Below are 57,465 nucleotides of genomic sequence, written 5' to 3'. Positions count from 1 at the left end.
GAAATGGCCGTGCCCATTATTGCCATGACCACAACGCTGGTCGCGGTTTATGCACCCATCGGCTTTATGGGAGGCCTGGTCGGTTCTCTGTTTACCGAGTTTGCATTTACCCTTGCCGGCACAGTGGTGATCTCGGGTATCGTCGCCCTTACCCTTTCGCCGATGTTATCCGCCAAAGTGCTCAAGCCCCACGGTAACCCGGGCAAGTTTGAGAGCCTGGTAGAACGCACGTTCACCGGCATCGCTTCAGGCTACAAAGCCGCCCTCGGCTCACTGATGCAAACCAAATCCGTGGTGGTGTTTTTTGCACTGGTGGTACTGGGCTCGATCTACTTCATGGCAATGATGAGCCAGAATGAACTGGCGCCCACAGAAGACCAGGGCATCCTGTTCTATCAGGGCCTGGGGCCACAGACATCTACCCTGGACTACCTGCTTGAACACGGCGATGAAGTTCAAGAGCGCATGGCCTCTGTGCCTGGCTATTCCGAAGACTTCATGATTGTGGGTATCACCGCCCCCAACGCAGTGTTCGGCGGCTTCAAACTGGCACCCTGGAGCGAGCGGGAGGTGAGCCAGTTTGAGGTTCAGCCACAACTGGATGCAGAACTCAAAAATGTAACAGGCCTGCAGACAGCGGTATTCCCTCGACCATCACTGCCCGGTTCCGGTGGCGGCCTGCCTTTCCAGTTTGTTATCACTACAGGCAGCAGTTACGAGCAGCTTGATCAGGTGGCTGATGAATTGCTGGGCAAAGCTATGAGCAGCGGCAACTTCATGTTCCTGCAAAAGTCCATTAACTTTGACCGCCCGGTGACGCGCATCAACGTCGACCGCGACAGAGTTGCCGATCTGGGACTTTCCATGCAAGACGTCGGGCAGTCGCTTTCCAGCATGCTTGGCGGCGGATACATCAACCGCTTCAGCATGGAAGGCCGTTCTTATCAGGTCATACCACAGGTAGACCAGAAATTCCGGCTCGATGAACAAGCGCTGAATGATTACTACATCCGCTCTGGTAGTGGCACGCTGGTGCCGCTGGGCAGCGTAGTGAGCTTCAGCCATGATGTGGAGCCGTCCAATCGCACACAGTTCAATCAGCAAAACTCTCTTACCTTGCAAGGCGTCATAATGCCGGGTGTAGCGGCGGGCACGGCCATGGACTTTGTCGAGCAGACTGCGAGCGAAGTCTTCCCGCAAGGCTTCACTTACGATTACACCGGCGAGAGCCGACAGCTGGCAAATCAGGGCAGCGCCCTGATCGTCACGTTCTTCCTGTCCCTGCTGGTGATCTATCTGGTGCTTGCAGCTCAGTTCGAAAGCTGGCGCGATCCGTTTATCATTCTGGTTTCGGTTCCCATGTCTGTGGCCGGTGCAATGGCATTTATCGTACTTGGCTACGCAACCATGAATATCTACACACAGGTAGGTCTGATTACTCTGATCGGCGTTGTGTCCAAGAACGGCATACTGATCGTGGAATTTGCCAACCAGCTGCAGAAAGAGCGGGGATTGAGCAAGGTGGATGCTGTTATTGAAGCCTCGGCCATTCGGCTAAGGCCCATCATCATGACATCGTTGGCCCTGATTTTTGCCATGGTGCCGCTGCTGCTTGCAGCTGGTCCTGGCGCAGAAAGCCGCTTTGCCATAGGACTGACCATCAGTGCCGGCCTGGGCATTGGTACTTTGTTCACTGTCTTCGTACTGCCAGCGTTCTATATTCTGCTGGCTCGCGATCATAACCAGGAAGAGCAGGAAAATAACTCAAAGTCGCCGGTACCCGCGAACTCATAACGGATAACCGGCAAGCCCGAGAACCCGGCTCGCCCTTTGGCTTGCCGGGTTTTTTATGATGTGTCAGCGATTGTCCAGCCCATGGACAGATGGGGGATCAACAATGGTGGCGCTATCCATCGTATAAACCAGCTATAACTTTTCTTACCTGCGACCAAGGCTGAGGTATAGCCATCAGAAAACCTTGGCCACGCTGGCAATCAAGCTCGCGAAGCTCCTGATATTGGGCCGCATTCTCGATGCCCTCAGCCACGACTTCCAGCTCCAGAGCCTCTGCAATCCCCAGAATGGCAGACACAATCCGCGAATCACGGTTATTGGCACCCAGACCGCCGATAAACTGTCGATCTATTTTGAGCACCTGTACCGGCAAATTCTGCAAATAAGCCAGAGATGAGTAGCCGGTTCCAAAATCATCAATGGCTATTACCACCCCCTGTCTCCGAAACTCCCTTAGCGTGTCCAGACACTGGCTGGACAGGTGCATGATATGCGTCTCGGTGATTTCAATTTCCGGCATCCAACCTAACTCGCGAATACACGCAAACAGTGGGCCGATGGCAGAGCCCAGGCGGGCATCTGTGATCTGACGGGCGGATATATTGATCGCCAACCGGAACTTGCCAGGCAGGCTCAGCGAATCGGACTTCAAGTCCGCGAGTATCCCGCGGACCAGATGCTGTGTCATTTCATGAATCTGGCCCCGACGCTCTGCAAGAGGCACAAAGTCGGCGGGCGAGACCGAGCCGAACTCCGGATGCTCCCAGCGTAACAAAGCTTCCATTCCCACGGCCTGCCCTGTACGGAGATCATACTGGGGCTGGTACACCACATGGAATTCATCCGGCGAGGTTTTAAGAGATGTGTTCAAAGCCTCAGAGAGATACTGTTCGCGGCGCCCCTGTTCATCGTCCGCTTCGCTGTATATGCGGTAGCAAGCCCGCCCTGCCAGCTTTGCCGCATACATGGCCCGATCGGCCTTCTGCAACAGCTCCGCACCACTTATTCCATCCACAGGATAAACCGAAGCGCCTATGGAAGCCGAGAGAAAGTACTCTCGCTGGCTGACGAGAACAGGTGCGAGGAAAGCGTGGGTCATGCGCTGACACACGTCATTCAGATCATCACGCCCCTGCAATTCGACAATAACGGCAAACTCATCACCTGACAGCCGCGCAACGACATCACCCTCGCGCACAACACTCTGAATGCACATGGCTGCCTGTTTTAACACACCATCACCATAGTCATGACCATGCAGATCATTGACCGATTTAAAAAAGTCCAGATCGATAAACAGGATCGCGAAGCGAGACTCACTCCGTGAATGCTGGCTTACACGAGCCTTCAGAAACTCCTGAAACAATGATCGGTTGGGCAGTTCGGTAAGGGGATCATAGTAGGCGAGCGAAGCCAGGCGCTCGTCAGCATCGGCTCTTTCGCCCATGTCCATAAACATGCCGACATAGGCCTCTTGCCCTTCGTACTTAATGGGATAAATGCTGAGCCACTGCGGGTAGATCTCGCCGTTTTTTTTACGGTTCCAGACCAGCCCTTCCCAGCGCCTATCGCTGGCCAGAGACCGCCACATGGCCTGATAAAATTCCGGCGCATGAAGCCCTGCACTCAAAACCGAAGGTGACTCGCCTATGACCTCATCGGATTGATAGCCGGTAATGGAGTGGAACATACCGTTTACATAAGAAATTCTGGGCTCTTTGGTGGCAATCATTATGGCGCGCGGGTACTGGTCTACCAAAGCCCTGAAATCTTGTTGTTGCTCAAACCGCATGAATAAACCACTCCCGATATGCAGCCCGTGCCCGCGGGCACGGGCTAATGACCCACCAGCAAAGAAAGAAAATCGCTCCCGTCTTTCCCCGCTGAAAAACCAATTTCCAAGAACGGATAGTAAACAAATATGAACGCAAGTTCATCCTTATCATTATAAGGATATTCTATATTCCGCCTCCCAAGGAATCCTGATTACACCCGGGCATGCCAGTCAGCTAGCTGGCACCTGCACTTCAGCCAGGATCAAGGTAAGACCATAGCGATTCCCCGCAACCACACAATAAGGTAGTCTGGCGCTCTGTCCTGTTATTTCTTTCGGAAGATCGCCGCTATCGTGTTGTTATCATGACTCTGGGAACACTGTTCTGGCTGTTTGTCGCAATCTTTGTCATCTGGTATTGGTGGCGTGCGAAAGCCATCAAAGACTCTGTGCTCGAGGCTGCCCGCCGCTACTGCAAAACCATGGACGTGATGTTGCTGGACGACGCTATTTATCTACGCGGCATCTGGTTCAAGCGTGACGATCAGGGCCAGATACGCGTCTGGCGTCGATTCATGTTTGATTTTACTTCCACCGGCGAAGAGCGTTACAGCGGCCGGGTTATCATGCTCGGGCCCCGCATACTGCATATGGAACTGGACCCTCACAGATTCTCCTGAATGCCCGAGCCATTCTGTTCCAGCATTCCAATAACGAACGCACACCTCGGCAATCACCTATCCGCACAGCGTCCACAGATATGTTTGGGTTTCCTATACTGTCGGGGCCACCCTCAACAAACAGACTGGGACAATGGATATCCATAACGACCAACGCTTCGCAATCAACCTGAACGTACGCGGCATTCAACCCTCTGCCACCCTGCGCATCAATGAGCTGAGCAACCAGCTTAAATCTGAAGGCAAGGACATCATCAAGCTCGGGCTGGGACAATCACCCTTCCCCGTTCCTGAGCGCGTAGTAGAAGCGCTCAGACAGCACGCCCACGAAAAAGACTATCTGCCAGTCAAGGGGCTCAAAAGCCTGCGGGAATCCATCGCCGGTTACATCAACCGCAGTGAGCGCATGCGGTGTACCTGGGAGGACGTACTGATTGGCCCGGGCTCCAAGGAGCTGTTGTTCATTCTGCAGCTGGCGTATTACGGCGATCTACTCATTCCACGCCCGAGCTGGGTCTCCTACGCACCCCAGGCCCGTATTATCGGCCGCTCTGTGCACTGGATTCCCACTCACGCAGAGAACAACTGGCAACTGACCGCTGAGGAACTGGATATTGTTTGCCGGGACGACGTTTCCCGTCCGCGCATTCTGATTTTGAACTACCCCTCCAACCCCACCGGTTGCACCTATACCGACGATCAGTTGCTGGCCATTGCCAATGTGGCCCGCAAATACAGGATCATCCTGCTTTCAGACGAGATTTACGGCGAAGTACATTTTGAGGGCAAGCATAAATCCATTGCACGCTACTACCCGGAAGGCACCATTATCAGTACCGGGCTCAGTAAATGGGCCGGTGCTGGTGGCTGGCGCCTGGGCACCTTCATATTCCCGAGAGAGTTGCGCCCCCTGCAGGACGCCATGGCAATTATCGCCAGTGAAACCTACACGGCCACCAGTGCGCCCATACAACACGCTGCGATCACTGCCTTTAACGGTGGCGATGACATAGAGGAGTATTTAAAACAGTCTCGCCGTGTGCTGAAGGTGATTGGAGAGTATATGCACCGGCGCCTGAGCGACATGGGCGCCGTTGTGCAGAAGCCCGAGGGCGCCTTCTACCTGTTCCCCAATTTCGATAGCTTCCGCGACCAGCTTGCAAAAAAAGATATCAAAACCAGCCAGGCGTTTTGCCAGTCATTGCTTGAAAACACCGGCGTAGCCATTCTGCCAGCCAGTGACTTCGGCTTTGTACCAGATCATTTGGGTGCGCGTTTGGCATTCGTAGATTTCGACGGCGCGGAGTCCCTGCAACTGGCCGGCGGAGACTATGCCGATCAGGAGTTGGGCGATGACTTTGTCGACAAGGCATGCCCTCGCCTGGTGAAGGCCATGGACAAGATGGAAGCCTGGCTGAACAGTCTCTGATCAAGCCATGATAGACTGGTGCTCTCACTCTTGGAAGATTATAACGGGGGCGCCATGTCTGACTCTGTTTCCCTTCGGGACATCACTGATTTCGCAGAAGATCTGGCCCTGGAGGCCGGAAAGCTGATTCGCCGTGAGCGTGATAACAGCACCCTCCGTACTGACTACAAATACCATGCTGAGCTGGTTACCCACGCTGATATCATGGCCGATGAGTTCATCACCAGCGCCATCCAGAAGCGCTTCCCGGATCACCGTATCTTGTCCGAAGAATCCATGCCAGACCTCAGCCAGGCCGAGGAGCTAGAGACACCTCTCTGGATCGTTGACCCCATTGATGGCACGGTAAACTACGCCTATGGTCACCCGCAGGTGGCGGTTTCCATTGCCTATGCGGAAAACGGCCGTGTTCAGGCCGGCGTGGTGCATGCACCTTTTTCTCGTGAAACTTTCCGCGCCACTCGCGGCGATGGCGCCACGCTCAACGGCACCCCTATACACCACAGCGATGCGACAGTTCCCAGAGACTCACTGTTTGCAACCGGCTTTCCCTATACCAAAGACAACCTGGCCCCTCTGGTAAGCCGTCTGGATGCCATGATTCACCAATGCCGAGACCTGCGCCGTATCGGCTCCGCGGCTCTGGATATCTGTTGGGTGGCCTGCGGCCGGTTGGACATATACTACGAAAACGTCAGCCCCTGGGATTTCGCCGCCGCCCGCCTGATTGCTTTGGAGGCAGGTGCCACGGCCGGACACTTCAGCGAAGTTCCCGAGGGTTACCCTGAGGATCTTTGGGGTCGCGACATTCTGATTTCGGCGCCTGCTATTTGGGAGTCCATTCGTCAGATTCTTCGGTCTGCTTCGGGGTATGACTGAGCTTCGGTGTTCGGGTTCTTTGTAGCCTTCAAGGTTTGGGGGCAGGCACGGTCAGGAAGGTCCTGTCCCGGAACCGCTACAAGGGAGGACAACTCCAAGCTAGCCCCAAACAGCCTCAGCAACCAAGCCCCAACACTCGTCAAAATCAGTTGTGGGCAACCGCACAAACGACGAGCGAATAAACCGCTGAACCCGGCCCTCCATGAACACCAGAACAAAATCCGCACCGCGAGTAGCGCTGGTGCGTGGCCGCAAACCCTGGCGGATTTCACCTTCTTTCAGGGTTTGTCGCACCTGAGTTTCCAGACGTTCGAAGAACTGGGAAGCACGCTTGCGCAAAGCCTCGTTTTCGCCAACCAACGCATCGCCGGTGAGCACACAACACAACCCCGGATTGCGCTCGGCGAACACAAGAACCAGATGCGCCAACTGCTGCAAACGAACGCGCACATCTTCCTGTTCCTGAAGGATGACCTGGCAGCGTGAGAATACGGCTTCTTCGGCAAACTCCAAAAGCGCTTCGAACATTTTCCGCTTGCTGGGGAAATGGCGATACAGCGCCGCCTCTGTCACGCCAACGGATTTCGCGAGAACCGAGGTGGTAATTCTGGCTCCCGGATCGTTTTCCAGGAGCTGAAGAAGTGCGTGGAGAATCGCCTCCCGGCGACTGGGCTTCTGATCGGTTGTGGCCATACTGCAGCGCTCTTAATCAGAATCTGAATCAGAAGAAAGTGCCATCAATTGGCGACGATGCACTCGCGTAAAGCTTTTTGGGCATCCGCCCTGCCAGATAGGCTTCTCGTCCCGCTTCAATGGCCAGGCGCATGGCGTTGGCCATTTTGACCGGGTCTTTTGCCTGGGCAATGGCGGTGTTCATCAGAACACCGTCGCAGCCAAGCTCCATGGCGATGGTGGCATCGGAGGCCGTGCCTACGCCAGCATCCACCAATACGGGCACTTTGGCGTTTTCGACGATCAAGCGGATGTTATAGCGGTTCTGGATGCCCAGGCCGGAGCCGATGGGTGCGCCCAGCGGCATGATCGCGATGCAACCCATTTCCTCAAGGCGCATCGCCAGCAGGGGGTCGTCGGAACAGTAAACCATTACCTTGAACCCGTCTTTGATCAGTTCTTCAGCGGCCACCAGAGTTTCCGGCATGTTCGGGTACAGGGTCTTGTGTTCGCCCAGCACTTCCAGCTTGACCAGATCACGACCGTCGAGCAGCTCGCGCGCCAGCTTGCAGGTTCGCACAGCATCCTTGGCTGTATAGCAGCCAGCCGTGTTAGGCAGGATGGTGTAGCGTTCCGGAGAGATCACGTCCAGAAGGTTTGGTTCATCGGGATTTTGCCCGAGGTTGGTGCGGCGAACGGCGACAGTCACCATTTCAGCACCGCTCATTTCAATGGCGTGGCCGGTTTCCGTCAGGTCCCGGTATTTACCCGTTCCAACCAGCAGCCGTGACTGGTAAACACGGCCTGCGATTTCAAGAGGTTTGTCTTCGGGCAACTGGATCTCTGGCATGTCGGTCATAGTGTTTCCGGGTTGGTAAGATGTAGTGATGTAACTTATTGAAAAAGCATATCAGAGCAAGGCCTTCACCTGGCCAGACGGGGCTTCAGCCGCCCCCAATCGCGTGGACCACCTCAACGCGATCGCCGTTACTCAGTGCAAATTCAGTGTGCTGGCTTCGGGGTACAATGTCTTCGTTCACTTCCACCGCCAGCCGCTTGCCCATAAGGCTCATTTTTTCTACCAGCGCTGCCACTGTGGCTCCTTCGGGAAGGTCCATGGCTTCGCCATTTACTTGTACCTGCATATCTCTCCTAACCTCTGCCCTTGTTTGCTTGCCGGCGCACTCCGGCTGCCAGCAATAATGCCCAACCGGCTATAAAACATACGCCACCGATGGGCGTAATCATGCCGATCCAACGTATATCGGTCAGCACCAGTGCATAGAGACTGCCACTGAACAGCAAAATGCCTGCAAGAAAGAACCCGACAGCAACCCCCAGCAATCGACGTGAAAGGCCAAACCCTGACAACAGGGCAACCAGCACCAATGCAATGGCGTGATACATTTGATAGGTCACAGCGGTCTGGAAGACCTCCAGGCTGCGCTCACTCACAACATTGCGTAGCCCGTGGGCTCCAAAGGCGCCTGACATGACCGCCAGAAGTGCAAAAAAAGCACCGGCAGCGATGGGCAGGCGCATGAAGCTCTGAGCCTGAGCTTTTACGAATTCAGCAGTCACAATGGATCTTTTCTCCGGTATCCAGGTTCATCATCGTGAGCGCACCGCCCCAGACACAACCGGTATCCAGCCCGATAAACCGGTCGCAGCCGGTCTTCCCCTCGATGGCAGCCCAGTGCCCGAAGACAACACGCAGATCATCTGTGCGAGGGAATTCAAACCAGGGGGCAAAACCCTTTGGCGCGTTGCCGGCAGATTCTTTGATGGTGAGTTCAAGCCTGCCATCGCTGGCAATAAAGCGCATCCGGCTGAAGTAGTTGGTAATGACCCGCCAGCGGTCCATTCCTGTCAGATTGTCGCTCCAGCCTTCCGGCTTGTTGCCGTACATCATCGCAAAGTATTCCCGGGCGTTTTCCCCCCGGATCACCTCTTCGACTTCCCGGGCATTTACGAGCGCCTGCTGAATGCTCCAGATATGCGGCACCCCTGCGTGGGCCATCATAATGTTCCGCTCAGGGTCATATACACACAGATTCTGCTGCCGCAGCCAGCTCACCAGTTTGTCGCGATCCGGGGCGTTCAGTATTCCTGCGAGTGTGTCCTTGCGTTTTGGCGCATGGCCACCGAGAGCCACAGCCAGCAGGTGCAGATCGTGATTGCCCAGAACCACCACGGCCGAATCGCCCAGGCTTTCAATATAGCGCAAGGTTTTCAGAGATGACGGCCCCCGGTTAATCAGATCACCTGCCACCCATAGACGGTCCCGGGAAGGCGAAAAGTCTACCTTGGCCAGAACATCCTTCAAGCGATCGTAACAGCCCTGAATATCGCCAATGGCATAGTCAGTCATAACTGTCCCCGCGACTAACCTCTTCGGTTATATCGGAGCCCTTCTCGCTTACGAGCAAGTCCGCGATGCTTACGAAGTCCGCCAGGCTGAGGTTTTCAGGCCGCAGGCCGTCGTTGATTCCCAAGGCTTGCAGCTGTTCAACGGAGACCATGCCGGCCAGCGCCTTGCGCAGGGTTTTGCGGCGAGCGTTAAACGCGGTTCTTACCACAGCTTGCAAGGTGCCAAGATCCTTCGCCGGATACGGAAGCTCTTTATGAGGAACCAGACGCACAATGGCTGAATCCACTTTCGGAGCCGGCCGAAACGCGCCGGGGCCAACTTCAAACAATGGCTGAACCTTGCAAAAATACTGGGTCATGATACCCAACCGGCCGTAATTATTATCGCCGGATACTGCCGCCATCCGTTGCACGACTTCTTTCTGCAGCATGAAGTGCATGTCCTGCACTACACCGGTCTGAGACAACAGGTGAAAAATCAGTGGTGTGGAAATATTGTAAGGCAGGTTGCCGATAATGCGCAGAGGCCTGGTGTCCACGAGCTGGCTGAAATCGAATTTCAGCGCATCGGCTTCATGAATACGGAAATCAGGATAGTTGAAAAATTTGGTGCGCAATACGGGTATCAAGTCACGATCAAGCTCCACCACCTGAAGCTTCGGATTGACCGCCAGAATCTCTTCGGTTATTGCGCCCAGGCCGGGCCCGATTTCTACAATGGCATCGTCCGGCTTCGGGTGAATGGCGCGGATGATGCGTTCGATTACACCCGGATCGTGAAGAAAGTTCTGGCCAAACCGTTTCCTGGCCTGATGGCCGGCTTTTTTGCTCACTCAGGTTTCTCTCTTTTTAGCGGATTTGAGGGAGCGTGCCATTTGCTCGCCCACTCGAATTGCGGTGTGCAGGCTACCGGCATCTGCATTACCCGTGCCGGCGAGATCCAGAGCTGTGCCGTGGTCTACGGATGTACGCACAATGGGCAGACCAAGAGTGATGTTTACAGCACGACCAAAACCCTGAAACTTGAGAACGGGCAGGCCCTGATCGTGATACATGGCCAGGGCGGCATCGGCATCGTTCAACCAATGTGGTGTAAACAACGTATCTGCCGGTAAGGGGCCCGCCAGCTGCATTCCTGTCTCACGAAGCTTCTCAAGCGTCGGCTCAATCACCTCGATTTCTTCACGGCCGAGATGGCCGCCTTCCCCGGCATGGGGGTTCAGGCCGGCCACAAGAATTCTTGGCCGTTCAATGCCGAAAAAAGTTTGCAGATCGGCATTCAGAATGGTGGCAACCTGAGTGAGCCGCTCAGGTGTGATAGCGGCGGGCACGTCTTTGAGGGGCAAATGGGTTGTGACCAAAGCCACTCGAAGCTCTTCTGTGGCCAGCATCATGACCACCCGTTCCACACCGCAGAGCTCCTGAAGAAATTCGGTGTGGCCGCTGAACTCAATGCCGGCGTCATTGATAATGCCCTTGTGTACAGGCGCCGTAACCATGCCGTCAAAATCACCCTCAAGGCATCCCCTGGCTGCAACAGTCAGGGATTCCAGCACATATCGGCTATTGGCGGTATCGAGTTTTCCTGCCTGATGAGAAGCGCAGCCCGCTACGTTTAATACCGAAAGCTCACCTGCGCTCTTCCGCGGCTCAATGCCCGGCTTCCAGGGGTGCAGCGCAACCTCGAGGCCCAACAAGCTGGCTCGCTCTTCCAGCAATTGCTGGCTCGCAATCACTACCACACCGGCACTACGCTGACCGGTGGCCAGCTGCAGACAGAGCTCGGGGCCAATACCTGCTGGCTCGCCGGCGGTCAGCGCCAGAACAATCCCATCATTCATTATTCTGCGGCTTCCTGGGAGTTACCGGATTCGTCTTCAGCTGCGTCTTTTGCATACTCACCTTTGAACTCGATAAACGCCTCATCACGAATTTCCCGCAGCCAGTTCTGCAGTTCGGTCTCGAACTTGCGACGATAGATTGCCTGCCGAGCCTCAGCCTCCTTAACATCGCTGCTTATGTCTTTCTGACGACGCTCTTCAACCTCGAGAACATGCCAACCAAACTGGGAGCGGAATGGCCCTTTGGTCTCGCCCACTTCAGCCTCCTGCATGGCCTGCTCAAACGCGGGCACCATCTGCCCGGGGCTTACCCAACCCAGATTGCCACCGTCGGAGCCAGATACAGGATCATCCGAATATTCACGGGCCAGCACAGCAAAATCAGCACCGTTCTGAATCTGCTCAGCGATCTCACGAATGGTGGCTTCTGCCTCGGTATCTGTCACAGCTTCAGAAGGCCGTATCAGGATATGGCGCACACGGTTCTGCTGGATAACCTGCTTCCGGGATCCACCACGCTTGTCCATCACCATTACCATATGGAAGCCGCTGTTGTTCTCCAGGACCTCAGAGGGTACGCCAACTTCCAGCTCTGGTACTACCGGCGCAACCAGTGATGGCAACTGCCGCTCACTGCGCCAGCCCATGTCGCCACCCTCGAGGGCGTTACTGGCATCAGATTCCGCAACAGCCACTTCACGAAAGTCCCGACCGTTCAGAATAGCAGCGCGAAGGCCTTCCGTTTTCTCGCGGGTGGCGTCGACAGACGCATCGTCAGCGGGGCTATCCAGTTCGATAAAAATATAGGCTAGCCGGTATTCCGCATCATTACCGCCACCGGACTCCAGCGCCAGCAGGTAGTTCTCGACTTCGCGATCCGTAACACGAACCCGGTTGCCCACCTGCCGTTGCTGCACCCGGCCGGTGATCATTTCCTGGCGAATCTGCTCCCTTGCCTGGCGATAGCTTACGCCCTCAACAACAAGCTGTTCTTCAAACTCAGCCAGGCTCATGCCGTTGCGCTCGGCAATGTTTACCAGAGTCTCGTTCAGCTCGTTATCGCTGATGCGCATCCCCATCTTGTCGGCCATCTGCAGCTGGACGGATTCGGTAATCAACTGTTCCAGAACACGCTCTTCAAGAAGGCGGCGCGGCGGCAGGCCTGTGCCCTGGGCGCTGAGCCTCCCGACAATGGTGTTGATTCTTGCTTCCAGTTCGGTCTGGAGGATCACATCGTCATCAACAATGGCAACCACCTGGTCGAGCAGTTTGCGCTCAGCCTGGGCCGAAAAAGAAAGCACCACTGCCGACAACATCAGCAGTACCTGTAAACCCTGGCGAATCGTCGCCTTCATAATCACCTCTTGATAAAGATATAAGCCTGCGGAAAGGGTACCGGAAGGCACCGTTTTCGTCAGGGGGGTGCAGTCAGGAGTGCCAATCAAGAGCCCCGGTCAGGGTGCTCCAAAGCGACGCTGCTCACGTTCATCGAAACCGTAAATAGCTTCGGAGATCGATGTTGAAGAACCTCCGCTGCCACCCAGGCCTTTTAGCTGAATCTGGAACAGTATGCGGCTGTCGAGCTCCTGATCATCGGTGAAATAATTCTGGTGAACCACCTGAACACTCCAGCAGCAATTGTTGTATTCAATCCCGGCAAGGGAACCAACCGTGCGATCCAGATCCGAATCATATACCCAGCGGCCGATCAGACTAACACGGTCTGTTGCCGGGATAACCGCCGCAATATCCGACTGTTCCAGCTCGTCCTTGCTGTAAGTATGGCCAACACTCGCCAGATACCGGTAGTCCTGCGAGTGAAAGACCAATTGGCTCCGACCCTCTTGCGTATCCCCGGTCTCCGGATCCCAGAGCCCGGAAGACCGGATTTGCAGATTCTGTAGCGGGTTAAGCACGACCTCACCCGCCAGGGATGATCGGCTGAGATTACTCGCGCCTTCACCAAACAGCGTTACTTCGCGATCCTCGAAATACTGAACCTGGCCGATACTGAAACGGGCTCTTTCGGCACCGGTAACCAGATCATTGAACCGACTGGTCAGGGCCACCGTCAACTGGTTGGTATTACCGACCCGGTCGCCCCCTACAAAGCGGTCAGGCTGGAACAACTGGTCAAAACTGAAACTCTCGAAGGCTGTATCAAATGCCGGAATATCATTCTGGTCTGCCTCTGCGTCTGCCCAGGCGTAATAAAGCCGGGGTTCCAGTGTCTGGTTGTAGGGCACATCAAACAGACTCGACCGGCGATCAAAATACAAGCCATTGTCCCATTCTACGACAGGTACCGTGCGATCAAACTCTCCGTCGCCGGCGCTGTAGTCCTCCAGATCGTAACGCGTGTAATCCAGGCTTAACGACGGACGGCTGAAGCCCCAGAGCGCGCGCATCGGCAATGCCAACTCGGGCCGCGCACGGAAACGTTGGCCATTGGCTTTATCAAGACCGCTCAACGAGTCATTTTCACGGTAGAACCAGGCATACTCGCTTTCCAGTCCCGCCTCCAGCCAGCCAGCGTCAGCCGTTCCTGCATAAACGATTTGCGGCAATTGTGCGTAGGGCTTGTCTACGTCAGCAATGCTGTCGCTTATGGTTTGGTAATCATTGAGGTAAGCATCGAAATACTGGTTAGCCGTTTGGTAACGCACCCCGCCACGGCGTTGCAGATGGGTAGTCTGACTGATTTCCAGGCTTCGATTCAGGTCACTGAGATAATCGTTATCGCTGACCACGGAAAAATCGCCGTAGCCGTTCCAGCCACTGCCGAACATCGCCCGGGTGGAGGCGTCCAGCGCCCAGCGCTGGCCGGATTCACCGGGGTTCTCGTCTGCATAGGCGGAATCATCGTCTATGTACCCCAGCTGCACGGTCGTCTGCCCGAGGCGGCTCAGATACCGGCCTTCAGCCTCGTTAAACAGACCACGACCATAAATGTACTGTGGTGTAAGCGTGGCGTCGTAATGGGGCGCAAGGTTCAGGTAATAGGGAGTCGCGAGAAACGCACCGCTACCAGCACTGGAAGAACCAAACTGTGGATACAGGAAGCCGGTCTTGCGGCGATCATCAATGGGAAAACTGGCATAGGGCCAGTAGAACACCGGCACATCAAGAATCTCGAGACGCACATGCTTTGCGGTTCCGAAGCCTCCTGCCTGATCCAGCTCGATATCAGACGCAACGATAGCCCAGTCATTCTGCTGCGGCCCACAGGTAGTGAGCATGCCTTCACGAATTTCTACCCTGGAGTCATCCACGCGGGAGAGACTTTCGGCACTACCTCGCATTTCCGGGCCATGCAGCAGGAAGGTCGCGGTATTGATATCGAATCGTCCCGAGTCCACGCTGTATTCGGCGCGCTCCCCGGTTAGCAAAAATCCGTCACCACGACTGACCAGCGGGCCCTGAATCGATACCTGCCCGAGGCCCTGATTGTAACGGGCCTCAGAGCCCGTCACCTGAAAAGTTCCCTGACGGAGCCGGACATCGCCCTGAAGATATAATTCCCGATCAATTTCATAACGGGCATTCAGGCCACTAACCTGCAAGGGAACAGCTTCTCCTGTTCCATCAAGCCCCTCACTGAAAACACCCGTGCCATCTTCCCCACCACCGGATGGCAAATAACCGCCCGAGCAGAATGCCGGCAGCGAGTTCCTGACAGAATCCGGAAGCTGGCTTTTAGGTCGCCAGTCCAGTTCGGCGGCCGATGGTGCTTCTTCGCCAAAAGAAAGGCCTGCCCCCGACACCAGGGCTAAACCGGCAAGCAGGCGCGCACACCGACGCTGCGATATGCCCTTCTGCGTATGCAGGTAGCTGTCGGACGATGGCACGGTAGCAAGGTTCCTGTTCCGGGTGCATAGAAAACTGTGGATAGCGCAACGGGGCACGAATACACAAATGACAGCGGCCTAGTTTACACGTGCCCCTGAAGCTTGTTAACGGAAACGGGGCCCGATACACGAAACTCCGCTGCAAAACCGTTTTACCCTCTTTATAATCTTTCCCGAGGTGCCTCGGGAATAGTCTATGTTATGGACAAAGCCAAGGCTTACTGACGCTTACTCTCAATGCACTCATTAATTCAGGATGATCGCCCGAGCTATGGACAACCGCCTGCAAATGCTGACCAGCTGGGTCAGACAGTTTCCCGGCTTTGAGAACGCCGACGTCCTGCCCGTTTCCGGCGACGCCAGTTTCCGGCGCTACTTCCGGGCCTTTAAAAAAGGCACAGATGGCAGCAGCACGTCCTTCATTATTATGGATTCACCTCCTGAGAAAGAAGACTGCGCGCCTTTCGTAAGCATAGGCAGCCATTGGCACCAGGCCGGCATTACCGTTCCGCAGATTTTCGAAGCCGACCCAGAGCGGGGCTTTCTTTTGCTGGAAGATTTCGGCGATCAGCTGATGCTGGGGCAGCTCAGCCCGGACACTGCCAACACGCTATACCAGAGCGCACTGGACGAACTCGTGCTTATCCAGCAGTTGCCTGCACCGCCTGACTATCCGTTGCCAGCCTACGACACAGCTTTGCTGAACCGTGAAATGGCGTTGTTCAGCGACTGGCTGCTGGAAGGCTATCTGGAACTGAAGCTCGATAACATCGAGAAGTCCATGCTTGATACCACGTTCGCGCTACTTCGCGAGAGTGCGCTGGCCCAACCCAAAGTAACCGTGCATCGGGACTATCACTCACGAAATCTGCTGGTACTGGAAAAAAGCGGCCGCCCGGGCGTTATCGATTTTCAGGACGCAGTAACGGGGCCGGTTACCTACGATGCCGTCTCGCTGCTCAAGGATTGTTATATTCAATGGCCCGAGGAGCGGATATGCAAGTGGCTGGAGAACTTCCGTGAACAGACTCTGGCAGCAGGCCTGCACCGTGCCGACCGTGACACTTTCCGCCAGTGGTTTGAGCTCATGGGTATGCAACGCCACCTGAAAGCCGCAGGCATTTTTGCCAGACTTGCCATGCGCGATGGTAAACCGCGCTATCTTGAGGATATTCCTCGTACAATGGGTTATCTGCTTACTGCCAGCAAACGACAGCCAGCCTTGAGACATTTCCACGACTGGCTGACAGCGGTGGCTGTTCCCCGGATTGAAGAGTTGATAGGACCCGTTCCGGGCCAGGAGCATCTGGCACAGTGAAGGCGATGATTCTTGCCGCAGGTAAAGGGGAGCGTATGCGGCCACTGACACTGACAACGCCCAAACCTCTGTTGAGCGCTGGTGGTAAACCGCTTATCGAACATCTCCTGGAGCGCCTCCACCGCGCCAACTTCTGGGATGTTGTCATCAACCATGCGTGGCTTGGGGAGCAGATCGAATTCACACTGGGCAAAGGCGAGCGATTCGGGCTGTCACTGCACTACTCACGTGAAGGTGAGCCACTGGAGACCGCCGGCGGCATTGTGCGGGCACTGCCCCTGCTTACCGCCAACGGCGACGACTGGTTTATGGTTATAAACGGCGACATCTGGTCCGATTTCGATCTCACCCGCCTTCAGTCTATGACAGCTTCAGAATTGTCCGCCACCGATGCGGTTCTCGTGATGGCAGATAACCCCCCACATCATCGCCATGGTGACTTTTGCCTTAACGACAAGGGCAGGCTTTCCGGGGAGTGCACCGGGAAAGACGGCGAAAAACTGACATTTACCGGCATCAGCCTTCTGCACCGAAGGCTGTTTGACGGACTGACTGACCAGGCTGGCAAGCTCGGGCCGGTTCTGCTTACAGCCATGGGTAAAGGCCGTGTAGCTGGTCTGCACCATCAGGGTGTATGGGTTGACGTAGGAACTCCGGAGCGTTTGCGGGCCCTGGACCAGCATATGACAATTCAGGAGCCATAGAGCAATGGCGACCCGCTCTGCGCAACCCGCTCTGCCGCCGCGAATGGAAGCCGCATTTTCCGGCCTTCTGCACAAACTCTCTGCTTCCGGCCATCAGGCACATAAACTGATCGGCCAGACCAATCTGCCACGGTGGTGCCGCAAGCCACTTTTTTTCTTTCTGGGTTACATCGCCAGGGCAGATGGACGGGTATCGGAGCAGGACATCACTTTTGCAGAAAATCTTATCGTGGCGCTGAGGCTGTCAAAACGGCAAAGGCGAAAAGCCATCCGCAGCTTTCAGGAAGGCAAAACATCTGAATCGCTTCCGCCATTCAGCGGCCTTACATTAAGGCTCAGCCATCGCATCTGGCCGGTTCCCGCCCTGAAAATGGCCATCTGCCTGTGCCACGCGGCGCAGCTCAAGGGCAGGCCCCTCAAACCCCGGCGCTATCGCTGTGAGGACACCATTGACCAGATCGGCATGCCGGTCACCATCAGCGAAGACATCTTCGACAGTTACTCCACCCAGGCGTGGGGCGACATCAGTGAGGCACCTTCAAAGCCGGTAAACCTCGAACAGGCTTGCGCTTTGCTTGGTGTAACACGACGAGATCCAATCGCAACGATCAAGCGCGCATATCGTAAAAAAGTTTCCGAATGCCACCCGGACAAGCTGGCGCAGCAACAGCTCAGCGCAGCCGAGCACGCATTGGCAAAAGAACGCCTTCTGCGTTATCAGCAGGCCTGGGAACTGATCCGCAGGCATCACTAGCTATTGTTGGCGCGCGTCCACTTTAAGCCAGGCCGATATCCTGCCGGCAAGGGCCTTCCCGTTGCGCGGCAGAAAAGACGTACCCGAACCCACAGACTGGAGGCTGAAGCTCTCCACTCCTGCCCGCTCCAGATCAGCTTTGCGCTGCCCGCTTTCATCGCTTGATGAGAGTTCCAGAATACGCGGTAAAGAAGCCTTCTCCAGCGCCTCTGCCAACCGGCTGGCATCGCGAGGATAAAACTTCGGGCCGACCCAGATCAGAGCTGAAGGCGGCTCCTGCTCCACCGCATAGGGCACAGTATGATTGCTGCCCCGCCCTATGCCGATTACGGCCAGGAGTTCGTATTCACGTTCCCTGAGCTCAGCAGCTCCGGCGACAAGTTCTTGATGAATGCGCGCCCGATACGCGGCCTCCAACTCATCTACCACTTCCGACGCCATTACATCGATCGTGGCCGGGCTTGAGGCATCCGGGCTCTGCTCTTCCGGTTCTGCCACAGGCACCGGGCGCGGACGTTCCAGAATCCACTCCAACGCCGCCGTCGGCGGCTCAAGCCCCAGAGCAAGCACAGCAAACTTGCGATGCGCCAGCTCCCGGGCCAGGGCGCCTGCCAGCCCCGACTCTGCATTTTCGCCTTCATCGGCCAGAATGATCAGAGCACCTCTTGCCGGGGTTTCAGTCTCGGGCCAGAACAGCGCCAGAGTGCGGGCTTCGTCCTCAAGATCAAGCCAGAGCGCAGAATCCGGGAATCTCCGGCTCAGACCCCATTCACCCAGCCCGGAAGATACTATTCCGCGCACTTCGTCAGGCGTCGTCTGATCCGGTACCGTGGGAGCCACCTTTTCCTCTGCAGAGACTGGCGCTCCGCCGCCTGCCAGCACCACGGCCAGCAGGCAGCCACACAGACTCATGCGGCTGCCACTTCGGGTCATTGTTCTGAATCGGCGCACAGTTCCTGCTCCTCTGGCTACGAAAAAGCACTCTTGAGCTGTTAGACTGTCATTATTATCAATGGCTGCCAATTGTTTGCGAGAACTGTGATGAATCCTTATCTGATTGCCCCATCCATTCTGTCTGCTGATTTTGCTCGCCTGGGCGAGGAAGTCGATAACGTTCTGGCCGCTGGCGCAGACGTGGTTCATTTCGACGTTATGGACAACCATTATGTGCCTAACCTGACCATCGGGCCGATGGTGTGTGAAGCGCTGCGCAAACACGGCGTTACGGCACCCATCGACGTGCACCTGATGGTATCTCCGGTGGATGATCTGATTCGCATGTTTATTGACGCCGGCGCCAGCTACATCACCTTCCACCCGGAGGCGTCCCAGCACATTGATCGCTCCCTGCAGCTGATTCGCGAAGGCGGCTGCAAAGCCGGCCTGGTGTTCAACCCTGCCACCCCCCTGCACCACATGGATCATGTGATGGACAAGCTCGACATGGTACTGATGATGTCGGTCAACCCCGGCTTCGGGGGCCAGAAGTTCATCCCCGGCACTCTCGACAAGCTGCGGGAAGCCCGCAATCGCATCGACGCCAGCAACTACAACATCCGGCTGGAAATTGATGGCGGCGTAAAAACCGACAACATCCGGCAAATTGCCGAAGCCGGCGCGGATACCTTCGTTGCAGGCTCGGCCATTTTCAACACAAGCGACTACAAAGCCACCATCGATGCCATGCGCCTGGAGCTGGAGCATGCCCGCACCGCATTGGGCCACACGGTTCCGGGCCAATGAGCCTGGCCGGCCTGTTCAACGACCGCTGGCCTGGCGTTGCCTTGTTCGATCTTGATGGCACTCTGGTAGACAGCGCGCCAGACCTTGCCGCAGCGGTTGATCGCACCCTTGAACAGCTGGGGCGTAAACCAGCCGGCATTGAACAGGTGCGTCAATGGGTTGGGCACGGCTCGCCCATACTGATGCGGCGTGCACTTGCAGGCAGAGCAGACTGGGAGCCTGCGAATGCCGCCGACGACGCTCTGTTCAACGACGCACTAACATTGTTTTTCAATAACTATCGACAACTCAACGGCTTGCATGCCGCGGTTTACCCCGGGGTTGAACTCTGCCTTGAAACGCTGCGCGAGCGTGGCTGCCGCATGGCCATCGTGACCAACAAACCGGAACAGTTTGTTGCCCCTCTGCTGAAGCAGCTTGGGCTGGAACGCTATTTCAGTCTGGTGGTCGGGGGCGATACGCTGAGCACGAAAAAACCGGATCCCGCACCACTGCTGCATGCCATGGAGACGCTTCAGGGCAGCCGCGGTACTACAGTGATGATCGGTGACTCGGCAGCAGACGTCAGTGCTGCACAGGCAGCCGGCATTCCCTGTGTAGCAGTCACTTATGGCTATAATTTCGGGCGCTCAGTGCAGGCACTGGGAGCAGACGCAGTGGTTGATTCCCTGAGCGAGCTTTTGTAACCTCACAGGTCTTGGATTTTCATTCTTTTCAATTCGGGAGATTCCTGCCGTGCAGGGACTGAATCTGACTGCAGCGCCGGGCATTCTCACAACCCGCGCAACACGATGGTGGCGATGGCGTACCGGCTGAAAATACTCAGCCCGGCAGCAAGCGAGCACCTGCTCGAACGCAGATCAGATTTCAGGAAACCCGACCATGAACTTCGAACAATTCCGCAAGCTGGCAAAGGCTGGCTTCAACCGCATCCCCGTGTACCGCGAAGTGCTTGCGGACATGGACACCCCTTTAAGTACCTACCTGAAACTGGCCAGCGGGCCATACTCTTACTTGTTTGAGTCGGTACAGGGTGGTGAAAAATGGGGCCGCTATTCCATTATTGGCCTGCCCAGCCAGGAAGTATTGAAAATCTTCGGTCACCGCATTGAAATTCGCCGCCTGGGCGAGCTGACAGAAAGCGCTGAAGTGGATGACCCGCTGGCCTTCGTCGCAAGTTATCAGGAGCGCTTCAATGCCCCCGACCTGGAAGAACTGCCCCGCTTCAACGGCGGCCTGGTGGGCTATTTCGGCTATGACACGGTGCGCTACATAGAAAAGCGCCTTGCGACCAGCTGCCCGCCCGACCGCATTGGCACGCCCGACATACTTCTGATGGTGTCCAACGAACTGGTTGTTTTCGACAACCTGCGCGGCAAGCTGCACCTGATTGTGCACGTAGACCCATCCAGTGAGGGTAGCTACGATCAGGCTCAATCAAGACTCGACGAACTCGAACAACAGCTGCACCGGCAAAACGCCAACGCTCCCAGAACGCCCGCGCACCTGCGCGGAAAAACCGTGGATGAAAGCGAGTTTGTGTCCGGCTTCAGTCAGGAAAAGTTCGAGGAGGCCGTCAACAAAATCAAAGACTACGTGCTGGATGGTGATGTGATGCAAACCGTCATCTCCCAGCGCATGTCGATTCCGTTTGAGGCGCCACCGCTGAATCTCTACCGCTCACTGCGGGTTTTGAACCCCTCGCCGTACATGTACTTCCTGGATCTGGACGACTTCCACATTGTGGGTTCGTCACCTGAAATCCTGGCACGCATGGAAGACCGCGAAGTGACTGTGCGCCCCATTGCCGGCACCCGAAAACGCGGCGCTACCGATGCCGAAGACCGGGCTCTGGAAGCGGAACTTTTGGCCGATCCGAAAGAGATTGCCGAACACCTTATGCTGATCGACCTGGGCCGTAACGATGCCGGTCGTATATCAGAAACCGGCACTGTGCGGCTAACAGAAAAAATGGCCGTGGAACGCTATTCCCACGTAATGCACATAGTGTCCAACGTCACCGGCCAGGTAAAAGACGGCATCAGTTGCCTCGACGTACTCAAGGCCACCCTGCCCGCCGGCACCCTGAGCGGTGCGCCGAAAACCCGTGCCATGGAAATAATTGACGAACTGGAACCCGTGAAGCGCGGCGTTTACGGTGGCGCCGTCGGCTACCTCTCGTTCAACGGAAACATGGATACGGCCATCGCCATCCGCACCGCCGTCATCAAGGACAACACCCTGCACATACAGGCCGGCGCAGGCATAGTCGCCGACTCGGTGCCTCGCCTTGAGTGGAAAGAAACCATGAACAAGGGCCGCGCCATCTTCCGCGCAGTGGCCATGACCTACAACGATTTCGACCACTGAGGCGAGGGGAATATCATGCTATTAATGATCGACAACTACGATTCCTTCACCTACAACGTGGTGCAATATCTCGCTGAGCTGGGCGCTGACGTACAGGTGCACCGTAACGACGAGATCACTATAGAACAGATCGAGGCACTGAACCCGGAACAGCTGGTGATCTCGCCCGGCCCCTGCACGCCCAACGAAGCCGGTCTATCTATGGAGGCTATCCGCCACTTTGCCGGCAAGATTCCCATACTCGGTATCTGTCTGGGTCACCAGGCTATCGGCCAGGTATTTGGCGGCAACATCATCCGCGCCGGGCGCGTGATGCACGGCAAAGTCTCCCCGGTTTTTCATAACAACACCGGCGTATTCCGCGGCCTCAACAACCCGCTGCAGGCTACCCGATACCACAGCCTTGTAATCGAACAGGCCAGCCTGCCGGACTGCCTCGAAATGACTGCCTGGACACGCAACAGCGACGGCAGTGTGGAAGAAATCATGGGCGTGCGCCACAAGACCCTGGCCATCGAAGGGGTGCAGTTTCACCCGGAATCAATCATGAGCGAACAGGGCCACGAACTGCTGCGCAACTTCCTGCGAACCCAATAAAAAAGGCAAAGCCAATGAACATGAAAGACGCACTGAACCGGGTGGCCGAAAACCTGGACATGTCCCGGGAAGAAATGAAAAGCGTAATGCGCATCGTCATGAACGGCGAGGCCACTGACGCCCAGATCGGCGCCCTGCTCATGGGCCTGCGCATAAAAAGTGAAACCGTCGACGAGATCACCGGCGCAGTGGAAGTCATGCGCGAGCTGGTCTCCGGCGTAACCGTCAAAGCCGAGCCATTGGTCGATATCGTAGGCACTGGCGGCGACGGCGCTAACCTGTTCAACGTATCCTCTGCTGCCGCTTTCGTTGTTGCTGCCGCCGGCGGATTCGTCGCCAAACACGGCAACCGTGCCGTCTCCTCCAAAAGCGGCAGTGCCGACCTGATTGAACAGGCCGGAATCAACCTCAACCTCACACCGGAACAGGTCGCCCGCTGCGTAGAACAAATCGGCGTGGGTTTCATGTTCGCCCCGGCCCATCACGGCGCCATGAAACATGCCGTTGGCCCGCGTAAGGAAATGGGCTGCCGTACCCTGTTCAATATCCTTGGCCCCATGACCAACCCGGCCGGCGTCAAACGCCAGTTGCTGGGCGTGTTCAGCAAAGCCCTGTGCCGCCCCATGGCCGAAGTACTGCAAAAGCTCGGATCTGAACACATCATGGTGGTGGCCTCCAAAGACGGCCTCGACGAAATCAGCCTGGCCAGCGCCACTCACGTAGCTGAACTGAAAAACGGCGAGATCATCGAATACGATATAACCCCGGAAGACCTGGGCATCAAAAGCCAGACCCTGGTAGGCCTTTCTGTTGATACCGCCGAAGACTCCCTGAACCTGATCAAAGCCGCCTTCGGCCGCGGCCACGACGAAATGGCCGAAAAAGCCCGGGATCTGATCGCCCTCAACGCCGGCGCCGCCATCTACATAGCCGGTCTGGCACCAACCGCGAAAATGGGCGTGGAAATGGCGCTGGATGCCATGGGCTCCGGTCTTGCCGCGGGCAAATTGGCGGAATTGGCGGATTTTTCACACTGTTTTTGAGCGACTTAGCAACAACACCCGCTCACGAAGCGCGGCAACAAATGCGTTTTAATCTGTGAGCCGTCACCACCAGAACTCTGAGAGCCGGTGCGGTGCCGCTTTCAAAAACTGTCTGCAGCCAAGGATGGCTGCAGCCAAGCCCTACATGGACGTATTCACGGGCGTGTTTTTGAAAGCGGCACCGCACAGGCTCAAACACGGAATCCGACAAAAATGGCTATGCAAAACGACAAAACCCCCACCATCCTGCGCAAAATCGTAGAAAGAAAGTGGGAAGAAATAGACTCACGCAAACGCACAACAAGCCTGGAAGATCTCAAGGCCAAATCCGGCGACCAACCCGGCACCCGCGGCTTTACCAATGCCCTGCGCCAGCGCATCGAAGCCGGCACGCCCGCCGTCATCGCCGAAATCAAAAAAGCCTCACCCAGCAAAGGCATACTCCGCGACCCGTTTGAACCCGCCGAGATTGCCGAAAGCTACGAAAAAGGTGGCGCAGCCTGCTTGTCAGTACTTACTGACCACGACTTCTTCCAGGGCCACGAAGACTACCTGATAGCCGCCCGCAACGCCTGCAGCCTGCCAGTCATCCGCAAAGACTTCATGGTCGCGCCCTATCAGGTATACGAAGCCCGCACCATCGGTGCCGACTGCATACTCCTGATCGCCGCCTGCCTCACCAAAGACCAGATGCAGGAACTGGAAGGCATAGCGCACGAAATTGGCATGGACGTACTGGTCGAAGTGCACAATAGCGAAGAAATGGACGAAGCATTAGCACTGAGCACACCACTGGTGGGCATCAACAATCGCGACCTGCACAGCTTCGACGTATCTCTGGACACCACGTTCAACTTGCATCAACGCATAGGTCCAGAGCGTATGGCCATTACCGAAAGCGGCATCATGACCCGGGCCGACGTGGAAGCCATGACTGGCCGGGGCATCTACGGATTTCTGGTGGGCGAATCCTTTATGCGAGCGGCCAACCCGGGTGAAAAGTTGCAGGAATTGTTTTTCCCTGAGAACTGAGCAAGTACAAAGACAGGCCGGCCATCACAACTCTGGCGAATCAGGCAGGATCCGCCAGGGCTTCCTGCATCAGCAGCTGCAAATGCTCAGGCAGCTTTGACGATAGCGCCAAGGCCCGCTCGTGGGCGCGGGGCGACATCTTGCCCCAGGTACGACGCACAATCCTCAGCCACTTCTCCCGCTCGTATTCAGCATTGTCCGCGTAGAACTGCGCGAAGTATTTTTCCAGAAACACCATACACGCCACGTCTTCGAGCAACTGGGTGTCTGCGTCTTTGCGCAACTCGCGCTTGGTCAGAATCACCTCAACCCGCTCGCATTCACTCTCAGGAAAGCCGCAATCCGCCATAATCTCAGCGGCTCTGCGGCCATGCATACGGCCGCAAGCCTGGCGCCATTCGTAATAGGATTTCCGGCCTTCCGGGTAGTCGCTGCGGGGCATTTTCCAGCGCTCGATGTGCTGGGCGCGACAAGCTATCTGCATTCGCTCCGAGGGTGCTGGTTCTAATTCGTGCAACCAACGAGTCATGTGCAGGCTATAAACGTACTCTCTGGGCAAGAGCTCGTTTGCCATAGTCTCCATATTTGGATCTGCGCGATTTGCACTGTCGATCGCATCCAGAGCACACTTCACAGGTGCACGCTTCATACTGTCTCCTTTTGCGACATAATAACCCCGCAGAGGCTATTGTGTCTGGCGTCGTATTGACTGATGATTAAAACTACTGGCAGCCGGATTATGATTATGGTGAGATTTTCAGGCCTCAAACCGCCATACAAAAAGGTACCACCCAAGTGGCTTCCCGCCTATGAGGCACACATACGGACAGTAGAGGGACAAGTAGCCATTGTCGCGGCCTGGGTACTCCTGATCACCGTAATTTTCTACCAGTTTTCCCACGAACTCCGCCTTGCCCACCGCCCGGACCTCTGGTTAACGGAGCTTTTTTTCCGGATACCGGTTCTGCTGAGCACCTCACTGACTCTGCTCTCCCATTACACCGGCAAACCCCTATGCCAGAGCCGCTACCTGCTCAGAGCCATGGGGCTTTCAGTTATGGTCATGATACTTGGACTGTTTCTGATTCACTACAACGGGCGAACTGCTGACACCTATCAGATAATCAACGGCATGGTTATAAGCTTTTTCGGCGTAGCCATCCTCTCGGTCAGAGGCTCGAAAGAGTGGTGGCTAATGTTCGCCCTGCCCCTGACAGTCTTTGCCCTGGTGACCAGCGCGCAGGGCCTGGCACTTTCAGAACTGCTGCCCTTTATGTTTGATCCTCTGGTCATGATGGTTATTGGCATAGTAACAAGCGAAGCACTGAGGCAACTTCGGGCGGGTGAGTTTCTGGCCCGCCAGCAGCTTCGGGAGCAGGCAACCACCGACCAATTGACCGGGCTTTTGAACCGCAGAGCCATGCACACGTTACTGGAACAGGAGCACTCGCGTGCGCAGCGCTACGGCACCACACACAGCCTGATTCTCGGAGACCTCGACCGATTCAAACGAGTAAATGATCGTTACGGGCACGATATTGGCGATACCGTGCTGAAGGAAGCTGCAAAAAGGCTGAGCAGCCACATGAGAGCTCAGGACGTTCTATGCCGATGGGGCGGCGAGGAAATCCTGATTCTGTTGCCAGAAACCGACCTGGCAGGCGCCATGCATGTGGCCGAAAAAGTTCGCCGATCCCTCGCCGACGAACCCATGCTGGCCGGCGAACACAGCATCCCTCAAACCATCAGCCTGGGTGTGACCAGCTGCCATGGGGACGATGACATTGAAAACGCCATCAAACGAGCCGATGACGCTCTCTACAAGGCAAAAGACGGTGGCCGTAACCGCACAGAAGCTATCGCGCCACCCTAGTCTGAGCATGCTTTACTAAACATCAGGCCTGCGCCGACGCGCGCGCCTTGATGCGGTCATACCATGCCTGAAGGTTCGTGTGTTCGGGCAGGATGCGGATATTTACTACCCGTGCGAACGCAACCGTTGTAAAGGCATTGATGTCAGCAGCGGTAAAACGATCGCAACAAATGTAGTCCTGCCCGGCGAGATGATCATTCAGAAACGCCATGAATTTGCTGACGCTCTGTCCGCAATCCTCTCCCCACTCTTTGATGGGATTCATCCGGTCCTTGAAATAACCACTGGTGTGCTGGAAGCACATGCCTGTCGGCATAAAGAAGTAGAACTCGACCCACCTGACCCACTGCTCGATCAGGGCTTTCTCTACAGGGGTATCTCCGAGAAGAGTGGGGGCTTCCGGATAGTTTTCTTCAAAGTACCGACAAATGGCCATGGTCTCGGAGATGCAGGTTCCGTCATCCAGCTCCATAACCGGTACTTTTTTCATGGGATTACGTGCGATGTACTGCGGGGTCAGGTTTTCACCTTTCTGCAGGTCAATTTCGATGAATTCGGCCTTCTCAAGCAGCCCTTTCTCTGCCATGAACATGCGTACGCGACGAGGATTCGGTGCGGTTTTTGTTTCGAAAATCTTCATTATTATCAGCTCCGTTCCGGACAATTCAGGATGAGTCAACGTAACAAACAACCGAGAGATTGGCCTTAAAAAAGAGTTGCGTCAAGCAACTGACCGGAAACTCCGAACCAGGCCCGGATACGTCTACAGACATGGCCCATTTTTGTTAAAACCTTGTAACTGAGCTCAGGATCCTTATGCTTATACCTACGTGGTAACCGAGATGAGTCGTTTTGCCCTACTTCCAGTTTTGTCAGAAAATCGCAAATCAGAGAGCCGTTTCCGGTTACCTCCTGTCAGTACCAAAACAATCAGAAAAACAACCGATATCAGAATTCACCAACCTTAAAACGGAGAAGTGACTATGCGAAAGCTTACGTCAGCTGCACTGCTATGTGCGCTATCGGTGCCCGCCATGGCACAGGCCAACTGTGGTGAAGTATCTATCACAGAAATGAACTGGGCCTCCAATACAGTGGTCACCAACGTGGCCAAATTTATCATGGAACAGGGCTATGGCTGCGATGTGTCGGTAATCCCCTCAGACACAGTACCTGCGGTAACGTCCGTAGCTGAAAATGGCGAACCGGACATTGTCACCGAACTGTGGCTGAACTCGGCGGGTGAAGCCTATCTGCGTCTTGAAAAAGAAGGCAAGATCGAGCGCCTCGGAAAAGTGCTTGATCCCGGCGGGGTAGAAGGCTGGTGGCTGCCCACTTATCTGGTAGAGAAACATCCGGAGCTGAAAACCATTGAAGGTGTGATGGCCAACCCCGAACTTGTAGGCGCGCGCTTCAACAACTGCCCGGACGGATGGGGCTGCAGGATTGTCAGTGACAATCTGGTCCGCGCCCTGGACCTTGAAGATTCCGGCATCAAGGTATTTAACCATGGCTCCGGTGAAACCCTTGCTTCATCAATGGCCTCTGCGGTTCAGAACGAAGAGCCCTGGTTCGGCTACTACTGGGGCCCGACCGTACCACTGGGCAAGTACGACATGACCCGGGTAGAGCTGGGCGAGTACAAACAGGCAGTGCACGAGAAAAACCAGAATGCCAACGCGGACAACCCGGGGGTTTCCGAGTTTCCGGCAGCGACGGTTCTGACGTCTGTCACCACCGACTTCAAGGAACGGGAGCCGGAAGTAACCGAGATGCTCAGCAAGATGACGTTTAAGACCGAAACCATGAGCGCGCTTCTGGCCTGGATGGACTCCAGCAACGCGTCCGGTGAAGAAGCTGCGGTTTATTTCCTCAGCAATAATCGTGACGAATGGTCTGGCTGGCTGAATGATGACGCCAGAAAGAATCTTGCCGCCATCCTTGAAAACTGATTGACCCACCCTGGCCCGGGCGCAGCATCTGCATGGATCTGCCCCGGGTAAGTCTGATCACGACAGTAATCGAATTCTGTGGCGTATGGCATACCATGCGCAGAAGAGGCTAAAACGAAAATGGCAACCTACGACTCCCTGTTTTCGGCACTTGGGTTAAAAGAATGGTGTGCGGAAGGTAAAGAAGACGGTCCGATGTCGATGGCCGACCTGCTCGCCAAAGCCAAAGGCGACAATGCAGAGCCTGAATCCCTGTGGGACTTTCCATTCCCGTCCATGGACGCTCTGAACGACTCTTGCGCGGCGTTTCCACAATCGAGAGAACTCACGAAAGGCCTGGAGCAGGGGTTTCTTGCCATAAAGGACAATCTTAGCCTCGTACTTGACCCGCTGACCCAGCCATTGAGCTGGGCCCTTGATAGTGCGCTTTACGGCATGCTCACCACGCCCTGGTGGATCATAATACCGATCATGCTGGCCATCGTATTCCTCGTCACGAAATCCTGGAAGCTGGTGCTTTTTGTTGGCCTCAGCATCTGTCTGCTGGCATTTATCGATTACTACGAATACGCCATGCAGACCCTTGCTATCATATTTGTATGCGCCTTCCTCTGCGTACTGCTCGGAGTGCCCATCGGCATCGCCATGTCGCGAAGCGACACCATGCAAAGGCTGACCATCCCGGTGCTCGACATGCTCCAGACGTTGCCGCCGTTCGTTTACCTGATCCCGCTGATCTTCCTGTTCAGTGTTACCGAATCCAAACTTTACGGTATTGCCATCATTCTCTACGCCATCGTACCTGTGGTGCGGCTGACCAATCTTGGCATACGGCTCGTGGACAAGGACGTGATTGAAGCGGCAGACGCCTTTGGCATGACGCCCCGGCAAAAGCTGTACAAGGTCCAGATACCCCTGGCGCTTCCCAACATCATGGCGGGCGTGAACCAGACCATCATGATGAGTCTCGCCATGGTTGTTATCGCATCACTGGTTTCCGCTCCAGGCCTCGGTGTTCTTGTACTTCGCGGTATCCGGAACCTTGAGCTCGGTGTTGGCCTGGTTTCCGGCCTTGGCATTGTGATTCTGGCCGTCATTCTTGACCGTGTGACCAAAGCTTCTCTGGCACGCATAAACGCCAGCCAAAATCAGTGAGGAACGCACGTGGCTAACGAGATAAAGATTTCCATCAAGAACCTGTACAAGATTTTTGGCCCGACACCGGACGTAGCACTTGAGTACGTAAAGCGGGGCATGAACAAGGCCGACCTGCTGGATCAGCAAAATCATGTCCTGGGGCTCAGGGATATTAACGTGGACATCCTTGACGGCAAGATCACAGTCATCATGGGGCTTTCGGGCTCCGGCAAGTCAACGTTGATCCGCCACCTGAACCGGCTGATTGAACCCACCGCCGGAGAAGTGCGGCTCGACGGCGAAAACGTTCTGGACCTGAACGAGGAACAACTGCGCAAGCTGCGGCGGGAACAGATGTCCATGGTGTTCCAGAAATTCGCACTCCTGCCCCATAAAACGGTGCTTGAAAACGCAGGAATGGCACTCAATATTCGCGGTTCCAGCGTCGCAGACTTTGAGAGCGAAGCTGTAAAGTGGCTGGCCAGAGTGGGGCTTGAGGGTAACGAAAGCCAATACCCCCACCAGTTATCCGGTGGCATGCAGCAACGCGTTGGCATCGCCCGTGCTCTTGTTTCCAACTCCCCGGTCATGCTGATGGACGAGGCCTTCTCGGCACTGGACCCACTGATCCGATCCGACATGCAAGACCTGCTACTGGAGCTACAGGGCGAGCTTCAGAAAACCATTGTGTTCATCACACACGATCTCGACGAAGCGCTGAAGCTTTCGGACCATCTGGTCATCCTCAAGGATGGCGAAGTGGTTCAGCAAGGTGACCCTCAGGACATTTTGCTCAACCCCAACGATCCGTACATTGTTGCCTTTATAAACGACATCAATCGCGCCCGGGTACTCAGAGTGCGATCTATCATGAATCGAACTGTCGATAGCGATGTGGAATATGCAGGTGATATTTCCGAGAGAGACAATCTTGAGACAGTGCTTTCCCGCTCCGGTGGTGATACAGATCTCGTATTCAGAGTGGTCCGCAACGGAGAGGCGGTAGGCAGCCTCAGCATGAAAGACCTTGCTCGCGCACTGGTTCCATCCGATTCTTCAACCACGAGTGCTGCCAGCAAAAATTGATTAGCCGCAGTCAATACAAAGCCCGGGGCGTGAGCTATTATTTCGGTAAACATTCGCCTTCGCAGTACTTTGGCATCACCAACGCAGTTTCATTCATGCGGCTTCAACCATGCCCAGAGCTTTACTGATTGCATTGCTCATCAGCCTTACCGGTTGCTCGCCGCCAGAAGAACAGCCGGCTGACAGCCCTGCGCAGGTTGTTTACCCTGCGGATAAAACCCGACCCGAGAGCCGGAGTGAGTTCACCATTGTTATTGCTGCCGATCCCTGGTGCCCACACAACTGCCTGGCCGGATCCGACCGCGAGGGTTATGCCATAGATGCGGCAAGAGAAATTTTCGCTGGCGCCGGATATGAAGTTGAATACATCAATGTTAGCTGGGCAAGAGCCCTTCAGCTGGCAAGGCAGGGGCGAATCGATGCGGTCGCAGGCGCATTCAGGGGTGACGCTCCGGACTTTGTTTTTCCACAGGAAGCCAGCGGAATTTCACGAACACACCTTTATACAAATGCTGAAAACCAGTGGGAATATCGAGGCATAGCCTCACTAAAAGAGCAGACCCTGCTTGCGATTAATGGATACTTCTACTCGCCTGAGCTGGACAACTACATTGCAAGTACGCCGGACGACCCAAGCCTGGTGTGGATACTGTCAGGGCCTGCGCCCCTTGACCGCGCCATCCGCCTGCTCGAGCAGCACCGGACAGACGTTTTTGTAGAAGATGAGTCAGTTATGAGCTGGGCGCTGAAGGGTCGGGACAATACACGAATCCGAAGTGCTGGCGAAATCTACCGGGCGCCTTTCTACATTGCGTTTTCGCCGGCCAACCCGAAAGCCGAAACCTTCGCCAGAGTGCTGTCAGATGGCACCCGGGAGCTTCGGCAATCGGGGCGGCTCAGTGAAATCCTGGCCGGCTACGGCCTGCTTTTATTTTCCGTTGACTGAAACGCGGTGATCTCTTCGCCTGCGGATGTTGTCAGAATAAGTTGCCCGTTACGACCGATCGCCGCACGCTTAACCTTTGCCATGAGCTCCAGAAAGCGATTTTCCTGATTCATCAGTGCCGGTGCGCAGGCCATTCTGGTAGCAAACAGATTGTCGAAGCTAACCCCTTCGGCAGTGAGCTCGTACTGGCCGCCGTAGCGGTTGCAAGACGCCCTCCCCGCGAGACGATTGTCATCCAGAAACTCAACGGTCATCCGCGAACTATCAATAATGCCGGCGCCTGCGAGATCCTCAACAACCCATTCTGCACCTCGGAACAAACGCTGAGGATCACCGCCACAGCCCTGGAAAACTTCACCGTTCAACTCCAGACGAACCTGCGCCGGAAATTGGGCGCCAGACATGTTGTCCTCACACAACTGACGGGCCACCTTGAGCGTCAATTCCTGCCCATCCAGCTCACCACGGAACTCTCGTCCATGCTGGTTAGCGACGGTTGTTTCCAGCGCAACTTCCTCGGGCTCTCCGGTATCAGAAGGACGGTTCAGTACCAACACCTGATGCGCCACGCTGACATGCCAGAAAGGCTCGTTGCCAGTGGCCTCAAACGGCATTTCCAGGGCGCCGGCCTGCAGGCACTCCGGGTACATCTGTCCTTTTACGCTGAACAACGCTCTCTCGCCTTTGCTCCAGAAGTAGGTTTCATCATCGTCCGGCGCTACATAACGAGCTCCGGAAGCGCTCACTTCCTGGTTCAGCAGAAGGCGCTGGCCCTGGTAATCAACGGCAAGCTGGTCTCCGTTTCCGACGTTGGTAGCGGTTACGTTCAACTGGCCACACTGATAGCTGAATGAACTCTCCGGAGCATCTGGCCCGGTAGCGCAGGCAGAGAGAAAAAGCCCGCTGGCTGCAACAACAGACGTCACCAAGATCTTTTTCAAGTCCATGAACACACCCCGGAATTGTAACGTGAACGAATACGGGCATCTTAAAGGCAAGTATTGTTCAAAACCAATCGCAGAAGCTCCGCAACCATTAAAATCACGCAACGCATGCCGCCATACTGCTTTTTATCCCTCTTCCTGAGGGTTATGCTGAGGGCCGATACTCAGGAGACAACGCATGGCTCTCAGGCTTTATCAGTTCGCCATATCCCACTATTGCGAGAAAATTCGCTGGGCGCTGGATTACAAGAATCTCAGTTATGAAACCACGAACCTGCTGCCGGGGCAGCACATAAAAACCATGCAAAAGCTCACCAAAGGCGCGGGCGCTTCAGTACCTGTGCTGGTGCATGATGGTGAGGTTATTCAGGGCTCTTCCCACATACTCGACTATCTTGACAAAACTTTCCCTGACAAGCCGCTCACTCCTATGGATGAGCCTGCCAAAGCCCTGGCGCTGGCGTGGGAAAAGCGCCTGGATGAAGAAGCCGGCCCCGCTGTGCGCTGTTACTCCTACCACCATTTCCTGCAGCGCCCGAAAATAGTGGTGCCAATGCTGGCGGCAGGCACACCCTTCTACAATCGCATTCTGCTCAGCCTCGCCTTCAGCCGGGTAAACGAAGTGATGCGAAAATGGATGAAGATAAACGAGAGGACCGCTGAGCAGTCCCGGGAAGTCATGGAGAACCTGCTCACCGAACTGGCGGAAACCTATAGCCGGCAGCCGTTCCTCGCTGGTGAGTCCTTCTCCCGCGCAGATCTGACAGCCGCAGCACTGTTCGCGCCTCTGTTTCAACCTGCGGCCTATCCGGTACCCTGGCCAAAGCCAGCAAGAATTCCGAAGCAGGTGCAGGCCTGGCTCACCCAGTGGCAACCGCAGCTACAGGTTCTTGAACGAGTTTATAACGGGTATCGCTAACCCTGCAGCCACCCTCAGCACCTTGACCTGCCCAACCAGAGTATCCACTTCATTGAACCCCGGACGTTCATGCCATGACTGAATCCAATTCCCGCCTGGCTCCCAGGCTCAGACTCAAAGCCGGCGACACCATAGCCCTTGGACCCGGCAAGGCTCAGCTGCTCGAACTGATCCAGCACCACCGTTCAATCTCTGCTGCAGCAAGAGCCTTGAAAATGAGTTATCGGCGAGCATGGTTGCTGGTAGACACTATGAACACCTGCTTCAAGAGTCCGCTGGTGTTTACCGCCACAGGAGGCAGCCAGGGAGGAGGCGCTGAGCTTTCTGAAGAAGGACAAAAAGTACTCAAGCTATACCGGCAGTATGAAAAAGCCGTTGCAGAGCGCCCAGAACTCACCGAGCTGGCAGCCATGCTGAGCGACGAAAGCACGCTTTAAACCTCAAGGAAAAGACAATAATTCCCTTGTATCCCGTCACAGGCGACTATACCATTCTCATCGTTATATACGACCGGATACAAGGTAAGTGATCCATGCTCATAAAGATAAAGCTCTATCGTCAACTGACCGCCTTGTGGCTCACAATCATTCTGCCTCTGGCTTCAGTCAGCTCAGCCTATGCCGCTGATGTACGCATCGCTGCAGCCGCCAACTTCACGGACACAACTCGCGAGCTCATTGATGCCTTTGGTGAGGCTACCGGGTTGGAGGCCGTTGCAAGCTACGGCTCCACCGGCAAGCTTTACGCTCAAATTGATAACGGCGCGCCATTTGATGTGTTTCTTGCCGCAGACAGCCTTCGTCCGGAACTGCTGGAGAAAAATCAACAGGGTGTTTCAGGCACGCGATTTACCTATGCCCGCGGCAAACTGGTGCTCTGGAGCCCGGTACCCGGTACATTTGACGATCCCGAGGCCTGGCTTGAGTCCGGCGAATTTGCCCGCCTGGCGATTGCAAACCCGAAAACAGCGCCCTACGGTTTCGCGGCCCAGGAAGTTCTCACCAAACTGGGCCTTTGGGACGCCTTGCAGGATCGCCTGGTTCGCGGCGACTCTATTGCCCAGACCTTCCAGTTTGTCGCCACCACCAATGCCCAGTCCGGCTTTGTTGCTCTCTCACAGGTGCGCTCTTGGGATGACAAAGGCGGTTCGCTCTGGATGATTCCACAAGCCGACTACTCCCCCATCAATCAACAGGCTATTCTTCTGACTCGCAGCGAAAAAAACGATGCTGCACACCAGTGGCTTGAGTTCCTGCGCGGCGACAAAGCCCGAGGTATCATTGAAAGCTTTGGTTATGAAACCGACCATTAAAATGTAACCCGGCCAACACCATGGACATATACTGGGAGCCAGTGTGGCTCACCTTGAAGCTTGCAGGTTTTACCACCGCCATACTTCTGGTTGTGGGAACACCCGTCGCCTGGTGGCTGGCCCGCAGCACGCACTGGATAAGACAACCCATTGCAGCGATTGTTGCTCTGCCCCTGGTATTGCCGCCTACAGTTCTGGGGTTCTACCTGCTGGTGCTCATGGGCCCTAAAGGCATGGTTGGCCAGATTACCGAGCAGTTGGGGCTTGGCTTATTGCCGTTTACCTTCGAGGGTCTGGTTATAGCCTCGGTTATCTATTCCCTGCCATTTACCGTTCAGCCCCTGCAAAATGCTTTCGCCTCCATTAATCAGCAACTGCTTGAAGTAGCATCCACGCTTCGGGCTTCGCCTCGGGATCGCTTTTTTTCTATTGTGATCCCCCTGGCAAGACCAGGATTTCTGACCGCCAGCGTACTCACCTTCGCCCATACCATCGGCGAATTTGGCGTTGTACTTATGATCGGCGGCAACATACCCGGTGAAACCAAGGTGCTCTCGGTGGCCATTTACGACCATGTAGAATCCCTGGAGTACACCCAGGCCCATTGGCTGGCAGCGGGCATGGTTGTCTTCTCCTTTATGGTGCTCGTAACTCTGTATTCACTCAATGGCCGGCTGCAGTCCGGGCTGGTGAAGTGATGGCAGCACAAGGAATACAGGCACGCTTCAACTGTAAGTTCGGCGCGTTTGAACTGAGCGTCGATCTGAATCTCCCGGGTAGCGGCCTGACCGCTCTGTTCGGGCACTCCGGCTGCGGGAAAACAACGCTGCTGCGCTGTATGGCAGGCCTGCAAGCGGCGGACGGCATCATGTGTGTTAACGGAGACGAGTGGCAAACCGAGTACGGCAGCCGCCCTGTTCACCAGCGCCCACTGGCCTATGTGTTTCAGGAAACCAGTCTGTTCCCCCATCTCTCGGTAAAACGAAACCTGATGTACGGGTACAAACGCATCCCTCAAAGCGAGCGCCAGATAACATTTGATCAGGCTGTTGCATGGCTGGGGCTGACTCACCTGCTTGGTCGCATGCCGGAAAAACTCTCTGGCGGGGAGCGTCAGCGTGTTGCTATCGCCCGGGCGTTACTGACCAGCCCCCGGCTCCTGTTACTGGATGAGCCCTTGTCTGCTCTCGACCAGAACAGCAAACAGGAGATCATGCCCTATCTGGAAGCTCTGAGGGACAAGCTGGCAATCCCGATGCTCTACGTTTCCCACTCGACGGCGGAGGTTGCAAGGCTGGCAGATCACATTGTGATGATGGATGGAGGGCAGGTAGTTGCTGAAGGCCCGCTGCAACAGATAATGGCGCGCACGGACCAACCTTTCGGTCTTGAGGAGGATGCAGGCGTGATTCTCGATGCGACTATCTCGGAGCGTGATGCTCAGTGGCATTTGTGCCGTGCTGATTTTGCCGGAGGCAATCTTTGGCTAAGGGCGGATGGAGGCTTGCCAATCGGGCAGAAAATCCGTCTGCAAGTGCTTGCCAGAGATATCAGCCTGGCCTTGAGCGAGCAGACCGATCAAAGCATTCAGAACCTGCTCCCCGCAACCGTCGACGAAATAGCCTCGGATGTCAGCCCGGGGACCTCCATGGTGCGCCTGCTGGCAGGTCAAACACCGTTTCTCTCGCGCCTTACGACACGAGCTGTTCATACCCTTGCTATAAAGCCCGGGCAACAGGTGTGGATGCAAGTGAAGTCTGTGGCGATCGTTGATTGATGGGGGTTTCCGGACCAGAAACCCCGCAATGACTCAGCGGGTACCGAACACCACCATAGTTTTGCCTTTAACTCTTACAAGCCCCTGATCTTCCAGGGTTTTTAAAACCCGACCTACCATTTCTCGGGAGCAGCCAACAATGCGGCCGATTTCCTGACGGGTGATTTTGATCTGCATGCCGTCGGGATGTGTCATGGCATCCGGCTCTTTGCACAAATCCAGCAAGGTGCGGGCTACCCGACCCGTTACATCCAGGAATGCCAGATCGCCAACTTTGCGGGTAGTCTGGCGCAGCCGCGAGGCCATCTGCTCGCCAATAAAGTAGAGAACGCCAAGATCCTGCTGGGCAATTTCGCGGAATTTGGGATAGCTGATCTCAGCTACCTCACACTCAGTTTTTGCTTTTACCCAGGCACTGCGGGAATCCATGTTGTCAAACAGGCCCATCTCGCCAAAAAAGTCTCCGGCATTGAGGTAGGCCATGATCATCTCGCGACCATCATCGTCTTCAATAATGACCGTAACTGAGCCCTTGACGATATAGAAAAGGGAATCGCTTTTATCGCCAGCATAAATAATGGTGCTCTTGGCCGGGTACCGGCGGCGATGACATTGCGAAAGAAAATAATCGAGATGCTTGGTTTTCTGCTCAACCGGCTTGACGATAGTGGCCATGGTGCGAGTCGTGCCTCCTCAAATACTGACGGGTTCCAATGTTTTTTTATTCACCCGGCTTTCCCTGCGGGTTCATTTATTTTCGCTGCAAAACAGAGCAACTTATAACAAGAAGGTCTGCTTCGGGCAACTGGAAACAGTATACAAGATGTATCTGGATACGGCTGTTACCGTCTGTCAGCAGGCCCCGGTTGTGCTAGCATCCGACTCCAACAGTTTATTTCCGGGCAGGCCGATGTCCGCCCCTGCCTTACAGGAGAACACCTTCATGAAAGCAACCATCGACTGGACAGGCAATGCCAGTTTTCGCGCTACCAGCGGCACCGGCCACTCCGTACAACTGGACGGCCCGCCAGATCACGGCGGCGAAAACCTCGGGCCCCGCCCCATGGAATTGCTTCTGATGGGCCTGGGCGGCTGCTCGTCATTTGACGTGATGAGCATCCTGAAAAAAAGCCGCCAGGATGTCACTGCCTGCCACGCCGAACTGGAAGCCGAACGGGCAGATGCCGTCCCGTCGATATTCACAAAAATCCATCTTCATTTCATTGTGACCGGGCGCAACCTCAAGGAAAGTCAGGTAAAACGTGCCGTTAGCCTGTCAGCTGAAAAGTACTGCTCCGCCTCAATCATGCTCGAACAGGCAGGCGTGGAAATCAGCCACAGCCATGAAATCTGCGACACGGAATAAGCTCTGGTCACAACACTATTCAATGCCCGGTGGGCCGTGCATAATACCGCCCTTTCTCCGCCGGTCTGCGCAAAAAGGTGAACAACCTGGTCAGTAGTCGGTGGCGGCCTATGCAGGGCGTGCAACCGCCGCTCTGCCGTCATTCATCTCCATAATGCGGAGGGGCTGAGCATGGAACCAAAACTCCAGTTGCACGGTTTCAACAACCTGACCAAATCTCTGAGCTTCAACATCTACGACATCTGTTACGCGCAGACCGAAGAGCAACGCGAAGCCTACATCGATTACATTGACGAGATGTATAACGCAGAGCGCCTTACGCAGATCCTGACTGACGTGGTCAAGATTGTCGGCGCTAACGTTCTAAACATTGCGCGCCAGGATTACGAGCCACACGGCGCATCAGTCACTATGCTCATCGCCGAGCACGAACTGACCAGCGGCGAAGAACCAGACAACGAAGAATCCCCCGGCCCGCTACCCGATACCATTGTGGCGCACCTGGACAAGAGCCACGTTACGGTGCACACCTATCCGGAGAGTCATCCGCACGAGGGCATCAGCACCTTCCGGGCGGATATCGATGTCTCCACTTGCGGTTTGATCTCGCCGCTGAAAGTTCTGAACTATCTGATCCACAGTTTCGATTCTGATGTGGTCACCGTTGACTACCGGGTACGCGGTTTTACCCGGGATGTAGACGGTACCAAGCATTATATTGATCACGATATCAATTCGATCCAGAACTACCTGACCGAAGATACGCAGAATGCCTATCAGATGATCGACGTGAACGTTTATCAGGAAAATCTCTTTCACACCAAAATGATGCTGAAAGAGTTCAACCTGGATAACCATGTATTCGGTGTGAACGCAGACGAGCTTGACCCGAAGATAGCTCAATCTATAGAAGATCGGCTGCGACGCGAAAAGCTGGAAATCTTCTACTCTCGCAACGTGGAATAACAACCCGAGGAAAGTGCGGAGTCAGGCAAACGGTTTCTGGGCAATCAGGCGTTGCACCATGGGTCTCACGATCAGATCCATGGCCAGCGCCATTTTTGTGCCCGGAATAACCAGAGTGTCGTGGCGGGAAAGCGTGCTGTTCTGTATTGCCTGCAACAGGTAGGGAAAATCCACGTCGGAGGCATCGCGGAACCGGATCACCAACATGCTCTCATCTTCACTAGGCACGTCCCGGACAACAAACGGGTTGGACGTGTCCACCAGAGGAATGCGCTGGAAGTTGATATGGGTGTGTGAAAACTGCGGCACTATATCGTGAACGTAATCATCCATTCGGTTGATGATGGTTGCGACTACAGCTTCCTGGCTGTAACCCCGCTGATGGGTATCCCGGTGTATTTTCTGGATCCACTCCAGATTCACGATAGGCACCACGCCAATCAGCAAGTCCACATACTGGGCAATATTGAACGCCTCACTTACAACTGCTCCGTGCAAACCTTCATAGAACAGCAGGTCAGTATCCGGTTCCAGCGACCCCCAGGCCGTAAATGTGCCTGGCTTATGTCCCTCAGCCTGCAGGCCACGATCTTCATCATGAACATACTGTCTATACCGGCCATTACCTGAGTGGCCATAGTCGTAAAAAAGAGCTTCGAGCTTGTCTATATGGTTGGCGGCAAGCGCAAAGTGGTTCCGCTCACCGAACTGTCCCTTGGCCGCCAATCGAGCCATCTGCTCCCGGTTGTAGCGGTGGAAACTGTCACCGCTGACCATGGCAGCCTCCAGGCCCTCACTGGCAAACATGCGCCGGAATATATGGCCGGTGGTACTTGTACCCGCACCGGACGAGCCGGTAACCGCAATAATAGGGTGACGTTTTGACATAACTGAGGCGCGCCGAGGGTTGGAAGGGAGTCAGATAAGAGTCAGGTCAGGCTGTCGAGCGAGCGGGGCTTCTCGATCACAAACCCCTGAGCATAATCCACACCAAGCTGCCTCAGTGTGTCGAGCACGTCGCGGGATTCTACCTGCGCAGCGACCACCTCGCGATCCATGTAATGCGCCATATCTACCATGGACTGCACCATCGCGCGATCGGTTTCACTCGTATTAAGCTGGCCTGTAAACGCACTGTCAATCTTGATCAAGTCGACCGGTAGCGCGCGCATGAACTCGAACGAACTGGGACCACTGCCGAAATTTCCGAGGCAGAATCTGCACCCAAGCTCTTTCATCTCGATAATAAAATCTGCTACCGCCTCCACATCATTGATCGCGGACGCTTCGGTTATTTCAAACCAGAGTCGCTCAATGGGCGCATCCTTTTCACTCAGCTTTTCATAAATGTATTCGAGCAAAGACTGGTCATTCAACGAGTAGCCAGAAAGATTAATACACACTCCGCCGAAATGACGGGGGTCCGGTGTCTGCACCCGTAACCAGTCCAACATGTGCCCGACCACCCAGCGATCAACAGCCTGCATACGATCATACCGCTCGGCCATTCGCACAAAGTCACGGCCGGTAATCAGCACCCCGGCATCATCGTACATACTGATCAGCACTTCATACTGGGCCGCCATATTTGTTCGGCTGTGCAGCGGAATAATCTTCTGGCAGCGCAGCAACATGCGCTCTTCGTCCAGATCACCAAGGCTGGCAACCTTCGCGGCAATCTGTTCCTGACGGGCCTGATCATCCGCACCCAGAGAATACTCTGCCACTTTGCCATGCCCTTTCTGCCTGGCAACACCCAAAGCCTCCTCAGACGCCCTCAGCCAGCGCTCAGCACTAACCAGGCCAGGCAGCTCTGGCACAACTCCGATGCTGGCAGATAATCTGTAATCACGGCCGCCGTAAACAAATTCAGCGGCTTCGACGACAGCAATCAGATTGCGGGCCGCATCGTCAGCGTTCTCAGACGGCACCAACATGCCAAACTCATTTCCCGCAAGCCGTGCCAGTGGCATGCCATCGCCCACATGTTTGCGTAACAGATCTGCGACACTTTTCAGGGTGTCGTCACCCGCCTGATAACCGGCCGTGTCGTTTAGCAGACGGAACTTCCGAAGATCCAACCGCAACAGGGAGCGCTCGTCTTCACGCCGGGCCAGTTGCTGATCGAGCATGCGCTCAAACTCCCGGCGCCCGAGCAGTCCGGTCAACTCGTCGTGGGTAGACGCCCAGGACAACTGGTCATAGACCTTCCGAACCATACGATCGATGCTTTCATCCACCAGAGGCCGCTCGTACTGGCCATCGGGCACGATTATGCCTTTGCGCATGTGGCGCGCCAGAGCTTCCAGCTCAAGCTCCACAACCCGCATACCCTGATGATTCACGAAAACAAACCGGCTGAATCCGCGAGCTACCCATACCAACCGGATGTACTGTGGCTCGTCGGGTTTTTCCTGATCTCGCAGCCAGTCTCCTGTCCGAAGCTTCTGGGCCCGGTTGATCCAGCGCTGGAGGCTACGCTGTTCACGCTCCGACAGCGATTGCTTGATATCTTTTTCCGTCTGTACCGGCGCCACCTCCACCATTTCAGGTGGTTTATCAGGGCTGCGCACCAGAAATTGTTTCAGCTCATCACGAATCTGGGAAGACGGCATGTGGTTGCTGGAAATGGACGACAGGCCATCCTGGATAACCCGAAGCAACTCAGGCAGGTTCACGGCGCTTTCGCTGTCATCAGCAAATGCGAGCAATGAATCAACCACAGAGAGATAGTCCTGCCAGGTCTGGCTGTCCGGACCCTGACGGATCCATGTCAGCGACAACAAATCCCGCCAACCACCATCAAGCAGGCTGAGCACAGCTTTCGGTACTTTGCACCCCGCCAGCTTCCGGTTCAGCACATCTGTTACTGCGGTCTTGGACTCGGCGACTTTTTGAGCGCCCTCCGCTGCGGCGGTTACCCGCTCTACATTGCGGCGATAAACCAGATTCTGGCGATCAATCAGTCCGTCAAGCTCATGAACCGTCTGCTCAAACACCCCGGTGTCCTGTTCAAACTCCGTGGTAATACGCTGGATAAGCTCATCAACCCGGCGCTGGATAACCGGGTTGAGCCTGCCACCCTTGACACCAAGCTGAGCCAGCCGGTTCATCACCCCTCGGACCGGACTGTTCTTATCATCGAAAAATGCGGGATCGCGCATTACAACTTTCAGAACCGGCACTTCAAGCTGGCGCATTCGCTCCTGGGCGTACTCGCTCAGCTTCGGGCTCTCGGTAACCGAGTTAAAAAAGCGGTCGACAACATCCAGCGTACCTTGCTGTTCATCGTCCAGCTTTTTAGCACCACTCTCGAGAACTTTCTCGACCACTCGTTCTCGCAGCGGAATAACGTTGCTGGCAGTGTCGACCGGCTCAGCCTGAAGCTGCTGAAGCTCACGCTGCAACTCGCCCGAAGTCATTGGCTGGGCGTTGACCGGGAAAGGCGCCGGCTCGGTCTCGCCACGGGTCGCGCGGCTGGCAGCAAGGGTTCCAAGCAGATTTCTTACAGTGGCAAAAGCGGTTTGCGCAGCCTGCGCATAACCACGGAACTCGCTACCAAGACGCGTCTTGCCGGAACCGGCATCACGGTTTGTTGATTGCTCAGCCGCAGATGCTGCAGGGTTATTCTGGGGATGCGTCGGTTGGGCTGGCGAAGTGTCTGGCTGCGACGTATTCGGCCCTGGCTCATCCTGGTTCCGCGCAGGCTGGCTCTTGTCTGGTGCCGGTTTGCTCTGGGAGCTGCCGACGGTCTGCTCACTCAAGTATTTGCTGAGATCCAGCTCTGGCAGAACTCCATGGCGAATCAGGATATTGTTCAGCTCTTTATACAAGGGTCCCAGGTGAAACAGCACCGTCTGTTCAAATGCCTTCAGACAGATTTTTTCAACCTCTCGGGAGGCTTTGAGCTGGCTCAGCCCTGAATGAAACGATTCGCACACCAGTGACGGGCCAAGCGGGTTATGGTGCCCGGTTGCATTGGCAATACCGAGCTTGTCCAGACGAAGCTTGAGCTGCAGCAGATCTTTACGATACTGGGTGTCGGCTTTTGTAACCATAACCCGGATTGTCAGCCAGTCTTCAAACTCACCCTTGTCCACCATAGAAAGCTCGGAACCAGGAAACCCTTTGGGTGCCGGCTTCAAAGGAGATTCGAGGGTGCGGGCTATCTGATGCCATATCACTCTCTGCCGGGCCTGAACCTGACCCGAAAAATCCATCATCTCGTTAGCTTGCTGATCATTTTTGGCTTTGTGTGCTGCGTCTTTCAGGGCAGCGGCCATTTGCACGAAGCAGGTATCCATGAGTGGTTCTATATGCTGAATAACCGCACGCGCAGACTGATGCAGAACAAACTGCACACGTTCACTCGGAGCGCGCAGAGAAGCACGCTCCTGATCATGGGAGCCCCCGCACTGTTTCAGCATCGCCGCAACCGCATCCGGGTTCGTGCGCGTAAAATTAACACCCATGGCACCATCAATACGCCGCACAACACTGACGTGAAGTTCATGCCGGCGTTTTCCATCCACATCACGGAAGCGCACAATCAGCTCTGATGGCGGGGAGGAAGCAAAAACCCGATCGAGCTTGCGGGATGTTTCTCCGGAATAGCGAACAAACAGGCCTTCGGGGCAAAAATCCGCAATCTGACATGGCCAGGACTCGCCCATGCCCAGATCAATCTGGGCAGCAAGTTTGATGGGTTTGCGGGGGCTGCTGCGTCTTTCTCTCGGATCCATGAACTACCTGATATCGCGCAAAACCGGAAGGGGGCCGGGTATTCTGCCCGCTAACGACTAACTTTACCGAAAACAGCGGCTTCTGCCACTTGTCGTTATAAAAAATGTGACGGTGCTTATAACCGCGATAACAAGTGTACTATAGCGGCTCGTTGCGGGCACAAAAACAGTGCCGTCTTAACGTCATAACCTACAAAACAGCTTAGTCAGATCTATACAGTTTTGCTACTGGTGCAATCCGGCTATGGCTTCCATGTGATTTACCGCGCCATAGAGTCGCTTTCCCAGCGGCCTGAAAAACAACGCCGCCAGGCGTTGCAGGATCTTTCAAAGCGGCTTGAAGAAAACTTTTGAATTGCGCTGAGTGTTGTAAGAGGCGAGCTTTGGCCCGGGCAACGCCTGAACCGTGCTGGGCTGGAAACCCCGCTCACGAAACCAGTGCTCGGTTTGTGTGGTGAGCACGAACAACTTCTGGATACCCTGGCTACGGGCATGCTTTTCAATCATTAACAGAATCTCGTCGCCACGACCGGCACGGCGATAGGCAGAATCCACCGCGAAGCAGGAAAGCTCGCCTGCGCCTTCATCCGGATAGTTGTGCAGGGCCGCGCAACCCACAATGGTGCCGTCTCGCTCAGCCACAACAAAGTGTTCAATGTCGGTCTCCAGCATTTCCCGGGACCTCCGCACGAGAATTCCCTGCTCTTCAAGCGGCTCAATCAGCCCAAGAATTCCGCCAATGTCCTCGGCCCGGGCCTGCCGGATCTGCTCATAGTGATCACCGCTGACCAGTGTGCCTGTACCATCCCGGGTGAACAGCTCTTCCAGCAGCGCACCATCGTTCACATAGCTGATGATGTGCGCGCGCCGCACGCCCTTCACACAGGCGTCACAGGCGGCGCGCAGCAGGTCTGCGTCATGTCCCGTAACAGTTCCGTCCGCCAACCGCTCCGGAGCCTGGCGTGCTGAAAGCTCACGAATAAGAGAACCGTCCTGCTCCAGCAGACCCTGGTCATCAATAAAGACGATAAGCTTTTCTGCCTGCAGCGCCGCTGCAACCTGGCTACCGACGTCTTCGTACGACAGGTTGAACGTGTCGCCTGTGGGTGAGTAACCCATGGGGGGAAGCAAAACGATATGCCCCTGTTCCAGCAGCTTCTCAATACCACCCACATCGACGCGCCGTACCTTGCCGGTGTATCCGAAATCGATTCCGTCCAGCACGCCAACCGGCTTCGCAGTCACATAGTTGCCGCTGCTTACCCGAATGCGAGCGTTGTGCATGGGGGAGTTCACCAGCCCCATGGATAGCTGGCTTTCAAGGTATGCCCGTAAACCACCGGTTGCTTCCATAACCAGCGGCAAATGGTTTTCGGGGGTAATGCGCAGGCTACGGGAAAATGAAGATTCCAGGCCGGCGGCATCCAGGCGGCTCTGGATCTGCGGCCGCGACCCGAATGCCACCACCAAACGCATGCCCAGACTACTCAACAGCGCGATGTCATGGATGATGTTGATAAAGTTTTCATGCTCAACCGCATCACCCGGGATGGTCAACACCACCGTACGGCCACGGTGGGCGTTGATATAGGGCGATGAATGGCGAAACGAATGCAGCCAGCCGTTCGATTTCAAATATTGTTCCTCAATCCGTAGTTTTTAATGCGCTTACCAGTCTACTCCAAGAGTGCTGCCGGGCGCCCACTCCAAAACCGTGGAGCGCCAGGGATGGCGCGACCGAGCCCTACAGGGACGTATTTACGGGCGTGTTTTGGAGTGGGCGCCCGGCAGCGCTCAGCCACTTGGTCTGAAGCGCAAGGATACTTAAAGACAAAACTGCCGGATAAGACCCCTGAGAATGGTCACCGTGGGCTCCAACTGCGACAATTCTATAAACTCGTCAGGCTGGTGTGCCTGATCGATAGAACCCGGGCCTAGAACCAGCGTTTCCATACCAAGCTTCTGCAACCAGGGAGCCTCGGTCGCAAAAGCGACCGCTTGGGCGGTATGCCCGGTAAGCTGCTCGCAAGCTTTCACGAGCTCGGCGTCCGCCGGCGTTTCAAATGGCGGTACGCCATCAAACAGCGGCTCGAATTCCATTATCAATTCGCGCCGCTCAGCCACCGGCTGAATTCTGTGCAGAATGTCCTGGCGCAGGTTTTCCATGCTCATACCGGGTAGCGGGCGCAGATCAAAGTGCAGCTCGCAGCGGGCGCAAATGCGGTTCGGGTTATCACCGCCGTGAATGCATCCCAGGTTGAGGGTTGGTACCTGAACGTCGAAATTTGTGTTGCGGTACTGTTGTTGCCAATCAGCGCGCAGTCCCAGAAGCTCACCGAGGGCCTCGTGCATACCTTCCAGAGCATTGCGCCCCAGCCCCGGATCGGACGAATGGCCAGATTGTCCCTCAAACGTTAACCGCTCCATCATGATGCCTTTGTGCATACGCACAGGCCGCAGGCTGGTGGGCTCGCCAATAACTGCATAACGGGCTTTCGGTTTGCCGGCTTCAGCGAGGGCCCTGGCTCCGTTCATGGAGGTTTCCTCATCCGCTGTCGCGAGAATGATCAGCGGTTGCTTCATGTCAGTGGCTGTAAACGCCCTGGCGGCTTCAATTGCGAGAGGGAAAAAGCCTTTCATGTCGCAGGTGCCCAGACCATACCAGCGATTGTCACGTTCGGTCAGGGTAAAAGGATCGCTTTGCCAGCGCTTGTCATCAAAGGGCACAGTATCCGTGTGACCGGAAAGCACAAGACCACCGGGGCCGCTGCCCAGAGTAGCAATGAGGTTATATTTGCCGGGCATGCCGGGCACCGCCAGAATTTCTACCGAGAACCCCAATGCTTCCAGCCACTCACCCAGCGTTCTTATCACCGGCTCATTGCTGTGGTCCCACTCGGCCGATGCACTGCTGATAGACGGCAGTGAAACCAGTGTCGCCAGCATCTCGCGCACATCGGGGACGGTCTCGGCCCTGTTTGTAACCTTGCGGCTGTCACTTTCGCCGTGAAACTGCTGCATTATGCTGCCTCGCTCTGGCTCGTGCGCTATTGTGTCTGGCCGCGCCGCCAAACCTCAAACACTGTAATCGCGCGGATTGCTATCGGGTAGGCCACCTCGCCTCCGGCGACCTCACGAGCAACTTCCAGTTGTCGCTCGGTAACACTCGCCAGACGGCCCTCCACCAGATTTCCGTTGGAGAGTGACACCCGCACCTTGCGCCCGATCCATGCCGTCGACGTCTCAAGGTCTTCAGCATGCCAACTGGTAACCGCTGGATTCTCGCGAGCAACTACCGGCTCAAGCGATTCCCTGGACGGCTCTGCAACAACCGGTTCAGCCTTGCGAAGAAACACGTCAGGCACCATTGCCCCATTGTATTCCAGCGTCCAGACCCGGGTGCTATCCGCACTTTCATCCTCTGTGCGAACCGGTATACCCAGCGTTTCAGAACCCGGCCGCACTGTCGCTGTTATTTCCCCACCCTCAAGCAGCCACTGCCGATACAGTGCCCGCAACTGGTCGCTGGCCCGCCAGCCATACACCTTCAGTGAAGCTTCGAAAGCTCCCAGCGCGCGTGCAGCCCACTGACCGGGATCCACGCCAGCTTCACGGGCGCAATAGGCTGCAACCCGGCGCATAAGCCCCCCGTCTCTCAGGGTTATTTCAAGGGGTTGAGATGAACTCGTCAGAGTCTCTGCAGGCGACATCAGGCTTATACGGGCACCAGGCCAGTTAAGCTCCAGGCTACCGGTATTGGCGGTGTTCAGTTCGAGATGAACATGGTCAGAGGTCTGGCGCACAATAAGCTCGCCGGCCAAACGGGTGATTCCCATGCGCAGCAGATCACCACTACCGAGTTGCTGGCGCGGATCCGGCGCGCAGGGAAGTGCAAACAAAGCTGCCTGCTCACCCCCGCTGGCTCCATCTGCAGTTACCCAGTTCCGGAACATGGTTGCCTCAAGCACCAGTGCCAGACCTTCCGCCTGCAGCGACCAGCTGGCTGGCAGGTCGGAGGGATCCATAAGCGCAGTAAGCAGTGCAACGGGGGAGCCGGCATCAAACTCTGCCCGACCTATAACCAGTGGCTGGGTCAGTTCAAAGTCCTGCCAGTGTGCACCGGACAGCACCAAGCGACCCTCGACCCCGGATCCTATCTTGCCGCGCTTCAGAACCCCGCTCTCGCCGAGCGCCTGGCGCGCCTCTGACATACGCTGGTCCGCCAGCCACCAGACGCCGGCCTTGAACGCGGCAAACCCGAGCAATGCAGCCAGAATCAGAGTTGTGAGCAGACGTCTCATCCGGAAAATCCTCAGGCAGTGCCGTCAGTTGCAGGAAATCGTTAGTTGCGGGAAATCAGGGTACCGACACCCTCATCCGTAAAGATTTCCAGCAGGCACGCGTGAGCCACCCGGCCATCAATGATATGGGACGTTCGCACGCCATTCTCTACTGCGCTCAGCGCACAGCGGATCTTCGGCAGCATGCCGCCGTGAATGGTGCCGTCTTCAATCAGATCATTCACCTGTTGCGCAGTCAGCCCGGTGAGCACCTTGTCTTCCTTGCTCTTGAGCCCCGACACGTTGGTCAGCAGCATCAGCTTCTCGGCCTTCATGGCCTCTGCGACCTTGCCGGCCACCAGATCTGCATTAATGTTGTAAGAGGCACCATCCGGCCCAACACCAATCGGCGCAATGACCGGGATCACATTGCTGCGGGTGAGCATGTCAATAACATCCACATTGATACTGGCCACCTCGCCAACACGCCCGATATCAATGATTTCGGGGCGTTCCAGCTCCGGCGAACGATCCACCACTTCGAGTTTGCGGGCACGAATAAGATTGGCGTCCTTTCCGGTCAGGCCTATAGCGGTGCCGCCCTGGGCATTGATCAGTGACACAATTTCCTTATTGACCTGGCCACCCAACACCATTTCCACCACATCCATGGTTGCGGCATCGGTAACACGCATGCCATTCACAAAGCGGGACTGGATATTGAGGCGTTGCAACAGTTCGCCAATCTGGGGTCCACCACCATGGACAACGATAGGGTTGATGCCCACCAGCTTCATCAGGACCACATCACGGGCGAAACTGCTTTTGAGATCCTCGTTTTCCATGGCATTGCCGCCATACTTTATGACAACCGTTTTGCCGGTAAACCGTTGAATATACGGTAAACCACGGCTAAGAACGGTAGCCACCTGCATTGCAGTTTCACGATCCAGCGTCATCTTGTTGCCTTAATAAATCAGAAATAAAAAGTTGGAAACCCGCACCGCCTGCATCAGAACTCAGCCACGATATCCGGTGCCGCTTTCTGCAACTCGCCCCTGAAGACATCTTTTATTCGATCCAGCGCCTCTTGCGTTTCGGCTTCAAAACGCAATACCAGCACCGGTGTGGTATTGGAAGCACGGCACAGACCCCAGCCGTCGGCGTAATCCACTCGGATTCCGTCTATGTTGCTGATATTACCATCGCCAAACTCACCTTCCCGGGCCAGCTTCTCCATAATACTGAACTTACTGCTTTCCGTTACTTCAACGTTAAGCTCCGGCGTGCTGATATCCTCAGGGAAGTCTTCAAACACTTCATCGCTGTGGCGGTCTTCAATGCCCAGTATTTCCAGGAGTCTGGCAGCCGCATAGAGCCCGTCATCAAATCCGTACCAGCGTTCCGCGAAGAAAATATGGCCACTCATTTCACCCGCCAGCAAGGCTCCGGTTTCCTTCATCTTGGCCTTCATCAGCGAATGCCCGGTTTTCCACATAATCGGTCGCCCGCCAGCTTCGGAAATCACGCCGGCAAGCCTACGGCTGCATTTCACATCGTAGAGCACATCAGCACCTGGGTTTCGTGATACCACGTCCCGGGCGAAGAGCATCAGCAGGCGATCTGGCCAGATAATCTTGCCGGAATTAGTCACCAGACCCAGTCGGTCGCCATCACCGTCAAATGCAATGCCAAGATCTGCACCTTCGGCTTTGACTTTTTCAATCAGGTCAGCAAGATTGGCAGGTTTGCCAGGATCCGGATGGTGGTTCGGGAAGTCTCCGTCAACATCGCAGTATAGCGGGACCACTTCACAGCCAAGTTCTTCAATCAGCATGGGCCCTAACTCGCCCGCGATACCGTTTCCAGCATCCACTACGACCTTGAGCGGCGCAGCGACAGCAATGTCGCCAACAATACGATCAAGATACGCCCGGCGCACATCCTCAGAGGACTGGGCGCCGCGGCCAGCGGCCAGGTCACCCGACTGCACTCGCCGATAAAGCGCCTTGATTGCATCACCAGACAGGGTTTCACCACCCAGCATTATTTTGAGGCCGTTGTAATTGGCCGGATTATGGCTACCCGTGACCATAACACCCGACCCGTTTTCAAGATGGTGGGTGGCAAAATAGAGTACGGGCGTTGGTACGGCACCAACATGAATAACGTTACAACCCGAAGCCATGACGCCCCTGGCCAATGCATCCGCCAGATCGGGGCTTGAATGACGGCCATCGTAGCCGATGCATAGTGATGGCAGCCCGCGGCTGATGGCTTCTGAACCTATAGCAACGCCGATCCTCTCAACAATAGACGCAGACAGAGTCTCTCCAACAATACCCCGGATATCGTAGGCCCGGAAAATTCCCGGTGACATCTCTACTGCAGGCTCGCCTGTCTCTTCAACCCCCGGCATTTCTCCGCCGGTAAAAAATGAGCTGTCATTATTGCCGCTGCCAAAGCCCAGGACGTCTTCATCTCCGTCGAGCATGTCGATGTCCGGCAGTTCCTTATCCTGGAACAGGGGCTCGGCGTCTGCCGCTTCAGCCGTCTTTACACCTTTTGCAGGCTTCGGCCGGACATTTTCTGCGGCCTTTGCCAAACGCTTCTCTGTCACCTGAGACAGCCGATAAAGAACCTCGCCGGCAGAGGCGACCATGTCCCACTGGAAGCTTGGCAACTTCTGGCGCTCACCGCCAAATACCTTGTGTGCCCACTGGATCAGGCTGGTCACTTCCCGGCGCAGGCCTTTTTGAGCGCTGATCAGCAACCACCACACGAGTAGTGACGCCACAAGCGCCGGAATACCAACCAACAGCGCTACCATCACAATGCTGACAGGCGGCTCCGGCGCAGAGCCCGGTTTATAGCTGACAGTCCAGTCAGGATTCGCCAGTGTCCGGGTTTCAGTGGTATTCGCACCAGCAACACCGCCACCCTTGCCTACGAAGGGACGGGACGCTCCGGCAACCGTTTGTATCAGCGCCAGCTCACCTCCAAGTCTTGTGTTTACCACAGTAAGAAGCGGCTGCATCACCGAGGCGTCGAAGACCATCAGAATACTGCCAACAACGGCTTTGCTGACCGGATTACGCACGGGGGATGCCATCTGAATATACCACTGGTTTTCCCGCGGAAAAGCGTCCGGGTGCAGGGGCTGGCCGTTCTCCGCACGGCGTGCCAGCTCGAGTCCTGCGAAACCCAGCAGCTCGCTTCCGTTCCCGGTCCTTGGAATCTGGCGGTAAGAGAAAAGAAAAGCAGCTTTAACGCCCGGCATAGCGGTGACCAGATTTTGCTCAACAGCCCCGGTATCGGCACGCTCCATCAACGTATCTACAACATGGGGCTGTGTTGCCAGGCCATTTACGCTCTGCTGCATCAGCGCAAGGTACTGGTTAATACGCTGCGCGGCCGCATCGGCCTCTACGGTTTTCCAGGCATTGAAGCGCTTGTCTGCAGCAGGCTGCAGCACCAGAAAATGCACCAGTGCCACGGCTGCTACGCCAGCCAGCAGAACAACCAGAGCCTGGCTAAAAGCGGTCGAACCCAGGTGTTTCCTTTTTGAACCACCGGATGCCCGGGCTTTCGGTTTTTGTTCAGCTTCAACTGCCGACTGCTCATCAACAGGCGCTTCGGGAGCTTTTTTCTTACCCAGCTTCATAGTTCATCCTGCAAAAGTTTTGTCCTGGAGCAAGCGCTTAACGGCAGAGTATAGACGCCGCAACAGGTTTCTGCGCTTCTGTTACTCTGTCCCGGTAGAGCCAAAGCCGCCTTCGCCACGGCTACTGGCGTCAAATTCGGAAACTACTTCGAAATCTGCCTGAATCACCGGCACCAGGACCAATTGGGCTATCCGCTCACCAACGTCGATCGTAAAAGCGGCGCTGCCTCGATTCCAGCAGGACACCATCAACTCGCCCTGGTAGTCGGAATCGATCAGTCCCACCAGGTTGCCAAGCACAATTCCGTGTTTATGCCCAAGACCGCTTCGGGGCAGAATCATGGCAGCCAGCGATGGATCAGCAATGTGGATGGACAGCCCGGTCCGGATTAACGTCGTATCGCCCGGGGCCAGTGTTAACGGACCATCAAGGCAAGCCCGCAAGTCCAGACCGGCAGAGCCCTCAGTGGCGTATTCCGGAAAAGCTATCTGGCTGCCAATCCGGTCATCAAGAATGCGTACCTGTAAATTTTTTCTGCTCATGTTATCCCTGCTTCAGGTGTTCGCCAATCAACGCTACAAGACGTGAACCAACCGCCTGTTTGGTAGCTGGACCTATAGTTTCCTGCCCTCCTCGCCAGAACACAGTGACAGCGTTATTGTCACTGTTGAACCCCAAACCCGGAGCAGACACATCATTGGCAACAATCATACGCAAGTTTTTGCGCTGCATTTTGTCTTTGGCATAGCGGGCTACATCTGAGGTTTCAGCCGCAAAGCCCACAGTAAACGGCGCATCCGGACGCCCGGCAATGGTGGCCAGCGTATCCGGATTGCGTATCAGTGGCAGCGCCATGGCCTCACTGGATTTCTTGATCTTGTCGCTGGCACAGATCTCGGGTCGATAATCTGCTACCGCGGCGGTCGCAATAAACAGGTCACAGCCTTCGTCCACTGCTTGCGTAGACGCCTGCAGCATGTCATCTGCCGTAAGCACGTTGCGGACCTCAACCTCTGCCGGAGCAGGCAAAGTGACTGGTCCGCTGATCAAAACAACACTGGCGCCTGCCTCCCGGGCCGCTTCGGCCAATGCATAGCCCATTTTGCCTGAGCTGTGATTACTGATATAGCGTACTGGATCTATAGGTTCTCGCGTAGGGCCTGCGGTAATAACCACTCGCTTACCTGCCAGCCCATCGGAATCGGGCTTTTCTCTCATGATCAGACCCGCAATCACCGCAGCTTCGAGCATGCGCCCGGGGCCGTTATCACCACAGGCCTGCTCGCCCTGATCAGGCCCCCAGAGTGTTATCTGCGGATCTTCGCTCAACAAGCGGATGTTGCGCTGAGTGCGTGTATTACTCCACATCGCCTGGTTCATCGCAGGTACCACAGCAATTGGGGCCTCGGTTGCACAGCACACGGTGGACAGCAGGTCGTCGGCCATACCCTGGGCAAGTCGCGCAATAAAATCGGCAGAGGCCGGAGCAATAACCACCTGATCGGCCCACTTCGCCAGCTCGATATGCCCCATACCAGCTTCGGCTTCAGGATCGAGCAGTGAGGTCCGCACCGGCTCGCCACTAAGAGCCTGAAACGTCAGAGGCGTCACGAAGGCCTCTGCGCCCCGGGTCATGATCACCCTGACTTCATACCCAGCCTTTTTCAGCAGGCGCACAAGCTCGGCGCTCTTATAGGCTGCAATGCCGCCTGTTATACCCAGCAGAATTTTTCTGACTGCCATAAAGGCTCCGTATCCACTTAAAAAGAAAGGCTTATAAGATAGCATGCCCTGACGATACCGACAGCCCGCCAGAACCACAGTACGTTTACCGTTTGTTGCGTTTTGAAGTAACCTTTGTAATCGAATGGTGCAGGAAGCACCAAAGCCATCAAACCAAACGCAAGGAAGCTCAAATGACTGCTCCCACCTGGCCTGTAGACGAACGTCCCCGGGAACGACTGCTTTCCCACGGGCCCGAAAGCCTCTCGGACGCCGAGCTCCTGGCAATTTTCTTGCGCACCGGCACCACCGGTATGCCGGTAATGGAACTCTCGCGATATTTACTGCAGGAGTTTTCCGGACTGCGCGGGCTGCTGACTGCCTCTCGCAGACAGTTCTGTAACGTGAAGGGGCTGGGCACCGCAAAATATGCGCAGGTGCAGGCTGCGATGGAAATGGCCCGACGGGTTATGGACGAGCCACTGCGCCAGGGTGATCCGCTGCGCTCACCGGAGGACACCCGGCGCTTTCTTATGAGCCGACTGGGCACCTATCCTCACGAAGTTTTCGCGGGTCTTTTCCTGGACAACCGGCACCGGGTAATCCACTACAGGGAGCTGTTTCGTGGCACAATTGATGGTGCAGCCGTGTATCCGCGAGAGGTTGTCCGCCAGGCACTTGAGGACAATGCAGCCGCTGTTATTTTTGCCCATAACCACCCTTCCGGAGTCGCCGAACCCAGCCAGGCCGACATTTCGCTGACCAGGCGCCTGAAAGAAGCTCTCGGACTGGTGGATATCAGGGTTCTTGACCATATGGTGATTGGCCACGGTGAGGTAATATCTCTCGCAGAACGTGGATTGATGTAGGTCGGCATGAATCAGATGTCGGAAAACTGACCAAATTCCCAACAATTTTTTGCGTTGGGGGGCTGGTTCTGGTATAAAAGCGTCCCTTTCTGGCGGCGTCTGGCGAGCAGCGTTCAGTTTAGAGGCGCAAACAGGGGCGTAACCGTTCCTCGGCAACCAGAGACGCATTAAAATCGAATTCGCACTTATTAGACCATTGCTCAGGTCGGAGGCAAGTATGTCCAGAGTTTGTCAGGTAACCGGTAAGCGTCCGGTTTCCGGTAACAACGTATCCCACGCGATGAATCACACTCGTCGTCGTTTTCTGCCGAATCTGCAGAGCCACCGCTTTTGGGTTGAAACCGAAAAGCGTTTCGTGAAGCTGCGCGTATCCACCAAGGGCATGCGCATCATCGACAAAAAAGGTATTGACGCTGTATTGGCCGATCTTCGTGCCCGCGGCGAGAAATTTTAAGGAGCTGCATCATGCGCGAAAAAATCAAGCTGGTATCTTCAGCAGGAACAGGTCACTTCTACACGACCATGAAGAACAAGCGTAACACCCCGGAAAAAATCGAGATCAAAAAGTATGATCCGGTTGTCCGTAAGCACGTTGCGTACAAGGAAGCCAAGATCAAGTAATTATTGATCCGGCATCCACAAAAAACCCGGCCATGGCCGGGTTTTTTGTGGATGTTTCAGAACTTCTCCAGATACCCATCCGGAAGCGCAATATCCATAGCGATCGGCAAATGGTCAGACATGGGGTAGCTAACCACCTCAGCGCGCCGGATCTGCAAACTCGGACTCACCAGAATATGATCAAGCGCCTTTTCAGGCCTCCAGCTCGGAAAACTGTGCGCGGTATCCGGCAAGGGCACCAGATCTGTATTGCGAAGCGGTGTCCGGTTCAGAAGCTCCTCAGCGTGATTATTCATATCCCCCATCAGGATTACATGCCGATACTTTGATATCAGCTCGCTGATAAACCCGAGCTGACGTTGCTGGGCTGCCTTACTCAGCGAAAGATGCATCAGCACCAGAACCAGCGGGTCCTCTTCAGTACCGTACCGGGCAACGATCGCCCCCCGCCCCGGAATCAATCCCGGCAACTTGTACTCTTTCACGTCCAGCGGCCGAAACCGGCTGAGCAAACCATTGCTGTGCTGGGCAATCTGCCCCAGGTTACGATTCAGCTGTTGGTGCCAATAGGGTATTCCTGCGGCTTCAGCAAGATACTGCACCTGATTGATGTATCCACTGCGCAGACTCCCACCATCGCACTCCTGCAAAGCGACCACATCGTAGTTACTAACCAGTGAGGCAATTCGATCCAGGTTCTGAATACGGCTGCGGTTGGGAAGGAAGTGCTGCCAGCTTCGGGTCACGTAGTGGCGGTAGGAAGAGGTACTGATCCCCACCTGTATATTGAACGTCAGTAGCCGGAGATAACGATCAGGCTCGAAAGCGGGCACATGCTCCAGGCCCGAGTTAGAACCCTTCGGCTCGCCCCGGGCACTGATGATCCCGTTCAACTGCTTCCTGAAGCGTTTATACATAATAACCCTGCTGCTCTGCTCCGCTTGATAACCGTAAACGCTTATAAGTTACCGTGCGGAGCACCAACTTATTGATCCGCAGCGTGCTCTTTCTCAACCAGATAATCGACGACCGCGAGCATCGACTCGAGACTACCGGCCATTGAGGCGCTGACCGTATACTTTCCATTTACCAGCATAGTCGGTGTGCCGGTAATACGCGCGCCCCGGATTTTCGACTGCGCCTGCTGCATGTGGGCATTTACGCCGAAGCTGTTGTAGCTATCAAGGAATTCAGCGCGATCTACACCATGCTCAGCAACAAAATCAGCCAGCGAATCCCCATCATTAAGGGGCCTCCGCTGACCTGCCAGGGCCTCAAACAGCGGATCGTGCAATTTATCCAGAGCATTGATGGCTTCAAGCGCGTAGAACGCCCGGGCATGCGGCTCCCAGGAACGGCCCAGCGCCGCTGGAATGCGCACATAACTTACATAATCGGGAGCCTTTGACTCCCAGCTCTCTGCCAGCGGCTTGAAGTTATAGCAGTGCGGGCAGCCGTACCAAAATACTTCCGCCACCTCAACGCCGGAATCGGTGTCTGTGCGCACGGGGGCATCCAGTTTCTTGTAGTGCGTGCCTTCCTTCCAGTCGGCGGCATTGGCGTGGCCGAATACTGCCAGGGCTGTTAACAGCACAGCAACCGCTCTGAACGCTCGGAACATGAAATATCTCCAGATTATATGAATGTCGTTATCGGGGAATTATGACCCGTCGAACCTGAAAAGTTCCACTGTTCATGGATTACAGGAAGGACAGACAAAAAACCCCGCACAAGGCGGGGTTTTCGGGAACAGAATTACTGAATCAGTTCAGGCCAGAAATATAACTGGCTACCGCTTCAATTTCTGCATCCGTCAGCTTGGACGAAACATCTACCATGATCGCCGCACTGGCGTTATTAGCCCGGGAGCCGTCACGGTATGCTTTCAACTGCTTGACCAGATATTCGGCATTCTGACCACCGAGGTGCGGATATCCTGCAGGCTCGTTACCCTTACCCTGCGGGCTATGACAAGCTGCACAGGCTGGAACGCCGGAGGCCATATTACCACCGCGATAAACTGCAGCGCCTTTTTCCACCAAATCCGGATCCGCCTGACTGACCGGCATTGCCTGCTGCGCAAAATACGCCGCAAGATCACGAAGATCCTGCTCGGATTTACCGTCAAGCTGGCCAGTCATTTCCGGAATAGCCCGGGAATTTTCCTGGATGGCCACCAACTGGTCATACAGATACCTTTCACCCAGCCCGGATATTTTTGGATAGACGCCCATAATCGGCTTCGCTCCACCCTGGCCATGACACGCCTGACAGGCTGCAGCACTCTGCTTGCCCGCTTCAGGATCACCTGCTCCGTGCGCCATGGCTGTAAGGCCAACGCCGAAAACAAACCCTGCGATCAGTTTCTTCATGCTCGCTCCGCTTCTCTCATCTCGAAAATATTCTTTGTTTGCAGCCGGCAGACGGTGGCCAGCCACGC

At 55.6% G+C, this 57,465-nt stretch carries 55 protein-coding genes (1 of these 55 cut by a window edge); 28 read left to right on the top strand and 27 right to left on the bottom strand.

Going from position 1 to position 57,465, the window contains the following annotated elements:
• Positions 1-1,794, top strand: the 3' portion of a protein-coding gene (locus ACN0RL_RS08795; protein ID WP_417515787.1) for an efflux RND transporter permease subunit. 1,281 nt of this gene lie to the left of the window's left edge; only the last 1,794 of its 3,075 coding nucleotides appear in the window; the start codon falls outside the window, past its left edge; its stop codon occupies positions 1,792-1,794.
• Positions 1,795-1,906: 112 nt separating this feature from the next.
• On the opposite strand, the gene ACN0RL_RS08790 is transcribed toward ACN0RL_RS08795, so the two are convergent.
• The gene (locus ACN0RL_RS08790; protein ID WP_417515785.1) at positions 1,907-3,586 is read right to left on the bottom strand and encodes a putative bifunctional diguanylate cyclase/phosphodiesterase; all 1,680 of its coding nucleotides are present in this window, start codon (positions 3,584-3,586) and stop codon (positions 1,907-1,909) included.
• Positions 3,587-3,933: 347 nt separating this feature from the next.
• Between ACN0RL_RS08790 and ACN0RL_RS08785 the strand changes: the two genes are divergently transcribed.
• The 3 genes from ACN0RL_RS08785 to ACN0RL_RS08775 all read left to right on the top strand — a co-directional run bounded on the left by ACN0RL_RS08785 (position 3,934) and on the right by ACN0RL_RS08775 (position 6,556).
• The gene (locus tag ACN0RL_RS08785) at positions 3,934-4,248 is read left to right on the top strand and encodes a DUF3301 domain-containing protein (RefSeq protein ID WP_417515783.1); all 315 of its coding nucleotides are present in this window, start codon (positions 3,934-3,936) and stop codon (positions 4,246-4,248) included.
• A gap of 133 nt (positions 4,249-4,381) precedes the next feature.
• Positions 4,382-5,677 carry a pyridoxal phosphate-dependent aminotransferase gene (locus ACN0RL_RS08780; protein ID WP_417515781.1) on the top strand — a complete coding sequence of 432 codons (1,296 nt, stop codon included), beginning with the start codon at positions 4,382-4,384 and terminating at the stop codon, positions 5,675-5,677.
• A 54-nt stretch (positions 5,678-5,731) separates the two neighbouring features.
• On the top strand, positions 5,732-6,556 hold the full coding sequence (locus ACN0RL_RS08775) for an inositol monophosphatase family protein (RefSeq protein ID WP_417515779.1): 825 nt from the start codon (positions 5,732-5,734) through the stop codon (positions 6,554-6,556).
• A gap of 99 nt (positions 6,557-6,655) precedes the next feature.
• Here the strand turns inward: ACN0RL_RS08775 and slmA are convergent, their stop codons facing one another.
• The 9 genes from slmA to ACN0RL_RS08730 all read right to left on the bottom strand — a co-directional run bounded on the left by slmA (position 6,656) and on the right by ACN0RL_RS08730 (position 15,224).
• Positions 6,656-7,249: a nucleoid occlusion factor SlmA gene (gene slmA / locus ACN0RL_RS08770; RefSeq protein ID WP_417515777.1), complete on the bottom strand. Its 594-nt coding sequence runs from the start codon at positions 7,247-7,249 to the stop codon at positions 6,656-6,658.
• A gap of 28 nt (positions 7,250-7,277) precedes the next feature.
• On the bottom strand, positions 7,278-8,087 hold the full coding sequence (locus tag ACN0RL_RS08765; RefSeq protein ID WP_417515775.1) for a thiazole synthase: 810 nt from the start codon (positions 8,085-8,087) through the stop codon (positions 7,278-7,280).
• 85 nt (positions 8,088-8,172) lie between these two features.
• Positions 8,173-8,373: a sulfur carrier protein ThiS gene (gene thiS / locus ACN0RL_RS08760; RefSeq protein WP_417515773.1), complete on the bottom strand. Its 201-nt coding sequence runs from the start codon at positions 8,371-8,373 to the stop codon at positions 8,173-8,175.
• 7 nt (positions 8,374-8,380) lie between these two features.
• Entirely contained in the window at positions 8,381-8,770 is a 390-nt protein-coding gene (locus tag ACN0RL_RS08755; RefSeq protein WP_417515849.1) for a DUF423 domain-containing protein, read from the bottom strand.
• Between the two features lie 28 nt (positions 8,771-8,798).
• Complete coding sequence (locus ACN0RL_RS08750; protein WP_417515771.1) at positions 8,799-9,599, bottom strand: symmetrical bis(5'-nucleosyl)-tetraphosphatase; 801 nt, start codon at positions 9,597-9,599, stop codon at positions 8,799-8,801.
• Positions 9,592-10,431, bottom strand: a complete 840-nt coding sequence (rsmA, locus tag ACN0RL_RS08745; protein WP_417515769.1) for a 16S rRNA (adenine(1518)-N(6)/adenine(1519)-N(6))-dimethyltransferase RsmA — start codon at positions 10,429-10,431, stop codon at positions 9,592-9,594. Before rsmA ends, ACN0RL_RS08750 begins: the two co-directional genes overlap by 8 nt.
• The gene (gene pdxA / locus ACN0RL_RS08740) at positions 10,432-11,439 is read right to left on the bottom strand and encodes a 4-hydroxythreonine-4-phosphate dehydrogenase PdxA (RefSeq protein ID WP_417515767.1); all 1,008 of its coding nucleotides are present in this window, start codon (positions 11,437-11,439) and stop codon (positions 10,432-10,434) included.
• Complete coding sequence (locus tag ACN0RL_RS08735; protein WP_417515765.1) at positions 11,439-12,794, bottom strand: peptidylprolyl isomerase; 1,356 nt, start codon at positions 12,792-12,794, stop codon at positions 11,439-11,441. The genes pdxA and ACN0RL_RS08735 overlap by 1 nt, the downstream gene beginning before the upstream one ends.
• 99 nt (positions 12,795-12,893) lie before the next feature.
• A complete protein-coding gene (locus ACN0RL_RS08730) occupies positions 12,894-15,224 on the bottom strand; it encodes an LPS-assembly protein LptD (RefSeq protein WP_417515847.1) in 2,331 nt (776 codons plus the stop codon).
• Between the two features lie 334 nt (positions 15,225-15,558).
• Between ACN0RL_RS08730 and ACN0RL_RS08725 the strand changes: the two genes are divergently transcribed.
• From ACN0RL_RS08725 to ACN0RL_RS08715, 3 genes are read left to right on the top strand one after another with little or no spacing between them, the layout of a single operon-like run.
• A complete protein-coding gene (locus tag ACN0RL_RS08725; protein WP_417515763.1) occupies positions 15,559-16,605 on the top strand; it encodes an aminoglycoside phosphotransferase family protein in 1,047 nt (348 codons plus the stop codon).
• Complete coding sequence (murU, locus tag ACN0RL_RS08720; RefSeq protein WP_417515761.1) at positions 16,602-17,309, top strand: N-acetylmuramate alpha-1-phosphate uridylyltransferase MurU; 708 nt, start codon at positions 16,602-16,604, stop codon at positions 17,307-17,309. Before ACN0RL_RS08725 ends, murU begins: the two co-directional genes overlap by 4 nt.
• 4 nt (positions 17,310-17,313) lie before the next feature.
• The gene (locus tag ACN0RL_RS08715) at positions 17,314-18,063 is read left to right on the top strand and encodes a molecular chaperone DjlA (RefSeq protein WP_417515759.1); all 750 of its coding nucleotides are present in this window, start codon (positions 17,314-17,316) and stop codon (positions 18,061-18,063) included.
• On the opposite strand, the gene ACN0RL_RS08710 is transcribed toward ACN0RL_RS08715, so the two are convergent.
• Positions 18,064-19,014 (bottom strand): DUF3530 family protein, encoded by a 951-nt coding sequence (locus tag ACN0RL_RS08710; RefSeq protein ID WP_417515757.1) that lies wholly within the window; start codon positions 19,012-19,014, stop codon positions 18,064-18,066.
• 90 nt (positions 19,015-19,104) lie between these two features.
• Here ACN0RL_RS08710 and rpe point away from each other — a divergent pair, with 90 nt between their 5' ends.
• From rpe to trpC, 6 genes are all read left to right on the top strand, one after another.
• Positions 19,105-19,806, top strand: a complete 702-nt coding sequence (gene rpe / locus ACN0RL_RS08705; RefSeq protein WP_417515755.1) for a ribulose-phosphate 3-epimerase — start codon at positions 19,105-19,107, stop codon at positions 19,804-19,806.
• Positions 19,803-20,492, top strand: coding sequence for a phosphoglycolate phosphatase (locus tag ACN0RL_RS08700; protein WP_417515753.1), 690 nt, complete (start codon positions 19,803-19,805; stop codon positions 20,490-20,492). Before rpe ends, ACN0RL_RS08700 begins: the two co-directional genes overlap by 4 nt.
• Positions 20,493-20,688: 196 nt before the next feature.
• Positions 20,689-22,176, top strand: coding sequence for an anthranilate synthase component I (trpE, locus tag ACN0RL_RS08695; RefSeq protein ID WP_417515751.1), 1,488 nt, complete (start codon positions 20,689-20,691; stop codon positions 22,174-22,176).
• Between the two features lie 15 nt (positions 22,177-22,191).
• Positions 22,192-22,773, top strand: coding sequence for an anthranilate synthase component II (locus ACN0RL_RS08690; RefSeq protein WP_417515749.1), 582 nt, complete (start codon positions 22,192-22,194; stop codon positions 22,771-22,773).
• Between the two features lie 14 nt (positions 22,774-22,787).
• Positions 22,788-23,816 carry an anthranilate phosphoribosyltransferase gene (gene trpD / locus ACN0RL_RS08685; protein WP_417515747.1) on the top strand — a complete coding sequence of 343 codons (1,029 nt, stop codon included), beginning with the start codon at positions 22,788-22,790 and terminating at the stop codon, positions 23,814-23,816.
• 213 nt (positions 23,817-24,029) lie between these two features.
• The gene (gene trpC, locus ACN0RL_RS08680) at positions 24,030-24,848 is read left to right on the top strand and encodes an indole-3-glycerol phosphate synthase TrpC (RefSeq protein WP_417515745.1); all 819 of its coding nucleotides are present in this window, start codon (positions 24,030-24,032) and stop codon (positions 24,846-24,848) included.
• A 40-nt stretch (positions 24,849-24,888) separates the two neighbouring features.
• Here trpC and ACN0RL_RS08675 read toward each other — a convergent pair whose 3' ends face one another.
• A complete protein-coding gene (locus tag ACN0RL_RS08675) occupies positions 24,889-25,497 on the bottom strand; it encodes a DUF4202 domain-containing protein (protein ID WP_417515743.1) in 609 nt (202 codons plus the stop codon).
• Between the two features lie 96 nt (positions 25,498-25,593).
• Between ACN0RL_RS08675 and ACN0RL_RS08670 the strand changes: the two genes are divergently transcribed.
• Positions 25,594-26,721 (top strand): GGDEF domain-containing protein, encoded by a 1,128-nt coding sequence (locus ACN0RL_RS08670; RefSeq protein WP_417515741.1) that lies wholly within the window; start codon positions 25,594-25,596, stop codon positions 26,719-26,721.
• 22 nt (positions 26,722-26,743) lie between these two features.
• Here ACN0RL_RS08670 and ACN0RL_RS08665 read toward each other — a convergent pair whose 3' ends face one another.
• Complete coding sequence (locus tag ACN0RL_RS08665; protein ID WP_417515739.1) at positions 26,744-27,361, bottom strand: glutathione S-transferase family protein; 618 nt, start codon at positions 27,359-27,361, stop codon at positions 26,744-26,746.
• Between the two features lie 343 nt (positions 27,362-27,704).
• Between ACN0RL_RS08665 and ACN0RL_RS08660 the strand changes: the two genes are divergently transcribed.
• The 4 genes from ACN0RL_RS08660 (at position 27,705) to ACN0RL_RS08645 (ending at position 31,842) form a co-directional block, all read left to right on the top strand.
• Positions 27,705-28,673, top strand: coding sequence for an ABC transporter substrate-binding protein (locus ACN0RL_RS08660; protein WP_417515737.1), 969 nt, complete (start codon positions 27,705-27,707; stop codon positions 28,671-28,673).
• Between the two features lie 120 nt (positions 28,674-28,793).
• The gene (locus ACN0RL_RS08655; RefSeq protein WP_417515735.1) at positions 28,794-29,828 is read left to right on the top strand and encodes an ABC transporter permease; all 1,035 of its coding nucleotides are present in this window, start codon (positions 28,794-28,796) and stop codon (positions 29,826-29,828) included.
• Positions 29,829-29,837: 9 nt separating this feature from the next.
• Positions 29,838-30,896, top strand: coding sequence for a betaine/proline/choline family ABC transporter ATP-binding protein (locus tag ACN0RL_RS08650; protein ID WP_417515733.1), 1,059 nt, complete (start codon positions 29,838-29,840; stop codon positions 30,894-30,896).
• A gap of 109 nt (positions 30,897-31,005) precedes the next feature.
• A complete protein-coding gene (locus ACN0RL_RS08645) occupies positions 31,006-31,842 on the top strand; it encodes a substrate-binding periplasmic protein (RefSeq protein ID WP_417515731.1) in 837 nt (278 codons plus the stop codon).
• Here the strand turns inward: ACN0RL_RS08645 and ACN0RL_RS08640 are convergent.
• Positions 31,812-32,789, bottom strand: a complete 978-nt coding sequence (locus tag ACN0RL_RS08640) for an META domain-containing protein (protein WP_417515729.1) — start codon at positions 32,787-32,789, stop codon at positions 31,812-31,814. The genes ACN0RL_RS08645 and ACN0RL_RS08640 overlap by 31 nt on opposite strands.
• 175 nt (positions 32,790-32,964) lie before the next feature.
• On the opposite strand from ACN0RL_RS08640, the gene ACN0RL_RS08635 reads away from it, so the two are divergent.
• From ACN0RL_RS08635 to modC, 5 genes are all read left to right on the top strand, one after another.
• Positions 32,965-33,705, top strand: coding sequence for a glutathione S-transferase family protein (locus ACN0RL_RS08635; protein WP_417515727.1), 741 nt, complete (start codon positions 32,965-32,967; stop codon positions 33,703-33,705).
• A 74-nt stretch (positions 33,706-33,779) separates the two neighbouring features.
• A complete protein-coding gene (locus ACN0RL_RS08630; RefSeq protein WP_417515725.1) occupies positions 33,780-34,142 on the top strand; it encodes a winged helix-turn-helix domain-containing protein in 363 nt (120 codons plus the stop codon).
• Between the two features lie 95 nt (positions 34,143-34,237).
• Complete coding sequence (modA, locus tag ACN0RL_RS08625; protein WP_417515723.1) at positions 34,238-35,017, top strand: molybdate ABC transporter substrate-binding protein; 780 nt, start codon at positions 34,238-34,240, stop codon at positions 35,015-35,017.
• Between the two features lie 20 nt (positions 35,018-35,037).
• Complete coding sequence (gene modB, locus ACN0RL_RS08620; RefSeq protein WP_417515721.1) at positions 35,038-35,715, top strand: molybdate ABC transporter permease subunit; 678 nt, start codon at positions 35,038-35,040, stop codon at positions 35,713-35,715.
• Positions 35,715-36,794, top strand: a complete 1,080-nt coding sequence (modC, locus tag ACN0RL_RS08615) for a molybdenum ABC transporter ATP-binding protein (protein WP_417515719.1) — start codon at positions 35,715-35,717, stop codon at positions 36,792-36,794. The genes modB and modC overlap by 1 nt, the downstream gene beginning before the upstream one ends.
• 33 nt (positions 36,795-36,827) lie before the next feature.
• Here modC and crp read toward each other — a convergent pair whose 3' ends face one another.
• On the bottom strand, positions 36,828-37,469 hold the full coding sequence (gene crp, locus ACN0RL_RS08610; protein ID WP_096783948.1) for a cAMP-activated global transcriptional regulator CRP: 642 nt from the start codon (positions 37,467-37,469) through the stop codon (positions 36,828-36,830).
• Between the two features lie 268 nt (positions 37,470-37,737).
• On the opposite strand from crp, the gene ACN0RL_RS08605 reads away from it, so the two are divergent.
• Positions 37,738-38,160: an OsmC family protein gene (locus ACN0RL_RS08605; RefSeq protein ID WP_417515716.1), complete on the top strand. Its 423-nt coding sequence runs from the start codon at positions 37,738-37,740 to the stop codon at positions 38,158-38,160.
• Positions 38,161-38,331: 171 nt separating this feature from the next.
• A complete protein-coding gene (gene speD / locus ACN0RL_RS08600; RefSeq protein WP_417515714.1) occupies positions 38,332-39,126 on the top strand; it encodes an adenosylmethionine decarboxylase in 795 nt (264 codons plus the stop codon).
• A 21-nt stretch (positions 39,127-39,147) separates the two neighbouring features.
• Here the strand turns inward: speD and ACN0RL_RS08595 are convergent, their stop codons facing one another.
• The 9 genes from ACN0RL_RS08595 to coaBC form a co-directional block, all read right to left on the bottom strand.
• A complete protein-coding gene (locus ACN0RL_RS08595) occupies positions 39,148-40,014 on the bottom strand; it encodes a phosphoribulokinase (protein ID WP_417515712.1) in 867 nt (288 codons plus the stop codon).
• A 41-nt stretch (positions 40,015-40,055) separates the two neighbouring features.
• Positions 40,056-43,868, bottom strand: a complete 3,813-nt coding sequence (locus ACN0RL_RS08590) for a DUF1631 family protein (RefSeq protein ID WP_417515710.1) — start codon at positions 43,866-43,868, stop codon at positions 40,056-40,058.
• A 327-nt stretch (positions 43,869-44,195) separates the two neighbouring features.
• A complete protein-coding gene (argA, locus tag ACN0RL_RS08585) occupies positions 44,196-45,503 on the bottom strand; it encodes an amino-acid N-acetyltransferase (protein ID WP_417515708.1) in 1,308 nt (435 codons plus the stop codon).
• 189 nt (positions 45,504-45,692) lie between these two features.
• On the bottom strand, positions 45,693-46,889 hold the full coding sequence (gene argE / locus ACN0RL_RS08580; protein ID WP_417515706.1) for an acetylornithine deacetylase: 1,197 nt from the start codon (positions 46,887-46,889) through the stop codon (positions 45,693-45,695).
• A 26-nt stretch (positions 46,890-46,915) separates the two neighbouring features.
• A complete protein-coding gene (locus ACN0RL_RS08575) occupies positions 46,916-48,169 on the bottom strand; it encodes an acetylornithine deacetylase (RefSeq protein ID WP_417515704.1) in 1,254 nt (417 codons plus the stop codon).
• 41 nt (positions 48,170-48,210) lie between these two features.
• Complete coding sequence (gene argB / locus ACN0RL_RS08570; protein WP_417515702.1) at positions 48,211-49,107, bottom strand: acetylglutamate kinase; 897 nt, start codon at positions 49,105-49,107, stop codon at positions 48,211-48,213.
• Positions 49,108-49,160: 53 nt separating this feature from the next.
• On the bottom strand, positions 49,161-51,812 hold the full coding sequence (locus ACN0RL_RS08565) for a phosphomannomutase/phosphoglucomutase (RefSeq protein WP_417515700.1): 2,652 nt from the start codon (positions 51,810-51,812) through the stop codon (positions 49,161-49,163).
• A gap of 81 nt (positions 51,813-51,893) precedes the next feature.
• Positions 51,894-52,355, bottom strand: coding sequence for a dUTP diphosphatase (gene dut / locus ACN0RL_RS08560; protein WP_417515698.1), 462 nt, complete (start codon positions 52,353-52,355; stop codon positions 51,894-51,896).
• A gap of 1 nt (position 52,356) precedes the next feature.
• Positions 52,357-53,556 (bottom strand): bifunctional phosphopantothenoylcysteine decarboxylase/phosphopantothenate--cysteine ligase CoaBC, encoded by a 1,200-nt coding sequence (gene coaBC, locus ACN0RL_RS08555; protein ID WP_417515696.1) that lies wholly within the window; start codon positions 53,554-53,556, stop codon positions 52,357-52,359.
• A gap of 173 nt (positions 53,557-53,729) precedes the next feature.
• Here coaBC and radC point away from each other — a divergent pair, with 173 nt between their 5' ends.
• From radC to rpmG, 3 genes are all read left to right on the top strand, one after another.
• A complete protein-coding gene (gene radC, locus ACN0RL_RS08550; RefSeq protein WP_417515694.1) occupies positions 53,730-54,404 on the top strand; it encodes a RadC family protein in 675 nt (224 codons plus the stop codon).
• A gap of 217 nt (positions 54,405-54,621) precedes the next feature.
• Positions 54,622-54,858 carry a 50S ribosomal protein L28 gene (gene rpmB / locus ACN0RL_RS08545; RefSeq protein WP_072795892.1) on the top strand — a complete coding sequence of 79 codons (237 nt, stop codon included), beginning with the start codon at positions 54,622-54,624 and terminating at the stop codon, positions 54,856-54,858.
• A gap of 11 nt (positions 54,859-54,869) precedes the next feature.
• Complete coding sequence (gene rpmG / locus ACN0RL_RS08540; protein WP_071263342.1) at positions 54,870-55,025, top strand: 50S ribosomal protein L33; 156 nt, start codon at positions 54,870-54,872, stop codon at positions 55,023-55,025.
• Positions 55,026-55,081: 56 nt separating this feature from the next.
• Here the strand turns inward: rpmG and ACN0RL_RS08535 are convergent, their stop codons facing one another.
• From ACN0RL_RS08535 to ACN0RL_RS08525, 3 genes are all read right to left on the bottom strand, one after another.
• On the bottom strand, positions 55,082-55,942 hold the full coding sequence (locus ACN0RL_RS08535) for an endonuclease/exonuclease/phosphatase family protein (protein ID WP_417515691.1): 861 nt from the start codon (positions 55,940-55,942) through the stop codon (positions 55,082-55,084).
• Positions 55,943-56,010: 68 nt separating this feature from the next.
• Positions 56,011-56,646, bottom strand: a complete 636-nt coding sequence (locus ACN0RL_RS08530) for a thiol:disulfide interchange protein DsbA/DsbL (protein ID WP_417515689.1) — start codon at positions 56,644-56,646, stop codon at positions 56,011-56,013.
• A gap of 142 nt (positions 56,647-56,788) precedes the next feature.
• Entirely contained in the window at positions 56,789-57,397 is a 609-nt protein-coding gene (locus ACN0RL_RS08525) for a c-type cytochrome (protein WP_417515687.1), read from the bottom strand.
• Between the last annotated feature and the right edge of the window lie 68 nt (positions 57,398-57,465).

Source organism: Marinobacter sp., assembly GCF_048259445.1.
Classification (GTDB): domain Bacteria; phylum Pseudomonadota; class Gammaproteobacteria; order Pseudomonadales; family Oleiphilaceae; genus Marinobacter.
The sequence above is the reverse complement of the archived record's forward strand: the minus strand, read 5'-3'. Positions and strand labels throughout refer to the sequence as shown.

Excerpts from the sequence above, each read along its gene's own strand:
- argE (WP_417515706.1), bottom strand. The coding sequence starts at position 46,889 with ATGCAGCAGTTTCACGGCGAAAGTGACAGCCGCAAGGTTACAAACAGG.
- ACN0RL_RS08700 (WP_417515753.1), top strand. The coding sequence starts at position 19,803 with ATGAGCCTGGCCGGCCTGTTCAACGACCGCTGGCCTGGCGTTGCCTTG.
- ACN0RL_RS08755 (WP_417515849.1), bottom strand. The coding sequence starts at position 8,770 with ATGCGCCTGCCCATCGCTGCCGGTGCTTTTTTTGCACTTCTGGCGGTC.
- dut (WP_417515698.1), bottom strand. The coding sequence starts at position 52,355 with ATGAGCAGAAAAAATTTACAGGTACGCATTCTTGATGACCGGATTGGC.
- ACN0RL_RS08530 (WP_417515689.1), bottom strand. The coding sequence starts at position 56,646 with ATGTTCCGAGCGTTCAGAGCGGTTGCTGTGCTGTTAACAGCCCTGGCA.
- ACN0RL_RS08670 (WP_417515741.1), top strand. The coding sequence starts at position 25,594 with ATGGTGAGATTTTCAGGCCTCAAACCGCCATACAAAAAGGTACCACCC.
- thiS (WP_417515773.1), bottom strand. The coding sequence starts at position 8,373 with ATGCAGGTACAAGTAAATGGCGAAGCCATGGACCTTCCCGAAGGAGCC.
- ACN0RL_RS08525 (WP_417515687.1), bottom strand. The coding sequence starts at position 57,397 with ATGAAGAAACTGATCGCAGGGTTTGTTTTCGGCGTTGGCCTTACAGCC.
- ACN0RL_RS08675 (WP_417515743.1), bottom strand. The coding sequence starts at position 25,497 with ATGAAGCGTGCACCTGTGAAGTGTGCTCTGGATGCGATCGACAGTGCA.
- ACN0RL_RS08750 (WP_417515771.1), bottom strand. The coding sequence starts at position 9,599 with ATGACTGACTATGCCATTGGCGATATTCAGGGCTGTTACGATCGCTTG.
- coaBC (WP_417515696.1), bottom strand. The coding sequence starts at position 53,556 with ATGGCAGTCAGAAAAATTCTGCTGGGTATAACAGGCGGCATTGCAGCC.
- ACN0RL_RS08645 (WP_417515731.1), top strand. The coding sequence starts at position 31,006 with ATGCCCAGAGCTTTACTGATTGCATTGCTCATCAGCCTTACCGGTTGC.
- crp (WP_096783948.1), bottom strand. The coding sequence starts at position 37,469 with ATGGCCACTATCGTCAAGCCGGTTGAGCAGAAAACCAAGCATCTCGAT.
- speD (WP_417515714.1), top strand. The coding sequence starts at position 38,332 with ATGGAACCAAAACTCCAGTTGCACGGTTTCAACAACCTGACCAAATCT.
- trpD (WP_417515747.1), top strand. The coding sequence starts at position 22,788 with ATGAACATGAAAGACGCACTGAACCGGGTGGCCGAAAACCTGGACATG.
- ACN0RL_RS08605 (WP_417515716.1), top strand. The coding sequence starts at position 37,738 with ATGAAAGCAACCATCGACTGGACAGGCAATGCCAGTTTTCGCGCTACC.
- ACN0RL_RS08660 (WP_417515737.1), top strand. The coding sequence starts at position 27,705 with ATGCGAAAGCTTACGTCAGCTGCACTGCTATGTGCGCTATCGGTGCCC.
- ACN0RL_RS08735 (WP_417515765.1), bottom strand. The coding sequence starts at position 12,794 with ATGAAGGCGACGATTCGCCAGGGTTTACAGGTACTGCTGATGTTGTCG.
- ACN0RL_RS08690 (WP_417515749.1), top strand. The coding sequence starts at position 22,192 with ATGCTATTAATGATCGACAACTACGATTCCTTCACCTACAACGTGGTG.
- ACN0RL_RS08780 (WP_417515781.1), top strand. The coding sequence starts at position 4,382 with ATGGATATCCATAACGACCAACGCTTCGCAATCAACCTGAACGTACGC.
- modC (WP_417515719.1), top strand. The coding sequence starts at position 35,715 with ATGGCAGCACAAGGAATACAGGCACGCTTCAACTGTAAGTTCGGCGCG.
- ACN0RL_RS08575 (WP_417515704.1), bottom strand. The coding sequence starts at position 48,169 with ATGAGACGTCTGCTCACAACTCTGATTCTGGCTGCATTGCTCGGGTTT.
- pdxA (WP_417515767.1), bottom strand. The coding sequence starts at position 11,439 with ATGAATGATGGGATTGTTCTGGCGCTGACCGCCGGCGAGCCAGCAGGT.
- trpC (WP_417515745.1), top strand. The coding sequence starts at position 24,030 with ATGGCTATGCAAAACGACAAAACCCCCACCATCCTGCGCAAAATCGTA.
- modB (WP_417515721.1), top strand. The coding sequence starts at position 35,038 with ATGGACATATACTGGGAGCCAGTGTGGCTCACCTTGAAGCTTGCAGGT.
- ACN0RL_RS08535 (WP_417515691.1), bottom strand. The coding sequence starts at position 55,942 with ATGTATAAACGCTTCAGGAAGCAGTTGAACGGGATCATCAGTGCCCGG.
- ACN0RL_RS08665 (WP_417515739.1), bottom strand. The coding sequence starts at position 27,361 with ATGAAGATTTTCGAAACAAAAACCGCACCGAATCCTCGTCGCGTACGC.
- modA (WP_417515723.1), top strand. The coding sequence starts at position 34,238 with ATGCTCATAAAGATAAAGCTCTATCGTCAACTGACCGCCTTGTGGCTC.
- radC (WP_417515694.1), top strand. The coding sequence starts at position 53,730 with ATGACTGCTCCCACCTGGCCTGTAGACGAACGTCCCCGGGAACGACTG.
- ACN0RL_RS08715 (WP_417515759.1), top strand. The coding sequence starts at position 17,314 with ATGGCGACCCGCTCTGCGCAACCCGCTCTGCCGCCGCGAATGGAAGCC.
- ACN0RL_RS08790 (WP_417515785.1), bottom strand. The coding sequence starts at position 3,586 with ATGCGGTTTGAGCAACAACAAGATTTCAGGGCTTTGGTAGACCAGTAC.
- slmA (WP_417515777.1), bottom strand. The coding sequence starts at position 7,249 with ATGGCCACAACCGATCAGAAGCCCAGTCGCCGGGAGGCGATTCTCCAC.
- ACN0RL_RS08655 (WP_417515735.1), top strand. The coding sequence starts at position 28,794 with ATGGCAACCTACGACTCCCTGTTTTCGGCACTTGGGTTAAAAGAATGG.
- rpe (WP_417515755.1), top strand. The coding sequence starts at position 19,105 with ATGAATCCTTATCTGATTGCCCCATCCATTCTGTCTGCTGATTTTGCT.
- trpE (WP_417515751.1), top strand. The coding sequence starts at position 20,689 with ATGAACTTCGAACAATTCCGCAAGCTGGCAAAGGCTGGCTTCAACCGC.
- ACN0RL_RS08725 (WP_417515763.1), top strand. The coding sequence starts at position 15,559 with ATGGACAACCGCCTGCAAATGCTGACCAGCTGGGTCAGACAGTTTCCC.
- ACN0RL_RS08765 (WP_417515775.1), bottom strand. The coding sequence starts at position 8,087 with ATGACCGACATGCCAGAGATCCAGTTGCCCGAAGACAAACCTCTTGAA.
- ACN0RL_RS08640 (WP_417515729.1), bottom strand. The coding sequence starts at position 32,789 with ATGGACTTGAAAAAGATCTTGGTGACGTCTGTTGTTGCAGCCAGCGGG.
- ACN0RL_RS08595 (WP_417515712.1), bottom strand. The coding sequence starts at position 40,014 with ATGTCAAAACGTCACCCTATTATTGCGGTTACCGGCTCGTCCGGTGCG.
- rpmG (WP_071263342.1), top strand. The coding sequence starts at position 54,870 with ATGCGCGAAAAAATCAAGCTGGTATCTTCAGCAGGAACAGGTCACTTC.
- argB (WP_417515702.1), bottom strand. The coding sequence starts at position 49,107 with ATGACGCTGGATCGTGAAACTGCAATGCAGGTGGCTACCGTTCTTAGC.
- ACN0RL_RS08635 (WP_417515727.1), top strand. The coding sequence starts at position 32,965 with ATGGCTCTCAGGCTTTATCAGTTCGCCATATCCCACTATTGCGAGAAA.
- ACN0RL_RS08590 (WP_417515710.1), bottom strand. The coding sequence starts at position 43,868 with ATGGATCCGAGAGAAAGACGCAGCAGCCCCCGCAAACCCATCAAACTT.
- ACN0RL_RS08775 (WP_417515779.1), top strand. The coding sequence starts at position 5,732 with ATGTCTGACTCTGTTTCCCTTCGGGACATCACTGATTTCGCAGAAGAT.
- ACN0RL_RS08630 (WP_417515725.1), top strand. The coding sequence starts at position 33,780 with ATGACTGAATCCAATTCCCGCCTGGCTCCCAGGCTCAGACTCAAAGCC.
- rpmB (WP_072795892.1), top strand. The coding sequence starts at position 54,622 with ATGTCCAGAGTTTGTCAGGTAACCGGTAAGCGTCCGGTTTCCGGTAAC.
- ACN0RL_RS08785 (WP_417515783.1), top strand. The coding sequence starts at position 3,934 with ATGACTCTGGGAACACTGTTCTGGCTGTTTGTCGCAATCTTTGTCATC.
- ACN0RL_RS08565 (WP_417515700.1), bottom strand. The coding sequence starts at position 51,812 with ATGAAGCTGGGTAAGAAAAAAGCTCCCGAAGCGCCTGTTGATGAGCAG.